We start from the raw sequence: 46456 nt of genomic DNA, 5'->3' as shown, positions 1-46456 counted from the left end.
CCGGTTCAATACCGAGCTCACGCCCTCGCGGCCTAATCTGACTTCACGGTCCAACAAACCGGGACCAGTTCACAGCTGGCACCGGGCCTCCCGTCAGGTGGTGGGTCGCGTCTCGGACGCGCCCCGACTACTGCTCGAACGTCGCGTCGAGCGTGATCTCGACGCCGGTGAGCGCCTTGCTGACCGGGCAGGTCGCCTTGGCGTCCTCGGCGGCCTTCAGGAAGGTCCCCTCGTCGATGCCGGTGACCTCACCGTGCACGGTCAGGGCGATGCCGGTGAGCTTGAAGCCGCCAGCCGAGTCCGGGCCGAGCGAGACGTCGGCCTTGACGTCGAGGGCCTCGACCGTGCCACCGGCCTCGCCGAGGACTGCGGAGAACTGCATGGCGTAGCAGGCCGAGTGTGCGGCGGCGATGAGCTCCTCGGGGCTGGTGCTGCCACCGGCCTCGTCAGCGGCGCGCTTCGGGAACGAGACGTCGTAGGTGCCGACCTTCGAGCTGGAGAGTTCGACCTGGCCGGAACCGTCGTTGAGGCCGCCGTTCCAGGCGGTGCGTGCGGTGCGCGTGGGCATGGCCGCTCCTTTCGTGTGGGGGATCGGACCCGAGCGGGACCGTCGCAGCCGAGTCAAGCGGAGAACGCGCGTTCTCGCAACCGGCTCACGGCGAAGACGCAGGCTTCGCGGTTCTGAGCGACAGGTGTTGCCCACAACAACAGGTGTAGCGTGATGGTGTTCAAAGGAGACCCATCATGCGCGCCGTCGTGTTCGAGCAGTACCAGACCTTCCCGTCCCTGACGGAGGTCCCGAAGCCCACCCCGGGTCCGGGGGAGGTGCTCCTCAAGGTCGCAGGTGCCGGCGCGTGCCACTCGGACGTCGCGGTGTACCGCGAGTTCGCCGCCGGTGCTCCGGGATCGCAGCAACCCCCGTTCGTCCTCGGGCACGAGAACTCCGGCTGGGTCGAGTCCGTCGGCGACGGCGTGACCGGGTTCACCGAGGGCGACGCCTACCTGGTCTACGGGCCGGTCGGCTGCGGGCACTGCTCGTACTGCTCGAAGGGGCAGGACACCTACTGCGAGAACGCCGCGACGAACCCCTACATGGGCATCGGTCTCGGGCGGGATGGCGGCATGGCGGAGTACGTCAGTGTCCCCGCCCGCAACCTCGTGCCGCTCGGCGACGCCGACCCGATCGCTGCCGCACCGCTCAGCGACGCCGCACTCACGCCGTACCACGCGATCAAGAACGCGCTGCCGAACCTGGCAGGCGGGGGCAAGTACGCGCTGGTCGTCGGGCTGGGCGGCCTCGGGCAGATCGCCGTGCAGATCCTCACCGCGCTCACCGGCGCCACGGTGATCGCGACCGACATGAAGCAGGACGCCATGGACCGCGCTGCCGCCCGTGGCGCGATCACGGTGCCCGGCGGGCCGGACCAGGCCGCCGCGATCCGCGAGATCACCGGCGGCCGCGGGGTCGACGCTGCGTTCGACTTCGTCGGTGCCACCCCCACGATCAAGGTCGCACAGGCCTCGATGGCGGTCGGTGGCCGGTTCACCGTCGTCGGGATCGCCGGCGGTACCACCGAGTGGAACTTCTTCGCGACGCCGTACGAGTCGACGATCACGAACACCTACTGGGGCACGATCGAGGACCTGCACGAGGTCGTCGCGATGTACCGCGCCGGGCAGATCGTCCCCGACGTCGAGCGCTACGCGCTGGCCGACGCGCTCGAGGCGTACCGGAAGCTCGAAGCCGGCGAGCTCTCGGGCCGTGCGGTCGTCGTCCCGACGCTCTGACCACGGGTCGTCTCGCGGCGTACCTGGTCGAATCGGGCGTACCTGGTCGGAAGTTCTGACCAGGTACGCCCGATTCCGGTTTCCATCGCGAGTGTTCAGGGAAGGAACCAGCGCGGGTCAGCGACCTGCGGCGTAGCCCTGGGCGCCGCGTGGGTTCGCGGCGGCGCCGAGTACGCCCGTCGCCGGGTCCCGCGTCACGCACGTCAGCCGTCCGAGCGACCAGTCGCCGGCGCGGGTGACGACGTGACCGCGTGCCTCGAGTTCCGCGATGACGTCGTCGCCGAGCCGGTCCTCGACCACGAGCCCCGCCGGCTCCCACGTGCGCGGCCAGAACGACCCCGGGAACGACGTCGTATGCAGCGCCGGGGCGTCGATCGCCTGCTGCGGGGTGTACCCGCCGACGATCCACCGGAGCAGGAACAGCAGCTGCCACTGATCCTGCTGGTCACCGCCGGGTGAACCGACCGCGGCCACAGGGACGCCCTCACGCAGCACCAGGGTCGGTGTCAGGGTCGTGCGGGGGCGCTCGCCGGGGCGGAGCGTCGACGCCGTGCCCGGTTCGAGCCAGGTCATCTGCAGCCGGGTGCCCAGGCAGAACCCGAGCTCCGGGATCGTCGGCGACGACTGCAGCCAGCCGCCGGACGGTGTCGCGCTGACGATGTTGCCCCAGCGGTCCACAACGTCGATGTGGCAGGTGTCGCCCCGGGTCTCGCCGTCCGGTGCCACGAACGGCTCGCCGCGGTCCTCGACCGGCGCGACCGGCGCGACCGGAGCGACCTGAGCGACCTGCACGGTCGGTTCGCCGAGACCAGCGCCGTCGCCGGCGGAGTACGACGTCCGGGCCGGCGGCATCGCCCGCTCGACGCCCGCGATCGTGCCCGGACGCAGCTCGGCCGAGGCCCGCTCGCCGATCAGCGCACGCCGCTCGTCGGTGTACGCGTCGGACAGCAGCTCGTCGAGCGGGACGTCGCCGTCGCCGTAGAACGCCTCGCGGTCGGCCATGGCGAGCTTCTGCGCCTCGACGATGGTGTGCGCCCCGACCGACGTCGACGGGTCGAGCATTGCGTCGTCGAGCGGTTCGAGCAGCCGCAGGGTCTGCAGGAGCGCCGGACCCTGGCCCCACGGCCCGGTCTTCGCGATCGTGCAGCCGCGGAACTCCACCGTCGCCGCGGGCTCGTACGACGCCCGGAACGCCGCCAGGTCCGACGCCCGGATGACCCCGGCGTGGTCGCTGCCCGACGCGTGTCGGTGCGGCTCCCGCACGAAGCGGTCAATGGCCTCGGCGACGAAGCCCCCGGCCCACTCGCTCCGCGCGGCGTCGATGCGGGCGGTCCGGCTGCCGGAGCCGTCACCGGCGTCGAGGAGCCGCTCGAGCACTGCGGCCAGCGCCTCGTTGCGCACCAGGTCCCCGGGGACCGGCACCGTGCCTCCTGGCAGCCACTGCGTGGCGGACGTGGGCCAGTGGTCACGGAACAGGCCCTGCACGGCGGTGATCGTCCGGACCACCCCGGCTGCGACCGGGTGGCCGTCACGGGCGTATCCGATCGCCGGCGCGAGGACGTCCGCGAGCTCCCACGTGCCGTGGTCGCGGAGCAGCAGCAGCCACGCGTCGACGGCACCCGGGACGGTGGCGGCGAGTGCGCCGGAGCCGGGGACGAGGTCGAGTCCCTCGGCGCGGTAGTGCTCGGGTGTCGCACCGGCCGGCGCCGGACCCTGGCCGACGAGCACGACCGGGGTCGGGTTCGATGCCGTCGCGAACACCGCCGTCAGGTCGCCGCCCGGGCCGTTCAGGTGCGGTTCGACCACGTGCAGGACGAACGCGCCCGCGACGGCTGCGTCGAAGGCGTTGCCGCCGCGTTCGAGCACCGACTGCGCGGTGGCGGTCGCGATCCAGTGCGTCGCGGCCGCCATGCCGAACGTGCCCTGCAGGTCCGGGCGCGAGGTCTGCGTGGCGGGTGGGACGAAGGCGGGGTTCGGCGTCGGCATGCACCCATCCTGTCCCCGGGGCTCGCCGCTCAGCCCAGGGCCACGACGATCCCCGCTGCGACGAGCAGCGCGACGTACCCCCAGGCGTGCACGACCTCGGGCAGGTGCGGCGGGCGACGTCGGAGCAGCACGATGACCGGCATCGCGCCGACCAGCAGGGCCACGGCAGCCCGGACGTCGACGGCGCCGACGAGTCCGGCGGCGTGCGGGACGACCGCCGGCAGCAGCATGGTCACCGCGGCTGCGGGCAGCGTGATCGCCAGCGTGAGGGGGTTCGCCAGCGTTGTCGCCGCGGTCATGGTGGCACCGGACCGGCGCAGCATCGGGACCGTCACCACGCTGCCGCCGACGCCGAGGAACGCCGCGACCGCACCGATCGGGAGGCCCGTGGCAGTCGGCACGCCGGTGCGGGTCGGTCCCTGGTCGCGTCCACCGCCGCGGGTCGCGACTGCGCGATCCGTCGCCGAGCTGCGCAGGAAGCCCGGGCGCAGGAGCAGGTCGGCGACCGTGACCCCGAGGTAGACGACGAAGCCCCAGCGCAGGAGCGCGTCCGGTGCCTCTCGTGCGGCGAGCACCCCGACCGTGCCGCCGACCCCGAGCAGGACGAACAGCGACGAACGGCCCCGGAGTGGTGCGAGGGCGCCGCGCCGGGCCGAGACGGTGGCCACGGCGGCGTTCACGAGCATCACGAGGGCCGAGGTCGCCGTGGCCACCCGGACGGCGTCGCCACCGAGGGCTGCGTCGGCGACGGTGATGATCGGCACGGTGACGAACCCACCGCCGAACCCGAACAGGACGGTGGTGACCCCGACCAGGGCCCCGATGACCACGAGCACGATGAACGACATGCCTCCATCCCAGCGGGGATCACCACGGCGGACGATCGGGTGTGCGGCACGTTCCTTCGAGACCTAGCCTCGACGTGTGCGCAACGTCCCGGTCTCCGAGTTCGACCACCAGCCGTTCGACGTCCTGCCGATCGGCACCGACTACCCGCCGGACCACCTTCTCGCCCGGCACGAGCACCGACGGGCGCAGCTGCTCTACGGTGCGAGCGGCGTGATGCTCGTCGAGACCGACGACGGCTCCTGGACCGTGCCGACCGACCGGGCCGTGCTCATCCCGCCCGGCGTGCCCCACGAGGTCCGGATGCTCGACGTCAGCACCTGGAGCCTGTACGTCGAGCCGGACGCCGTGCCCTGGTGGCCGACACGGTGCACCGTCGTCGAGGTCGGGCCCCTGCTGCGCGAGGTGCTGCGCGCCGCCAACGCGCTCGACGTGCCGTACGACGGCGGCGGCCGGGACGGCACCCTCGTCCGGCTCGCCCTGCACGAGCTGCAGCGCGTCGCACCGATCCCGTTGAGTGTCTCGCTGCCGCCACGGGGTGTCCTGCGCGACCTGTGTCGGGCGTACCTGGCCGAGCCTGACGTCCACGTGACGAACGCCGACTGGGCGCGCGCGGCGGCCGTCTCGGAACGCACCCTCGACCGCCACTTCCGTGCGGCCACGGGGGTGGGTCCCGCGAGCTGGCGGGTGCGTGCGCGACTGTTGGCGAGCCTCCCGGCCCTGCGACGCGGCACCGTGACGGAGGTGGCGGGCCGACTCGGCTACGCGACCCCCGCGGCGTTCACCGCCGCCTTCTCGAAGGCGTTCGGGGCCCCGCCGTCCCGGTTCCGGTGAGGCCTTGCGCTCCCACGGGTGCGAGCGCATACTGAACGAAACAGTTAATTAACCGACCGGTTCACCGAGGAGGCGACGATGGAACCCGACCACACCGACGTCGTCCTGTCGGCGCTCGCCGACCCGATCCGACGGCGCATCGTCGAACGGCTCGGCAAGGGTGAGGCGACCGTCTCCGAGTTGTCGGAGCCGTTCGACGTCAGCGCCCCGGCGATCTCGCGGCACCTCGGCGTGCTCGAACGCGCCGGCCTCATCACGCGCGAGCGGCACGGTACGTGGCGCACGTGCCGTCTCCGGCCGGAGGCCGTCGACGAGCTCGGCGCCTGGCTGGGCCGGTTGCGTCCCGACTGGGACCGCCGGTTCGACCGACTGGAGGCCCTGCTCGCCGCCCAGCGCACGCCTGCCCCGGTGGGCAGCCCGTCCACCGCCCCACCCGCCAGTTCCACCAGTTCCGCCTTCACCGTCGATCCGCAGGAGCAGTCATGACCGAACAGTTCGCCGCCCACGCCACCCACCGCTTCGCGCACCCCGTCGCCGACGTCTACCGGGCGTTCGTCGACCCGGCGCTGCTCGCGCTCTGGTTCGGCCCCCTCGGCTTCCACGTCCCCGTCGCCACCGTCGAGGTCGACGCACGGGTCGGTGGCGCCTGGAACCTCACGATGGTCAGCAACGACAACGCCGAGTGGTCGTCGCCCGTCACCTCGACCCTCGAGCAGATCGAGGAGAACCGGATCATCGTCGGCACCTCGACGGCGCACGGCATCCCGGGGGTCGAGGACGGCACCGCGCTGTCCCTGACGCTGGAGTTCGCCGAGGACGGCGACGGCACGATCGTCACCCTGACGCAGGGACCCTTCCCCGAGTTCATGCGCGACATGAACATCGCCGGCTGGACGCAGTCGTTCCACAAGCTCGAAGCACTGCTGGCGACACCGAAGGAGTTCTTCCAGCAGCCGTAGCCGCACCCCCCTGTCAAGGGGTTGTGCGCCCCGCGCAGAAAAGCGAACATCGTTCGGTGACTCGTACAGGGCGAGCGCCGAACGACCGCGCAGGGGCGTGGTCGGTTCCGAGTCAGGGGATCCATGACCACCACTCCGTCGACCGTCGCACGTGCGCGCCGACTCCCACGCTTCGCCGGCGCGCTCACGGTGCTGGCCCTGGCCGCCGGTGCCCTCGTCGCGACCGCTGAACCCGCCGCAGCGTCGGCGGTGTGGGTCGGATCGGCACCCGCCGGCACCAAGATCAACCCCGGCGACCAGGTGACGTCGCCGAACGGCCAGTTCAAGCTCATCATGCAGGGCGACGGCAACCTGGTCGAGTACGGCATCGGGAACCGCGTGCTGTGGGCCTCGAACACCGCCGGTTCCCCCGGTGCGATCGCGGTCGTCGGCAAGAACCGTGCCCTCGACATCACCAAGAACGGCAAGCGACTGGCCCGCTGGGCCTCGGCCGGCACCGTGAACTCGACGGCGCTGAAGATCCGCGCCGACGGCACCATGGCGCTGCTCGCCGGCAGGTCCGTCGTCGTGAACTGGACCACCTACCAGGACCGGGTCGCCTCGGGGAACACGCTCCTCGGCGGCACGGTGCTGCGCTCCGACACCACGAACACGCGCATCCTCAACATGCGCACCGACGGCAACCTGGTGCAGAAGGTCAGCGGCCGAGTCGTCTGGCAGTCGCGGACCGGCGGGCACCCCGGCGCCTGGGCCGAACTGCAGTCCAAGGGCAACTTCGTCATCTGGACCCGTGACGCATCGCGCAAGAAGGTCGCGCTCTGGACCTCGCGCACCGGCACGGCCGGCTCCGGCAACCTGCTCGTGCAGGTCGACGGCAACGTCGTGCTCTACGGGGCCAAGGACACCCGCGTCTGGTCGAGCCGACCCGTCACCGGACTGGCCTGGCCCGTCAACGGGACGAAGATCACCGGCAAGTACGGCGACGACCGTGGCGCCGGACACGTCCCGCGCTACCACCAGGGCACCGACGCGCCCGTGCCCGTCGGCACCCCGGTGTACGGCTCCGGCACCGGCGAGGTGACCAAGACCGTGGCGAACGACGCCTCGTACGGCAACTACATCGTCGTGACCTACGGCATGACCGCGGTGCTCACCGCCCACCTCAGCAAGATCGAGGTGAAGAAGGGCCAGATCGTGAAGCTCGGTACCGAGATCGCGAAGTCCGGCAACACCGGGCAGTCGACCGGCCCGCACGTGCACGTCGAGACGCGGCGCAACGGCACGCTCGTCGACCCGTTGAAGAACATGCACTTCCGCTGATCCGGGAGCGCTGGCGTCGCTCCACTTCGTGAGCAGGAATGGTCGGGTCGCCTTCGGGCACCCGACCATTGCTGCTCACGAAGTGCGGGCGGGGCGGCGCGGATACCCTTGACCGGATGACATCGCGCGGCGGGACCGGGGCTGGGAACGGGGCCGACGCGGAGGCCGTGCTCGTCGCCTTCGCGCGCACCAGCGGCGACGTCGCGGCAGCGCGCCGGGTCGCACGTCGGTTCGAAGGCCTCGACGACGGCGAGCGCTCGGCGCTGCTGTGGAGCGAGGACGACGGCGCGAAGCTCGTCGCCGTGCTGCTGCTGGTTCAGGCGATGCGCGAGCGCCCCGATCCGGAGCTGACCGACGAGTACCTGTCGGCAGCGAAGGCCGAGCGCTTCGACGACCCGGCGCTGGTCGACCTGGCAGCCGGGGAGCTCGTCGGTGCGCCGCTCGTGGGCGGCTCGACGGGCCCGCTGTTCGCGCTCGTGAAGTCCGACGTGGCGATGGTGCGCCGGATCGCGGTCGTGGCGACCCTGGCGTTCGCCAAGCAGGGCGACGCCGAGGTGCCACTCGGGATCGCGGGACGCCTGGTGCGGGAGCGGAGCGACACCGTGCAGTCGGCGCTGGGGTGGGTCCTGCGCGAGACGGGCAAGCGCGCGTCGGAGGCGGCGCTCGTGGCGTTCCTCGAGAAGAGCGGACGGTTCTTGACGCCTGCGGCGCGCCACACGGCGACCGAGCACCTGCCGCCGGCGGATCGCGACCGCCTGCGGGGTTGAGGACGAACGACGCTGACAACCAACTGTGCAGTCGGCTCTACCGACCATGTGGTCGGTTAGGGTCTCCGGGTGACCGAAACCACCCCGAGCACCAGCACCGCCCCGATCCACCGCGCCTCCGTCCGTGAATGGGCGTCCCTCGGCGTCCTCACCCTGGCCGTGGTGCTGCTCGCGATCGACGGCACCGTGCTGGCCCTCGCCGTCCCGTCGCTGACCGCGGACCTCGACCCGACCGCGACGCAGGTGCTCTGGATCGGCGACGTCTACTCGTTCGCGCTCGCTGGGCTGCTCGTGACGATGGGCAACGTCGCCGACCGGATCGGCCGGAAGCGCCTGCTGCTCATCGGCGCGGTCGCGTTCGGCCTGGCCTCGGCCGCCGCAGCGTTCGCGCAGACGCCCGAGCTCCTCATCGCCGCGCGGGCACTGCTCGGCATCGCCGGAGCGACCCTGATGCCGTCGACCCTGTCGCTGGTGCGCACGATCTTCCGCGACGCCCGGCAGCGCACCACCGCGATCGCCGTGTGGTCGGCGGGTGCGACGGGTGGTGCCGCCGCCGGACCGCTCGTCGGCGGTGCGCTGCTCGAGCACTTCTGGTGGGGCTCGGTCTTCCTCATCAACATCCCCGTCATCGTCGTGATCGTCATCGCCGGAGCCATCCTGCTGCCCGAGTCGAAGGGCGGCTCGCGCACCCCGATCGACCTGCTCTCCGCCGTCCTCTCGGTGCTGGCGATCGTGCCGCTCGTGTACGCCGTGAAGCACGTCGCCGGGCACGGGTTCGACTGGACGGTGCCCCTGACGGCACTCCTCGGCATCGGCGCCGGCTGGTGGTTCGTCCGCCGCCAGAAGCGCCTCACGACGCCGCTCATCGACCTGCAGCTGTTCCGGATCCCGGCGTTCTCGGGCGCCGTCGTCGCGAACTCGCTGTCGGTCTTCGCGCTGAGCGGCCTGCTGTTCTTCTTCTCGCAGTACCTGCAGCTGGTCCGCGGGTTCACGCCGCTGCTCGCCGGAGCGGCCGAGCTGCCGGCGACCCTGGCCTCGATCGCGGTGATCGCGATCATCGGGCTGCTGTCCCGGCGGGTCGGACCCGGCCGGTCGATCGGTCTCGGCCTGGCGGTCGCCGCTGTGGGCATGGCCGGTCTCGCGTTCGCCGAGGGGCTGCCGACGTACTGGGGGATCGCGATCGCCCTCGCCGTGGTCGGCCTGGGCGTCGGGGTCTCGATGACCCTGGCCACCGACGCAGTCGTCGCCGCGGCACCGCGGGAGCGTGCTGGTGCGGCCTCGGCCATCTCGGAGACCGGGTACGAACTGGGCGTCGCACTCGGCATCGCGGTGCTCGGTTCGTTGCAGACCGCGTTCTACCGGTCGAACCTCGACGTGACGAGCGGCGCGGTCAGCGGCGGTGTCGGCGACCGGATCCGTGAGTCCCTGGCGTCGGCGTCCCAGGTCCTGCAGGACGGCGACCCGATCCTCGAACACGCGCGGCACGCCTTCACCGGCGGCATGCAGCTCGCCTCGATCTGCGCGGCCGTGGCGCTCGCCGTCGCCGCCGCGGTCGCACTCCGGGTGATCCCGAACCGGCAGGATGGACCGCATGAGCACTGAAGGTCGTCATGAGCACTGAAGGTCGTCGTGGGCACTGACGGCACCCGCGATCGTGAGCGCACCCGCCAGGCGGTCCTCGAGGCCGCCGAGCGGCTGCTCGCCGAGCGCGGCACCCGGGTGAGCGTCGCCGAGATCGCGGCGGACGCCGGCGTCTCCAAGAGCGGCCTGCTCCACCACTTCCCGTCGAAGGACGAGCTGCTCCTCGCCGTCGCCGCGCACGGTCTCGCGACGTTCAAGGACGAGGTGCTGCGACACGTCGACCTGGCCGAGAACCGCCCCGGCAAGGTCCTCCGCGCCTACGTGCGGACCCTGTGCGGCGGCAGCGAGCGCGCCATGGAGGTCTTCTCGCCGACGGCACACTGGACCGGTCTGATGGCAGTGCCGGGGGTCGAGGCGGTCGTCGCCGCGGACGCCGAGGACTGGCGCGCGGTGTTCGCGCGCGACGGCCTGCCCGAGGACCGCACGTTGGTCGTCCGGCACGCGGCCGAGGGGCTCGCAGCAGCGACCGCCATGCCGCCGTACCTGGACGCACGCGAGCTGGCGGTCACCCGTGACGCGCTGCTCGCCCTGGCAGAACCCGCCTGACGACGCGGCCAGGAGGCCCGGTGCGCGGCCGCCCCGCCGGTCACCCGTGCAGGCGGCCGGCCCGACCCCCGTGGGCCGGTCCGCGGTGTCGGCCTACCCTGGGGCCATGCACACCGAAGTGCCCCGGATCGACGCCGCACTCGTGGAACGACTCGTCGCGACGCAGTTCCCCGAGTGGAACGGCCTGCCCGTGCGCGAGGTCGACCACCAGGGGTGGGACAACCGCACGTACCGACTCGGCGACGCGCTGTCCGTCCGGCTGCCGAGTGCCGCCGGCTACGTGCCCGGGGTCGAGAAGGAGCAGGACGTCCTGCCGTACCTGGCACGGCGGTTGGACGTCGCGGTCCCCGAGCCGGTCGGTCTGGGCGAACCGGGCGAGGGGTACCCGTTCCCGTGGTCGGTCAGGCGGTGGCTCGACGGGACGGTGGCCGCGCGTGCGGTCGACCTCGACCACGAGCGCTTCGCCGCCGACGTCGGCGCGGTGCTCCGGCAGCTCCGGAGCCTCCCCGCCACCGGGGGCCCGACCGCCGGCGTGCACTCGTTCCACCGTGGCGAGCACCCCTCGGTGTACGGAGCCGAGGTCGTCGCGGCGCTCGACACCCTGGGCGCGCAGGTCGACCGTGCCGCGTGCGAACGCATCTGGGACGACGCGGTCGCCTCGACCTGGGACCGTCCGGGGGTCTGGTTCCACGGGGACGTGGCGCCGGGCAACCTGCTCGTGGACGACGCGGGACGCCTCGCCGCCCTGATCGACTTCGGCACGTGCGGGGTCGGCGACCCGGCCTGCGACCTCGTGCTCGCGTGGACGTTCCTCGAGCCGGCGGCGCGCCCGGTGTTCCACGAGGCCGTGGGGCTCGACGCCGACGCGTGGGCGCGGGCGCGCGGCTGGGCGCTGTGGAAGGCGCTCATCATGCTCGCGGGTAGTGCCGGTCCGGGCGACCGCGCGGAGCACGAGCGCGTGCTCGCCACGATGCTCGCGGATCCGGTCGTCTGACCGGGCGGCGGAGCCCCGAACCCAGGCGGGGCTGTGAACGCACCACGGGGCGGGCGCGTACCGAGGAGGGAGAAGCGAGCCGCGCCTCCCGGCCGGCCCGAAGCGACCACGAGAGGAACGCGACGTGCGCGCACTGACCTGGCAGGGCACCGAGAAGGTGTCCGTCGAGACCGTCCCCGACCCGACCATCCAGGAACCGACCGACGCGATCGTGCGGATCACGTCCACGGCGATCTGCGGCTCCGACCTGCACCTGTACCGGGTCCTCGGCCCGTACATCGACAAGGGCGACGTCCTCGGCCACGAACCCATGGGCATCGTCGAGGCGGTCGGCAGCGCCGTCACGAACCTGAAGGTCGGCGACCGGGTCGTCGTCCCCTTCAACATCTCGTGCGGTCACTGCTGGATGTGCAAGAACGGCCTGCAGTCGCAGTGCGAGACCACCCAGGTCACCGAGTACGGCTCGGGAGCGGCGCTCTTCGGCTACACGAAGATGTACGGCCAGGTCCCCGGCGGCCAGGCCGAGTACCTCCGGGTCCCGCACGCGGACTACGGCCCCATCGTGATCCCGGACGACGGCACGCCCGACGACCGCTGGCTGTTCCTCAGCGACATCCTGCCCACCGCGTGGCAGGCCGTGCAGTACGCGAACGTGCCGGAGGGTGGCACGCTCGCGGTGCTCGGACTCGGCCCCGTCGGCCAGTTCGCCGCCCGCATCGGCAAGCACCTGGGCTACCGCGTGCTCGCCGTCGACCCCGAACAGGTCCGCCGCGACCTCGGCGCGAAGCACGGCGCCGAGGTGTTCGACCTGACCAAGGACACCGTGCCGGAGCTCGTCGACCTGACCGACGGCCGCGGCCCGGACGGTGTCGTCGACGCCGTCGGCATGGAGGCGCACGGCAACCCCGTCGCCGGCTTCGCGCAGCGTGCGGCCGGGCTGCTGCCCGATGCGCTGGCGCAGAAGGCGATCGAGGTGGCCGGCATCGACCGGCTCGCAGCCGTGCACGCCGCGATCGACCTGGTCCGTCGCGGCGGCACCGTGTCCCTGAGCGGCGTCTACGGCGGCATGGCCGACCCGATGCCGATGATGACGCTCTTCGACAAGCAGATCACCATCCGCGAGGGGCAGTGCAACGTGAAGCACTGGATCGACGACATCATGCCGCTCGTGCAGGACCCGTCGGACCCGCTCGGCACGCTCGACCTGACCACGCACCGGGTGTCGCTCGAGGACGCCCCGCACATGTACGAGGTGTTCCAGAAGAAGCAGGACGGCTGCGTGAAGGTCGTGCTCGACCCCGCCCTGGCCGCCGCCTGATGCGGATCGTCGTCGTCGGCGGGACCGGCAACGTCGGGACGGCGGTGCTCCGTCGGCTCGCGGAGGCGCGGGTCGCCGCGCGGGCGGACGAGGCTTCGCCCGGTGCCTCCGACAGCGACGGGCGCGGCGGCAGCGTCGAGATCGTCGGGGTCGCGCGGCGGCTGCCGGACGTGCACGCGGAGCCGTACGGTTCCGCGGTCTGGCACGCCGTGGACATCGGCGCGTCCGACGCTGTCGGCCAGCTCACCGCGGTCTTCACCGGTGCCGACGCCGTGATCCACCTGGCCTGGGCGCTGCAGCCGACGCACGACATCCCGATGCAGCACCGGACGAACGTCACAGGCACCGCGAACGTTCTGTCGGCCGTGGCGCGAGCAGGGGTGCCACAGGTCGTCGTCGCGTCGTCGGTCGGGACCTACCGAGGCGTCGACGCCGCGGGCAAGCGGACCCCGGTCGACGAGAGCTGGCCGACCGACGGCATCCCCACCGCGACGTACTCGATCCACAAGGCCGCGAACGAAGCGGCGATGGACGCGTTCGAGGCAGACCATCCGTCCGTGGTCGTCACGCGGCTGCGCCCGGGGCTGATCTTCCAGCGGGACGCCGCCGCCGAGATCCGCGGGCTGTTCCTCGGACGCCTCGTGCCGATGTCGATCGTGCGGTGGATCCGGTGGCTCGTGCTGCCCCTGCCGTACCCGTTCGTGTTCCAGGCGGTGCACGCCGACGACGTCGCCGACGCCTACTGGCGGACCGTCGATCAGCGGGCCGGCGGAGCGTTCAACATCGCTGCGTCGCCCGTGCTCAACCCGCCGCGGTTGGCCCGGGCCTTCGGCATGCTCGGTGCCGTGCGGATCCCGCTCGGACTGCTGCGCGGGATCGTGACGCTGACGTGGCGGCTGCGGTTGCAGCCGACGGACGCCGGCTGGATCGACATCGCGGCCGGCGTGCCGATCATGCGGACCGACCGTGCCCGGTCGGTGCTCGGATGGGAGGCCCGGCACACCTCCGAAGACGCGTTGCGTGCGCTCGTGGCCGGGTTCGCGGACGGTGCGCACGTGGCCGCGTCGGATCCGCTGCGGGGGTAGCTGGGCTGGGCTGGGCTGGGCTGGGCGGGGGCTGCCGGGGCGTACCGGGTGCTTTCGGGCGTACCTGGTCGGAAGTTTCGACCAGGTACGCCCGATACCGATTCCCATCGCGGGTGTCCTGGGAAGGAACGGGCGCTCGGGTCGCGCTACGATTCGCTCGTCGTTGTGAGAAGGGGGAGCGCGATGGTGCTCAGTTGGTCGGCGTTCGGTGAACTCGAGGGACCGGGCGGCTCGGGGATGCCCGACCTGTTCGGCGGTTGGTTCGGCATCGCGTTCGGGGTCGTCGCAGCCCTGACGATCCTCACCACCCTGACGATCGTCGTCCTGACGCTCTACCGGGGCAAGCGGATGGCCGACCGCGGTCAGAACCCGCTCACCATGCAGGAGGACATCGCGTACCAGGCGATGCAGAGCCGGACGCTCGCGCCCGAGAAGCCGCTCGAACAGCGGCTCGCCGAACTCGACGACCTGCACGCTCGCGGTGTGATCTCCGACGAGGAGCACCGGGCGGCCCGAGCCGAGGCCCTGCGCGGATGATCGCCTCCGAGGAGCTGCACAACCCGCTCATCCCGCCGCTGTACGACATCGTGTGGAGCGTGGCGATGGGGCTCATCGTGGTCGCCGTCGTCGTCACCGTGTGGATCGCGGTCGTCCGGAGCCGTCGCTCGAACGGTGCGCCCCGGACGCTCCGCGAGCAGCGGTTGGCGGAACTCGACGACCTGCACGCTCGCGGTGTGATCTCCGACGAGGAGCACCGGGCAGCGCGAGCCGAGGCCCTGCGCGGTTAGCCTGGGGCGGTGCTGTTGCCGACGGACCTGCTGGGGGAGTGGGTGCTCCGCCGGACCCTGGACGACCGGCGTGCCGGCGTGCAGGGCATCGTCACCGGCACCACGACGCTGACCGCGGTCGGCACGGACGAGGTGCGCTGGGACGAAGCGGGCGTGATGACCTTCGGCGGCCGGACCACCCCGGTGTCCCGGACGCTGACCGTCCGGCGGGACGATGACCACGCGTGGACCGTGCACTTCGCTGACGGCCGGGTGTTCCACGACTGGGTGTGGGGCACGAGCGTCGCCCACGCCTGTGCTCCGGACGACTACACCGGGGCACTGGACGGCGACGAGCAGCGGTGGACCGTGCGCTGGGAAGCCCGGGGCCCGGCGAAGGACTACCGGCTCGACAGCGTGCTGACCCGGTTGCCGGCGTGACCACGACGTCACCGGCACGCGCCAGACTGAGTCCATGGCACGTTCCTCCGGCACCGAAGCCCCGCGCATCACCCTGACCGAGCCCGTCGACCTGCAGGACTGGGTCCCCGGACCCGGCGACGTCCTGACCGGCGACCGCATCGAGGGGAAGCGCATCGGCGTGCTCGACCTGGCCGGTGAGCGCCTGCCCGACCTCGAGATCGAGGAGTGCGTCATCGACACGCTCCGGGGCGACGGCGCCGACTTCCGTGGCCTGCGGGTGCACGACTCGATCATCGACACGCTCGACGCTCCGGTGCTGCGGGCGTCGAGCAGTTCGTGGCGTGAGGTCCGGGTGTCCGGCGGTCGCATCGGTTCGGGCGAGCTGTACGACTCAGGGTTGAACGGCGTCGAGTTCGTCGGGATGAAGTTCGGGTTCGTGAACCTGCGCGGATCGACGCTCACCGATGTGGTGTTCCGCGACTGCGTCATCGACGAACTCGACATCGCGGACGCCAAGCTGCTCCGGGTGTCGTTCGAGGGCAGCAGCATCCGCGACGCCGAGGGGTCCAACACCCGGATCGACCACGTGGACCTGCGGGGTGCGGACCTCGACCGGGTCGAGCGCCTCGAGGGGTTCCGCGGTGCGACGATCGGCGCCGACCAGCTGTACACGCTCGCCCCGCTGCTGGCGGCGCAGGCGGGCTACCGCGTCGACTGACGTCTGCCCCGAGTCTCGGGGTGGACGACACTCCTCGCGGCTCCGAGCGCGAGGACTGTCGCTCAGGCCGAGACTCGCCCGGAGCCCGCCGCGGCGGCCAGCGCTGCCGCGAGGTCGGCCTGCACCAGGTCGCCGTGGGCCGCAGCCCCGGCCTGGACCCCGGCGGCAGCGGACGCGATGACCGTCGCCATCGGGGCAGCCACGTTGCCGGCCGCGTACACACCGCGCACCGAGGTCTGCCCGGCCGGGTCGACCGTCAGCGCGCTCGCGTACCGGAAGTCACCCATGAACTGGTCGGTGGCGACCAGGCCGAGCCCGGACAGGAAGTCCACGCTCGCCTCAGCGGTGCTCGCCGCGGCCAGGGCGTCGAGTTCGACGACCTCGCCGGAGCCGAGCGTGACCCCGGTCAGCGTGCCCTCTGACGACAGGACCTGCGTGACCGTGTCGTCCACGACCTCGATCCCGCGGGCCCGCAAACCGGCCAGGGCGGTGTCGTCGACGAGTGCCGGATCGGTGACGAACGCCGTCACGTGCTCGCTCAACGCCCGGAACATCAGCGCGTGGTGCACGCCGTTCGGTGTCGTCACGAGCACGCCGATGCGCTGGTCGCGGATCTCCCACCCGTGGCAGAACGGGCAGTGCACGACCCCGCGCCCCCACTGCTCGGCCAGGCCGGGTACCTGCGGCAGGACGTCCACGGCGCCGGAGGCGACGACGAGCCTGCGGGCGGTGACGACCGTGCCGGGGTCCAACGTGACCGAGAAGCCGACCGGGTCGGTGCCGTCACCCGTCGTGGCGGACGCGGCCACGATCCTCCCGGCCGTCACCTCGACTCCGTAGGCGGCGACCTCGCCGCGACCGATCGCGGACAGCTCGGCGGGGGCGACGCCCTCGCGCCCGAGGTAGTTGTGGGCGCCGGCCGACGGCGCGTTGCGGGGCTCGCCCGCGTCGACGACGAGGACGGAGCGGCGGGAGCGCCCGAGGGCGAGGGCGGCGGAGAGGCCGGCGGCTGCTCCGCCGATGACGATGACGTCGTAGTGATCACGCATGCAAGGAGCATGCGGCCGATGGGTCGCGGACAGCAAAAAACCTTGCTGATGTGGCAAACTGGACAGCATGTCCCACGGCCCGCAGGAACCAGTCGCCCCCCGCACGACCGCCCAGGTCGTCGACGGGGTGGGGCCGCGGTTGCGCGCGCTCCGTGCCCACCGGGACGTCACGCTCGCCGCCCTGTCGGAAGAGACCGGGGTGTCGGTGAGCACGCTCTCGCGGCTCGAGTCAGGGCAGCGCAAGCCGACGCTCGAGCTGCTGCTCCCACTGGCGCGGGCGTACCAGGTGCCGCTCGACGACCTGGTCGGAGCGCCCCAGACCGGCGACCCCCGGGTGCACATGAAACCCGAGGTGCACGGCGGCCGGGTCGTCGTGCCGCTGACTAAGCGAACCGGCGGCGTGCGGTCGTTCAAGCAGCTGTTCCCGCCGAACACACCGGGCGGTGAACCGTCGCTCAAGACGCACGAGGGGTACGAGTGGCTCTACGTGCTGTCCGGCCGCCTGCGCCTGGTGCTCGGCGAACACGACCTCGACCTCGGGCCGGGGGAGGTCGCCGAGTTCGACACCCACACCCCGCACTGGATGGGCAACGTCACCGATTCGGTGACCGAGGTGCTGTGCCTGTACGGGCCGCAGGGGGAGCGGGCGCACGTGCGGTCGCGACCGACGCGCTGACCCGCTGGCCCGCGGGCCCGCTCGATCTACGCCGTGAAGACGTGGTCCATGACGTCGTCGAGGAGACCCGAGGTCTCGATGTTCGACTGCTGGATGTGGATGCCGATGTCACCACGCGTGAAGTAGGTGTCCCCGTCGGTGACGGGGTACTGCTCGTTCTTCGACACCTTCTGGCACTGGTAGCCACCGGCCTCGTTGCCGCAGTCGTAGCCGTCGTCCGGCAGCTTCTGCAGCGCTGCGCTCGCGGTTGCCGAGTCCACGACGTCGACCGCGATCGACAGGTAGGAGATGTCGGCCTGCGGTTCCCGCCACACGCAGTACAGACGCTTGCCGTCGGCCTGCAGGACGGGGGTGAAGGCGCTCTTCGGGATCGCGACCGGGTCGCCGACGACCGAGGGGTCGTTCAGCGGAGCGGAGGCGAACGCGTCGTCCCACTTGCCGGCGGTGATGAGATCGGTGCAGCTCGTCGGCACCGTGCCGCCGTCGTAGTCGACCCCGGGGACCTGCGTGATCGTCGATGTCGGCTCCGGAGTGCTGCTCGGGCTGGCGCTCGGTGTGCCGGTGCTCTCCGCCGTCGTCGCGGACGGCGTACCCGGCCCCGCTGGTGCGCTCTGGGCGCAGCCCGTCAGGGCGAGTCCGACCGCCAGTGCCGCCGTCAGCGTCGCCGTGATCCCGGATGTCGTCGTGCGCGCTGATCGCCGCATCGTTCCCCCTCGTTCGTCGTGCGGACGTGCCCGCACAATAGAACGTAGGCGGACGCGCTGACGGCGTCCGCAAGCGTCACCGTTCCGTGACCCCGTCAGCGGGTGCGCCACCCGCGCCGCACCCGCAACCCGGCGCGCACCCGCCGCGCCCACCGACGCACCGGGTTCGCCCGCCGGCCGTTCACGCGGAACGTGTGGAAGGCGCGTCGCGTCCGCAACAGTGCGGACGGGAGGCCCGACAACGGTCGCGCGGACACCTGCACCGTGAGCACGGGGTCGGCCACCACCCGCCAGGCCGGGTCGAGCTGCATGCTCAGGTCGACGTCGTCGTGCACCTCGGGGTCCTCGCGGTGCGCTCGGCTGCGGACCGCGTCCCAGGTCCACCGCCGCATCGCCATCGCGGAACCGAACAGCGGTGGGCGGCCGAGCGCGGCCCACATGAGCGCGAAGTACGGCCGCATGTAGACGGCGTCCCACAGTCGGCCGATCAGCGGTCCGCCGTCGTGCGGGCATCCGGGCCCGGTCACCGCGACGACCGACGGATCGGCCAACAGCCGCACCGCGTCGGCGATCCACCCCGGCGGCGGGACGGAGTCGGCGTCGAGCCGGACGAGGACGTCTCCGGAGGCCCGGTCGTAGCCGCGCGCCGAGGCTCGGGCGATGCCACGGATGCGTTCGGTGAGCACGATCGCCCCCGCTGCCTGGGCGACCTCGGCACTGGCGTCCCGGCTGCCGTTGTCGACCACGACGACCTCGTCGGCGAGCAGCGTCTGGCCTGCGAGGGCGTCGAGGCAGCGTCGCAGGTGCGCAGCGTCGTCGCGCACGGGGATGACGACGGAGACGCGGACCATCCTCCGATCCAACCGGAGGTCCGCTGTGCGGCCACGCGGTAGCGTTCCGGGCATGGACCGGACCGACGAACTCGCCGTGGAGCTCCGGCACGCGATCGGTCGCGTCGTGCGCGCTGCGAGACGGGAGGCGGACTCGCTGCCGACCGCCCACGCGACGACCCTCGGGTTCCTCGAGCGCGAGGGGCCGATGCCGATCGCCGAGCTGGCACGTCGCCGGGCGGTGAAGCACCAGGGGCAGTCGCGCACGGTCGGGGAGCTCGCCGACCTCGGGTACGTCGAGCGGACGACGTCGGACACCGACCGCCGCGTGTCGGTCATCCGCATCTCCGACACCGGCAGCGAGGTCCTCCGCCGGGACATGACGGCGCGGGCCGACTGGTTGGCGACGGCGATCCGCGAGGAACTCGACGACGAGGAACGCGCGGCCCTCGAACGCCTGCCCGGCATCTTCGAACGGTTGGCCCGGCGCGTCGACTGAGTGCTCCCTCACCCGGATCGGCCACCAGAAGTACAACACAGTTGTAGTGTTGTCGCATGGAGCTGACGAAGTACAACCACGCCACCGTCGTCCTCGAGCAGGACGGCACCACCCTCGTCATCGACCCGGGTACCTTCACGCCCGAGGCTGCTGATCTTGCCGGCGCTGCCGCCGCGGTCCTCATCACCCACGAGCACGCCGACCACTTCGACGTCGACGCCGTCCGTGCCGGGCTCGACGCGAACCCGTCGCTCGTGGTCCGCGGGCCGGCGGCGATCGTCGAGCAGCTGGGTGACCACGACGGCCGCGTCGCTGCGGTCCGTGCCGGTGACGCGTTCGAGGTCGGGCCGTTCTCCGTGCAGGTCTTCGGCGAGCAGCACGCCGTCATCCACCGCGACATCCCGACGATCGCGAACGTCGGGTACCTCGTGAACGGCACCGTCTTCCACCCGGGCGACGCCTATCTCGTGCCGGGGGTCCCGGTCGGCACGCTGCTCATCCCCACGAGCGGCCCGTGGGCGAACACCGCCGCCGCCGTCGACTACGTCCGCGAGGTCGCGCCGCAGCGCGCGATCCAGATCCACGAGCTCCTGCTGAGCGACGCGGGACAGCAGATGAACGTCCGCATGCTCGGGACCGACGGTCTCGGCGGCGTGCCGACCACGATCCTCCAGGCGGGTGAGCACGTCACCGTCTGACGGACGCGACCGTGCTCCTGGGAGGCGATCCGCGCCTCCCGGGCAGCATGGAGGGATGTCCGACGCTCCCTCGACCGCAGTCCTCTTCGACATCGACGGCACGCTCGTCGACTCGAACTACGCCCACATCGATGCCTGGTGGCGCGCTGCCCGCGCAGCGGGTGAGTCCGTGGACGCCTGGCGGATCCACCGCGCGATCGGCATGGACTCCGCGAAGCTGCTCGAGACGCTGCTGCCGGACGCGTCCGACGAGACGCGCGACACCGTCAAGCAGTTCCACACCGCCTACTTCGCCGAGCACATGCCCCAGCTGCGGCTGCTGCCGGGCGCCCGTGACCTGCTCCGTGCGGTCGCTGAGGCCGGGCACGCCGTCGTCCTGGCGACGAGTGCTCCGGAGCACGAACTGACGCGGCTGCGCGAACTGCTCGACGCCGAGGAGTGGCTCACCGCGGTGACGAGCTCCGAGGACGTCGAACAGGCGAAGCCGGACCCCGGGATCATCCAGGTGGCGCTCGACCGGGCCGGTGTGCGTGCGGACGCTGCCGTGATGGTCGGCGACGCGATGTGGGACGTCGAATCGGCCGGACGCGTCGGCGTGACCTGCGTCGCGGTGATGACCGGCGGCATCGGCGGCGACGAACTCCGCGGCGCCGGCGCTGCCGAGGTCCACGACGACGCCGCTGCCGTGCTCGCCGCGCTGCGGTCCGGGGACGGCGCGATCGCCGCGCTGGGTGGGCGCGCGTGAGCGTGCACCGCTGCCGGCATCCGTGACAGGATCGTCGACCGTGATCACGATCGAACGCGTGTCCTGGGACGACCCCCGATCCGTGGTGCTCCGCGCCCGCATGGACGACGAGATGCACGAACGCTACGGTTCGTCGAACGGCGACGAGGACCCGGCGATCACGGCCGAGCGGAGCCGCGCGCTGTCCGTCGACCCGTCGACCGTGGTCGCCTCGGTCCTCGCCCTCGACGAGTCCGGCGAGGCCGTCGGGCACATCGCGATCCGGCGTCTCGGTGACGAGGTCGAGCTGAAGCGGCTGATCGTGCTGACGTCCGCCCGCGGCAAGGGAGCCGCCACCGCACTGCTCGACGAGTGCGAGCGCATCGGCCGCGAGCTCGGCACGCCACGGCTGATCCTGCAGACCGGTGACAAGCAGCCCGACGCGGTCGCCCTGTACGAGAAGACCGGGTGGAGCCCGATCCCGGTCTACGCGCCGTACGCGGCGACGATGCCGTGGTCGTTCTGCTTCGAGAAGGCGCTCTGAGGCTTCCCGCCCGTATTGCACTCTCAGGGAGATAGTGCAATTCTTGCTCGGTGAGCACCACCGAACGCACCCGCGCACTGCGCCGACGCATGATCGTCGAAGCGCGTCGGGCGACCGTCGAGCACGGGTTGAGCGGTTTCACGATCGAGCAGCTCTGCGAGACCGTCGGGGTGTCACGGCGCACGTTCTTCAACCACTTCGCGTCGAAGGACGACGCCGTGCTCGGCATCGAGCTGCACGCCGACGTCGAGGCGATCGACCGGTACGCCGAGGGCGGGATCGTCCCCGGCGGACTCGACCCGCTCGACTCGATCGTCGCGCTGGCGATCGACCAGTTCCACCGTGTCGGCATCGACCGGTCGGACGAGGTCCTGGTGCGCCGGGTCTTCGAGCGGGAGCCGGCGCTCGTCGCGCGGTTCCTGTCGGCCACCGATGTGCAGCTCGCTCGGATCACGGACGCCGTGCGGCTGCGGTTCGGATGGGACGACCCCGCCGACCGCCGTGCGCGCCTCGTCACCGAGGCCGCCGCCGGGCTGCTCAAGGTGACGGCGGAGACCTACTTCGACGACGCCTTCGACGAGACCACCGGCCCGCCGTTCGACGAGCTGCTCACCCAGAACCTCCGCCTGATGAGGGCGGCCATCACCACCGGACAGGACTCCACACCATGAGCGCAACCGCGCCGGGCACCACCAAGCGTGCCCGCCCCGGCACCGACGGGCCGCTGCTGCTGACGCAGCGCCGGATCTGGATCATCTTCTCCGCGCTCATCGCGGGGATGCTGCTCTCCAGCCTCGACCAGACCATCGTCTCGACGGCGATGCCCACCATCGTCGGCGAACTCGGCGGCGTCGCGCACCAGGCGTGGCTGACGACCGGGTACCTGCTCGCCTCGACCATCGTGATGCCCGTCTACGGCAAGTTCGGTGACGTCCTCGGCCGCCGCAACCTGTTCCTCATCGCGATCGCCTTGTTCACCATCGCGTCGGCCGGGTGCGCCTTCGCCGGCGACTTCACGCAGCTCGTCGTGTTCCGCGCCATGCAGGGGCTCGGCGGCGGCGGCCTGATGATCCTGTCGCAGGCGATCATCGCCGACATCGTGCCCGCCTCGCAGCGTGGCAAGTACCTCGGCCCGCTCGGTGCGATCTTCGGCCTGTCCGCGATCGGCGGCCCGCTCCTCGGTGGCTTCTTCGTCGACCACCTCACCTGGAACTGGGCGTTCTACATCAACATCCCGGTCGGCATTGCGGCGTTCTTCGTGGCGTGGTTCGCGCTGACCCTGCCGAACAAGAAGGCGACGAAGCGCATCGACGTGCTCGGCGTGCTCTTCATGTCCGCCGCGACCACGTGCCTGGTGTTCTTCTCGGAGTTCGGCGGCAGCAAGGACCACGGCTGGGACGCCCCCGAGACCTGGGCGTGGTTCGCCGGGCTCGTCGTCTCCGCCGCGCTCCTCGTGCTCGTCGAGTCCCGTGCGCAGGACCCGGTCCTGCCGCTGTCGTTCTTCAAGAACCGCACCTTCCTGCTCGCGACCGGCATCGGCCTGGTGCTCGGCATCGGCATGTTCGCCGCGATCGGCTTCGTCCCGACGTTCCTGCAGATGGCATCAGGCACCTCGGCCGCGGTGTCGGGTCTGCTGATGCTGCCGATGATGGTCGGCCTGATCGGCACCTCGATCGCGTCCGGCAACCTGATCACCAAGACCGGCCGCTACCGGATGTTCCCGATCATCGGCACGGTCCTGGTCGCCATCGCGATGCTCGCGATGACCCAGCTCGCCGCGGCCACCCCGATCTGGCTGATCTGCGCGTACCTGTTCGTCTTCGGCGCCGGGCTCGGACTGATCATGCAGGTGGTCGTCCTGGTCGCGCAGAACGCCGTGCCGGCCGAGCAGGTGGGCACCGCGACCTCGACGAACAACTACTTCCGCGAGGTCGGCGCCTCCCTCGGGACCGCCGTGTTCGGTGCCCTGTTCACGGCCCGGCTCACGACGTCGCTCACCGACGTGTTCACCGGGGCCGGCGGTTCGGCGACCGATGCGGCGTCGTCGGCGGGCAGCATCGACCCCGCGACCGTGGCGAAGCTGCCCGAGGCAGTGCAGGACGGCATCGTGAACGCGTACGCCGACTCGCTGGCGCCCGTGTTCTGGTACCTGCTGCCCTTCATCGCGGTGGCGTTCCTGCTCGCACTGTTCCTGCCGCAGATCACGCTCTCCGACACGGCCGGCATGGTCGCCCGTGGCGAGGCCGTCGGTGGCGACGAGGCCGACGAGCTCGAGCGCGCGCAGCGCGCGAGCCGGGCGGAGTCCGTTTCGGCGGAGTCCGGGTCGTCGAGTAGTGAGACGCCGGCGTCCCGCCGGGACGCCTCCGACTGAGCGAGACGCCGCCGAATCCGGCGGCGTCCTGCGGATCGCGGGGCGCGTTGTGGAGACGACGGCGTGCTGACGGGAGGCGCGGTGCCAGCTGGTACCGCGCCTCCCGTCCGTCGTCCGGTCGCGTCCACTGCCGCGGCCAGCGTTTTGCGGTGAGCGACACCTCGCGCGTTCCAGCACGCGTGAGGTGTCGCTGAGCGCGTGAGGTCGCGCGACCGGGCGCTACGCGCCGGTGCTCGCGCGCCGGACCAGGCGGGTGGGGAGCGCTACCGGCTCGGCCGCGGTGCCGTCGAGCGTCGCGAGCAGTCGTTCCGCGGCAGCGCGCCCGAGGTCGGCGCCGGGCAGGGCGACGCTCGTCAGGGCGGGGGCCGTGACCGAGGACGACGGCAGGTCGTCGAAGCCGGCGACCGCGAGCTCCCCGGGAACCGCGATGCCGAGCGAACCGGCGACGCGCAGGACACCGTAGGCGAGCGTGTCCGCTGCCGCGACGACCGCGGTGACGTCGTCGTCCTGCCAGGCCTCGATGACGTGCTCGGTGGCCGAGGCTGCGGCGTCCACGGTGAGGTCGGCGCGGGCGGTGACCTCGGACACGGTGATGCCCGCGGCGGCGCACTCCTGCTCGAAGAGTTCGCGGCGGACGCCGAACGTCGTCGCGCGCGAGGTCCCGTCGAGGTACCCGACGCGGCGGTGCCCCTGTTCGTGCAGGTGCGCGACGAGGTCGTGGACGCCGAGGGAGAGGTCGTAGTTGACCGCTTCGGAACCACCGGGGGCGTCGAGGAGCACCACGGGCACGCTCGCCGACATCGACTCGCCCGCGGCCGGGGCGTCGACGAGGATGCCCGCCGGACGGAGGCGTTCGAAGCGGCGGACGTCGGCTGCCAGGGGCTGCGCGCCGCGCTCGGTGACCGACAGCACGAGCTGGAACCGGTCGCCGATGGTGTCGCGCACGCCGCGGATGACCTCGGCGAAGAAGGGGTTCGACAGGTCGGGGGCGATGAGGACGACCAGGTCGCCGCTGCCGCGCGCCAGGGAGCTCGCGGCGTGGTCGACGACGTAGCCGAGCTCGTCGACGGCGTCGCGCACCCGCGTGGCGATGGGGACGGAGACCCGGCCGCGGTCCTTGCCGTTGACGACCAGGGAGACCGTGGCGATGCTCGTTCCGGCGCGCTCGGCCACCATGGCAGCGGTCACACGGCGGCCCGGAGCGACGGATGAAGGCACGGGTCGATGCTACCGAGGACGCCTCGACGACTTGACGTCAAACGCTTGACGTGTTTCGATGTCAAACGCTTGACGCGCTGCGTGACGACGCTCTGTCGAATCGCGGATCCCCACCGTGTCGAGCACAGACCCCTCGATTCCCCGAAGAAGTGGAGCGCCCAGCGTGCCCAGTGCGACCCAGACCGCCGCGACCCAGCCCGCGAAGATCATCCTCGACTGCGACCCCGGCCACGACGACGCCGTCGCCATCCTGCTGGCCCACGGCAACCCGGACATCGAGCTCCTGGCCGTCACCACCGTCGTCGGCAACCAGACGCTGCCGAAGGTCACCCGCAACGCCCTCGCCGTCGCGCGCATCGCCGGCATCACCGGGGTGCCGTTCGCCGCGGGCGCCGATCGTCCGCTCCTGCGCCAGATCGAGGTCGCGCCGGACATCCACGGCGAGAGCGGACTCGACGGGCCGATGCTGCCCGAGCCCTCGTTCGAGCTCGACCAGCGGCACGCCGTCGACCTGATCATCGAGACGGTCATGGCGCACGAGCCCGGCACCGTCACGCTGGTGCCGACCGGCGGCCTGACGAACATCGCCCTCGCGGCCCGCAAGGAACCCCGCATCGTCGAGCGCGTCAAGCAGGTCGTGCTCATGGGCGGCGGCGTGCACGTCGGCAACTGGAGCCCCGTCGCCGAGTTCAACATCGTCATCGACCCCGAGGCCGCGTCGATCGTCTTCGACGCCGGCTGGGACGTCGTCATGGTCGGACTCGACCTGACGCACCAGGCCCTCGCCACCCCCGAGGTCGCCGCACGCATCGCCGCCGTCGGCACCGCCCCCGCCGCGTTCGTCGGCGAGCTGCTCGACTTCTTCGGCCAGACCTACAAGGACGCCCAGGGCTTCGACGCCCCGCCGGTGCACGACCCCTGCGCCGTCGCCTACGTCATCGACCCGACCATCGTCCGCGCCGTGAAGGTCCCGATCCACATCGAGACCCAGGGCACCCTGACGCTGGGCATGACCGTCGCCGACTTCCGTGCGCCCGCGCCGGAGGACTGCCGGACGAGCGCCGCCATGGAGCTCGACCACGAACGGTTCTGGGACCTGGTCGTCGACGCCCTCGAGCGCATCGGCGAGACCCCTGACACCGGCTGGACCCCGCGCGCCGCCACGACCACCACCACGACCTCGGAGATCTGAGCACCATGACCACCACATCGACGAAGAAGTCGATCGGCGCCCTCACCGCGGCGCTCCTCGCAGCGTGCATCGCGTTCCAGCTCAACGCGAGCATGCTCAGCCCCGCGCTGGTCACGATGGCGCGCGAGCTCAAGACCGACGACGCCACCATCGGGCTATCGCAGACCCTGTACTTCACGCTCGCGGCACTGTTCTCGCTGTTCCTGCCGCGCCTGTCCGACATCGTCGGCCGCAAGCGCGTCCTGATCGGCATGCTCGCCGTGATGCTCGTCGGCAGCATCGTCGCCGCACTCGCCGTGAACGTGCCGATGCTGTTCGCCGGCCGGATCATCCAGGGTGTCACCGGTCCGGTCGTCCCGATCTGCCTGCTCGTCCTGCGCAACGAGATCGCCGACCCGAAGCGCTACGGCGCCGCGCTCGGTCTGCTCACCGCCGTGAACGGCGGCATCGCCGGGGTCGATGCCCTGGCCGGTGGCTGGATCGCCACGAACTTCGGGTTCCGCGGGATCTTCTGGGTCATCGCCGTCGTCACCGTCATCGCGCTGGCGCTCGTCGCCGTGTGGGGTGTGGAGTCGAAGCCGTCCGCCGGTACCCGGATGGACTGGATCGGTGTCGTGCCCCTCGTCGTCTCGGTCGGGGCCCTGCTCACCGCGTTCAACGAGGCCGGCAAGCTCGGTGCCGCCAACCCGGCACTGGTGATCGGCGGTGTCGTCGTCGCGCTCGCCGCCTTCGCGGTGTTCTGGGCGGTCGAGTCCCGCGTGAAGGAGCCGCTCGTCGAGACCCGGTTCCTGAAGCGCCGTGCCACGTGGGCGCTCCTCGCGACGACGTTCCTGACCATGACGGGCGTCTTCGCGGTCGTCAACGGTCTCGTCACGTCGCTCGCGCAGAACGGCGACGCCGGCTTCGGCATGGAACCCGACCTCGCCTCGCTGGTGTTCCTCACCCCGTACGCGCTGGTCGGCTGGATCGTCGGTCCGTTCGCCGGACGCCTCGCGCCGACCATCGGCTACCGCGCCGTGCTCCGCTTCGGCCTGATCGGCAGCATCGTCTCGACGGTCCTGATGGCACTGGTGGGCGTGCACTCGCTGCCGGTCCTGGTCACCGCGACCGTCCTGATCGGCATCACGTACGCCGGCATCGCGAACATCATCCTGAACGGCCTGGGCATCGTGCTCTCGCCGGAGTCGAACCCCGGCTTCCTGCCCGGTCTGAACGCCGGTGCGTTCAACCTCGGTGCCGGGGTCAGCTTCGCCGTCCTGCCGGCGCTGCAGATCGCGCTCGGGGTCGGCGGGTCCGCGGGCACCGCCGGGTACTCGGGTGGCATGCTGCTCGGTGCCGTGATCACGACCGCCGCGCTCGCGATCTCGTTCCTCATCCCCCGCCCGGAGAGCGCCGAGACCACGTCCGTCGCGCCGCAGAAGGAGACCGTCCGTTGACCCAGACCATCGTGATCGTCGGATCGCTCAACGCGGACCTGGTGGTCCGGACCGAGCGGTTCCCGAAGCCCGGTGAGACCCTGCACGGGTCCGACCTGGCGATCCTGCCGGGTGGCAAGTCCGCCAACCAGGCGGTGGCTGCCGGGAGGCTCGGGGGCACGGTCCGCATGATCGGTGCGGTCGGCGACGACGGGAACGGTGCACTGCTCCGCGACTCCGTCGCGGCTGCGGGTGCGGACACGACGCACGTCGCCGTCCGGGAGGGCGTGGCCACCGGCACCGCCGTCATCACGGTCGACGCCGCGGGGGAGAACACCATCGTGATCTCCGCCGGCGCCAACGGCACGCTGACGCCGGACGACGTGCCCGCCGACGCATTCGACGACGCCGGCGTGCTCGGCCTGTGCCTCGAGGTCTCGATCGACGTCGTCCTCGCCGCAGCCCGGGCAGCGCACGCCGCCGGGGTCGCGGTGCTGACGAACCTGTCGCCGTTCGGGGACGTCCCCGCCGAGCTGCTCGAGCTCACCGACGTCCTGCTCGTCAACGAGCACGAGGCCGAGTCGCTCGGCGAGCACGGTGTCGCGCGCTCGATCGTCACCCGCGGCGGCTCGGGCTGCGTCGTGCACGACGGTGAGGCGGACCCGGTGTCGATCGACGCCGTCCGGGTCGAGCCGGTGGACACGACGGGCTGCGGCGACGCCTTCATGGGTTCGGTGGCCCTGCGGCTGGCGGCGGGGGACTCCCTCGTCGACGCCGCACGGTTCGCGGTGGGGGTCGGGGCGTACGCCGCGACCAAGGCGGGCGCACAGGCCTCGTACCCGACCACGGCGGAACTCGAGGCGTTCCTGCGGGCGGAGGACGGGCCTCCAGGCAGCTAGCGTTGTGGCATGCGCGTGGGAGTCCTCGACATCGGGTCCAACACCGGCCACCTGCTCGTGGTGGACGCCCACGGCGGCGCCGCGCCGCTGCCGGCGTCCTCGTTCAAGCAGCCGCTGCGACTGGCCGAGCACCTCGACGACGCCGGCGCGGTGACGCCCGAGGGCGTCGACGCGCTGACGCGGTTCGTCGCGGACGCCGTCCGCGTCGCCGAGGAACGCGGCTGCGAGGACATGCTCGCCTTCGCGACCTCGGCCGTGCGCGACGCGGTGAACTCCGACGAGGTGCTCGCCCACGTCGAGGCCTCGACCGGCGTGGAGCTGGCCGTCCTGTCCGGTGGTGACGAGGCGCGACTGACGTTCCTGGCGGTCCGGCGGTGGTTCGGGTGGTCGGCCGGACGTCTCGCGGTGTTCGACATCGGCGGTGGGTCACTCGAGATCGCCGGGGGCGCCGACGAGGCGCCGGACGTCGCGTGGTCGATGCCGATCGGTGCTGCACGGCTCGCCCGCTCGTACTTCGCCGCGGGCACCCCGACGGAGGACGACGTCCGCCGCATCCGGCACGAGATCCGCGTGGAGATCGCCCGCGACGCCGGCAAGTTGCTCCGCGCCGGTCGGCCGGACCGTGCCGTGGCGACCTCGAAGACCTTCCGGTCGATCGCGCGGATCTGCGGGGCGGCGCCATCGGGTGCCGGTCCGCTCGTGCCGCGGGTGCTCGACGGTGACGTGCTCCGGTCGAAGCTGCCGGCGCTGCTGACGATGTCGGTCGACGAACTCGCGACGCTGCCCGGGGTGTCGGCGAGCCGTGCGCACCAGGTGGTGCCGGGAGCGCTCGTGGCCGAGGCCTGCCTCGACATCTTCGACCTGCCGGCGCTGGAGATCTGCCCGTGGGCGCTCCGCGAGGGCGTGATCCTCGAGCGGCTCGACCAGCTGTCGGTGCTGGGCAACTCCCAGTAGTGACCATTATGGTCAGTACATGACCAAAAGGGACACACCCCGTGCGCTCGTCCCCGGCGCACTCTGGACGGTCGCGGGAGTCGGATGGCTCGTCGGCGAAGCCGTCTCGGCGTCGGCGTTCCCCGGCTACAGCTACGCGACGAACTACATCTCCGACCTCGGGGTCCCCGACGTCGGCGCGTTCCAGGGGCGGGGGATCGACTCACCGCTGCACGCGCTCATGAACACGACGTTCATCGGGCAGGGCGTCCTGTTCGGGATCGCAGCGGTGCTCGCCGTCGCGGTGTTCCGTGCCGCGTCCCGCCGTGCGCGGGTGGCGACCGCGGTCCTCGCCGTGGTCCACCTGGTCGGGATGGTCCTGGTCGGCTCGTTCCACGGCAGCCAGACGAGCACCGACGGCGGCACCATCGTGTTCCACGTGCTCGGCGCGGCGGCAGCGATCACGACCGGCAACCTCGTGGCGATCACCGCCGGCATCGGGTCCCGGGCGCTGCGGGCACCGGCGGCCTACCGGATCGCGAGCGTCGTGCTCGGGATCCTCGGCCTCGTCTCCCTCGTGATGCTCGTCGTGGACTCGTCGTCGACGGTGATCGACGTGCTCCCCGACGGCGTGTGGGAGCGTGCGTCCGTGTACACGATCGTCGCGTGGGAGCTCCTGACCGGGATCACCCTGCTGGTCGCGGGGACCCGGCGGCGGGCGGCACGAGCCGCGGCGGTCCGCGCATGACCCGCCCCGCGCGCCGTGCTCGGCCCTCTGCCGAGAAGATCAACGGGGACGTCCTGGACATCACCGCCGGACTCATCGCCCGCCGCGGCATCAAGGACACCGCCGTGCAGGCCGTCGCCGACCAGGCCGGCTACTCGAAGGCGGGCATCCTCGCCCGGTTCACGAGCAAGGAGCTGCTCGTCGAGGCCGCGCTCGCGCAGTGCGCCGTGCAGACCGAGGCGATCCGGGCAGCTGCCTCCGACGCCCCCGCGGGGGAGTCCCGCGACGCCGCGGCGCTCGCGGGGATCGCCGACCTCGCACTCGCCCGGCCGGGGTGGGCGGAACTCGCCCTCGCGGCGTTCACCCTGCGGCGCGGGGACGACGTCGGCGTCCGGCTCGAACCGGTCGCCGCGACGCTCCTCGACGTGTTCGGCATCGACATGGCCGACGCCACGGCCACCCCGCTCGATCGGCGGGCGCGGGTCTCCGGCGCGTTCGGTGCGATCGTGATGCTCGCGCTGACGTACGAGACCGAGGCCTCCGCCGCCGAGGCCCGGCCGCACATGCTGCAGATCGGATGGGACGCCCTCGGCCACGGTGGGCCCGTGCCGCTCGGGTTCGTCGGTTAAGCCCGCTCGGACCTCGGCGGAGCGAGCAGCCACGGACGGATCAGCTTCGTCACGAAGGGCAGCACCCAGAACGTCATGATCGGTGTGAGCACGAGCGTCGTGATGAGCACCCGCGGCAGCGCTGCGAGTCCCGCGAACGACGGCACGAGCAGCCCGACGACGATCGTGAACGCCAGGTTCACCGGGAAGAAGCCGAGCCAGATGCTCACCGCCTGCTTCCACCGCGGGGGAGCGCTCGAGGCCGGGGCGTCCTGCGGGACGTCGAACCAGCCCTCGATGCCGGTGCGTTTCTCGACGCGGGACTCCACGACCAGGTCGCGACCGAGGTCGAGCCAGCGCAGCCGGTCGTCGGAGTTCTCCCACGTGGCCAGCGAGTCGTGGTCGGCGAAGCGGTAGAGCATGTGCCACTCGCGGGACTGCGCCCGGGACCGCACCCACCCGGAGCCGAGGAACCCCGGGTAGCGGTTGGCGAGGTTCACGCCGGACTGCACCCAGTGGGTGACCTCGGGGATGCGGTCGGGTTCGACCAGGCGGGTGATGGACACGGTGACGGGCGGGCCGGCGGTCTCGGGTGACGACTGCAGGCTCCCTGGCTCTTGTGGAGTCATGGGTCCAGTCTCGCGGACGCGTGTTACCGGCTCGTGTCGTGTCTCCGTCCGTGCTTGACTGGTCCGATGACGCCGCAGCGAATCATCGGGATCGGCTACGAGGGATCTGACCTCGACGGACTCATTGCAAAGCTGCGCCTCCGCGGTGTAGACCACGTCGTGGACGTCAGACTGAACCCGATCTCACGAAAGCGCGGCCTCTCGAAGACGGCGTTGCGGGCAGGGCTGGGCGCGGCGGGCCTCGGCTACAGCCACCTCCGCGCACTCGGAAACCCCAAGACGAACCGCGATGGTTTCGCAAGCACGACCGGCCCCGCGGCGGATGCAAGCCGGACTGCGTACCAGCAACTCCTGCGATCGGAAGCAGCGCAGGATGCACTCTCACAGATCCGGGAGCTCGCCACCGGCCATCGCGTCGCGCTGATGTGCTTTGAGGCCGACGGATCACACTGTCATCGGGAACTTGTCCTGGAGGCGCTCGGCGTCGGGGCGCTTGCCCTCGTGGTCTGACTCAGAAGAGCGTCGAACCCCAGTCCGAGTCCCTCGGTACGTGGTGGATTCCGAGCGCCGAGAAGCTCCTTCGTTTCGGAGGGTCGGCGATGTTGCCGACGAACAGCGATGTGCGCCGGTCGGAGCTGAACTGCTCATCGCCGAACTTGCGCTCGATCTGGGCTTTCAGCGCATCGTCCGAAAGGTGCCGCTGATGGTACTGCAGCGCCGACAGCTCGAAATCGAGCAGAGACGGTTCGTGACCGGGGCAACTCGCGGTGTCGCACCGGTACCGGATCTTCACCACGAACCGCGGCGGCTGCAGCGGCGCTCGTGCAGAGCCCGGATCGTCGAAGAGCGTCGGCTGTGAAACTGCGGCTTCGACCGCCCGCTGTTGCGATTGCGACCAGCCCTTGTGCCGGCTGATGACAAGGCGATCGAAGCGAGCCACATGCACAAGGCCGAGGGACTGAGAGTCCTGATGGCGGTGCACTCCCGCAATCAGATCGCACATGCTCGGGCCGATCAAGGTCGAGAGGACGCGTTCGCGTGCGGCTTTCTGTTTGAGGTTGGTCGTGACGCGAAGTGAGTCCCAGATCGGTCGACGACTCTCGTGGCGACTGTCTGACTTCGCGGGGATCGTGTCGACCTCGATCACGTCGTACTTCTTGAACTGCTGATCTGTCGAGAGATGCCGGAAGGGCACCGGGTACAGGCGGACCCAGTCGCGCCGGTCGCCATCGACGCGCACGCCGGCAACGCAGACCGTGTCGATGTAGGTGTTCGAGGGCTCGGGTGCCGCCTCGACCGTGACCAGCACCTGCATCCGTTCCGGCATTCGCCACCCCTCTCGCCCTGAAATCTCAGCATACTGGGCTGCGAGGCCGTCCGCATCGGGCGGCTCGGGCTAGCTCGCCTGCTTCTTCTCGGCGGGTGCCTTCTTCGCCGGGGGCTTCTTGGCGGGCGCCTTCTTCTTCGCAGGGGCCTTCTCCGCCGTTGACTTCTTCGCCGCGGCCTTCGCAGCCGGCGCCTTCGCAGCCGGCGCCTTCTTCGTGGACCCAGACGCGCTCTTGTCCGAACCCGACGACGAACGTGAGCTCGACGCCGAACGCGACCCCGAGCCTCCTGTCCGCTTCTTGTCCACGGACGCACGCAGGGCGGCCATCAGGTCGAGGACGTCACCGCCCTCGCCCTCGTCGTCCTCGTCCTCCTTCGCGCCGAACGTCTTCTCGGTGTCGATGTCGTCACCGGCGTCGAGCTTGGCGTCGATGAGCTGCTGCAGTTCCTCTTGGTAGGAGTCGGTGTAGCGGTCGGGATCGAAGTCCGTCGACATGCTCTCGACGAGCGACGAGGACATCTTCAGTTCGTTCGCGCTGACCTTCACCGACGAGTCCAGCGCCGTGAAGTCGGCGGCTCGGACCTCGTCGCCCCACAGCAGCCCCTGCAGCAGGATCACGTCGTCGTGAACACGCAGCACGCCGAGCCGGGTCTTCTGGCGCAGCGTGAACTGCACGATCGCGAGCCGGTCGGTCTTCGCCAGGGTCTCGCGCAGCAGCACGTAGGCCTTCGGCGAGCGCGAGTCGGGCTCCAGGTAGTACGTCTTCTCGAACATCATCGGGTCGACCTGGTCGACGGGCACGAACTCGAGCACCTCGACCTCGTGCGACTGCTCCTCGGGGAGCTGCTTGAAGTCGTCCGCAGTGAGCACCACGGTCTTGTCGCCGTCGTCGTAGGCGCGCTGAATGTCGGCGTACTCGACCTCGTGCCCGAACTCGCAGACGCGCTTGTAGCGGATGCGGCCCTTGTCCTCGTCGTGGACCTGGTGCAGGGACACGTCGTGCGTCTCAGTGGCCGCGTAGACCTTGATGGGCACGTTGACGAGCCCGAACGCGATGGAGCCCTTCCAGATCGACCTCATGCGCACATGATGCCCGTGTCCGCACGGGAGCGCCCGCAGTGTCGCTGGATGCGACGGGATGTCCGCGGTCGCTGGTACCCATGACACATGTTCGAGGGGATCATGCGGACGGTGCAGTCGCTGACCGGAGCCGGGGTCGTGGTGGCGGTCGGGACGCTGCTCGTGTTCGTGCGCGGAGCGCTGCGACCGGCCGACCTGCAGCAGCGGATCGACGACCGGACAGCACGGTGGCTGATGCCCTTCCTGCGCTCGGGCGGTGCGGTGTCGCAGGCGCAACGACAGCAGATCGCCGCGCTGCTGCCGGCTCGCGACGACCCGACACCACCCGGGACGGAGGCGCTCGTCGCGCTCGAGCCATGGCTCCGGGACCCCGGTCGGACGCGTGCGGAACTCGTCGTGCGGTCCAGGGCGCACGCCGTCCGGCGGCTCGACGCTCACGACCGTGCCCTGAAGGGGGCGCCGACCTTGCGCGCGGCGCTCTGGAGGACACGGCTGGCCGGGTGCACGGACGAGCTCCGATCGCTCGTCGACGCCGCTGTGTGGCTCGTCCGCGCCGCCACCGACCGACGACGTCTCCGTCTGTCCGGGCATCTCGCCGCCTGGGTCGGTGGCGGCGGTGCGTTGCTGAGTGCGGTCGTGGTCGCCGGCGGCACGTCGCGGGGTGTGGCGGACGCCGCCGGCGAGATCAGTACCTCCGCGGCAGTCCTCGCACTCCTCGCCGCGCTGGTCGGCCCCGCGCGGCATCGGTTGTGCGCCGCCGCGGCGGACCTCCGAGCCCTCCCACCGCGCTTCCGCGTCGTGATGACGCTCGGAACCTTGGTGGTCCTCGCGCTCGTGGCCCTCTGGCAGACCGGCACCATCCGTGCCCTGTGGGCCTGGACGGCGCAGCTCGCCGACGACCTCCCGACCTCCTGGTCCGTGCTGCTCGGCGGAGCGGTGTCCGGGCTGATGCTCCTGGCGGTGGTCATCGGTGGGGTACGGTCCGCACTCACGCGTGGCGTCCCGCTGCACGACCGGTTGATGACCATCGGTGCGGTCGTCCTCCTCGGCGGCGCTGCCGTCGTCGGTGTCGTCGCTCTCGTACCGGTCGCGGCTCCGTTCCTCAGCGTCGCGACGATCGCATGGATCACCACGCTCGTCGGCGTCACCGTGGCGGCCGGTGTCGTGCGGATCACCGATGACCACCGCCTGGCGACTGGGCTCGCGGCGGCCGGCCGTCCGGTCCGTCGCGGCAGCTGGCCGTACGCGACCGCGTCGGTCGTGATTGCGTTCACGGCGGCCTGGATCCTGACGAGCGTGGTCGGCACGACGACCACCTCGGTGGTCGCGCAGCTCGTCGGGGTGGCCGCGGGACTCGCGCTGGGGCCGCTGTCCGTGTGGGCCGCTGTGTGCCTCTGGCTTGCCGATCGCCGCATCCGGCGGGCGGACGAAGCGTGGCGACTCGCTGGCGCGCCCGGCCGCACCGTCGCCGGCGGAGGCGAGAGTGCAGCCGCGTCGAGTGAGTCGTCCACAGATCCGGGTTCGCTGGACCGTCGACCGGTCGACGCGAGCACGATGGGCGCATGAGCCAGCTCGACAAGCAGGACCCGCGCTCGCAGTTCGCCAGGCCGCCGTTCCCCGCGCAGACGCAGCAGGGGTCCGGGCTGGCCAGTGCGATGGACCCGCCGCCCGACCACGGTGAGGTCTCCTACCTCGGCACGGGGCGCATGCGGGGGTACCGCGTGCTCGTCACGGGTGCCGACTCCGGCATCGGCCGAGCCGCGGCGATCGCGATGGCGAAGGAAGGGGCCGACGTCGCACTGAACTCCCTGCCAGAGGAGATCGACGACCTGACCGAGGTCCGTGACGTCATCGCCGACCTCGGTCGCAACGCCGTGATGCTGCCCGGTGACCTGACGGACGAGGGCTTCTGCGACGAACTCGTCCGGACGGCGGTGCGCGACCTCGGCGGGCTGGACGCCCTCGTCCTGGTCGCCGGACACCAGCTGGTGCACGAGGACGTCACCGAGCAGTCGACCGAGGACTTCGACCGCACGATGAAGGTCAACCTGTACTCGCTGTTCTGGCTGGTCCGGGCTGCCGTGCCGCACATGGCGCCGGGCAGCGCGATCGTGACGACGAGTTCGGTGTCCGCGTACCAGCCGCAGGACCGCATGATCGACTACGCGGCGACGAAGGCCGCGATCACCACCTACACCAACGGCCTCGCGCGGCAGCTCGCGGCGAAGGGCATCAGAGCGAACACCGTGGTGCCCGGGCCCGTGTGGACGCCACTGCAGCCGATCAGCTACCCGGGCGACGAGATCGCACGGTACGGCCAGGACACCCCCTTCGGCCGGCCGGCGCAGCCCGTCGAGCTCGGCAGCGCCTACGTGTACCTGGCGGGGCCGGAGTCGTCGTACACCTCGGGCACGACCCTGACGGTGGCGGGAGCGACCGGGGTGGCGCTGTGAGTCCGGCGGCCCGCAAGACCGTCGTCCTGGTCGGCGATCGGCGACTGGCGCTGACGAACACGGACAAGGTGCTCTACCCCGAGACCGGCACGACCAAGGGGCGGGTGATCGAGTACTACGAGCGTGTGGCGCCGTGGATGATCCCGCACGTCAAGGACCGTCCAGTGACCCGGAAGCGGTGGGCGAACGGCGTCGACGGCAAGGTCTTCTTCGAGAAGAACCTGCCGGACTCCGCGCCCGACTGGGTCCGCCACCACACCATCCACCACTCCGAGCACGACAACGAGTACCCGATCGTCGACGACCTGCCGACCCTCGTGTGGATGGCGCAGCAGGCCGCGCTGGAGCTGCACGTGCCGCAGTGGCGGTTCGGCCCGCGCGGTGGGCAGCAGAACCCGGACCGGCTCGTGCTCGACCTGGACCCCGGCGAGGGCGTCGGCCTGCCCGAGTGCGTCGAGGTGGCGGTCGCGGCACGCGAGATCCTGCACGGCATGGGGCTCGACCCGTACCCGGTGACCTCCGGTTCGAAGGGGATCCACCTCTACGCCGCCCTCGACGGCCGGTCGACCACGGCGAACGTCTCCGACGTCGCGCACGAACTCGCGAAGGCGCTCGAGCACGACCTGCCCGACCTGGTGCTGTCGTCGATGAGCCGGGCCGAGCGGACGGGCAAGGTGTTCGTCGACTGGTCGCAGAACAACGGCAACAAGACGACGATCGCGCCGTACTCGCTGCGCGGCCGCGAGCGGCCGACGGTCGCAGCACCCCGCACCTGGAAGGAACTCGAGGAACGCGGGCTCGCGCAGCTCACGTTGGACGAGGTCCTCGAACGCCTGCAGGCGCACGGGGACCACCTGCACCCGGTCGCCTCCGCCTCGCTTGCCGTCGGGCGCGACGACCACGGTCACTGGGACAGCGACCGGACCGAGCGTGCGAACGAGGCCGAGCAGCCGGCTCGCGACCGGCTCACCGCCTACCGCGCGAAGCGCGACGCCTCGAAGACGCCGGAGCCGGTGCCCGAAGGAGCCCCCACGGTCCGGAAGGACGGCACCCCGACGTTCGTGATCCAGGAGCACCACGCCACCCGCGACCACTACGACTTCCGGCTGGAGCACGACGGTGTGCTGGTGAGCTGGGCATTGCCCAAGGGCGAACCGACCGACCCGGGCAAGAACCACCTGGCCGTGCAGACCGAGGATCACCCGCTCGAGTACGGCGCGTTCGAGGGCACGATCCCGAAGGACGAGTACGGCGGCGGCACGGTCACGCTCTGGGACGACGGCACCTACGAGCTCGAGAAGTGGCGCGAGGGCGAAGAGGTCATCGTCACCCTGCACGGTCGGACCGGCGGCGCTCGCCGACTGGCGCTCCTGCACACCCGCGGCCGGGGCGGGGCGGGCGACGAGAAGAACTGGCTCATCCACCGCACGAAGGAGCAACCCGACCGGCTGGCGGACGCCGGCGGCGCGACGGACGCGGGGCGGGCCTCCCGTCCCTCTGCCGCGCACCGAGACGGACAGCGGCGCATCAGCGGAGCCAGCCCCGCGGACACCGCTCCAGGGGACCGACGGACCATGCAGGCCACCCTGGCGAAGGACGCACCCCGGCTGGACCCGGCCGACTGGGCGTTCGAGATGAAGTGGGACGGCGTCCGTGCGCTCGCCACCGTCCGGGACGGCTCGGTCACGCTGCGGAGCCGGAACGACAACGACCTGACGGAGCAGTACCCGGAACTCCAGGAACTCGGCGACCGTGCCGGGGTCGACGGCGTCTTCGACGGCGAGATCGTCGCGTTCGACGACCGGGGGCGCCCGAGCTTCCAGCTCCTGCAGAACCGGATGGGCCTGACGAAGGCGCGCGAGGTGCGGGCGGCGCAGCAGACGACCCCCGTGCGGTTCCTGGTCTTCGACGTGCTCGAGGCCGACGGGCACGAAGTCACCCGCCTGGCGTACGACGCCCGGCGGCAAGCGCTCGAGACGGTCGTCGAGCCCGGCGGGGCGATCGACGTGCCGCCGGCCTCGCAGGGTGACCTCGACGGCGTGATGGCGTCGTCGCAGGAGCAGGGCCTCGAAGGGGTCGTCGCGAAGAAGCGCAGCTCGAAGTACGCCGAGGGCAGGCGGTCCGAGGCCTGGCTGAAGCTGAAGCACCACGCCACGCAGGAAGTCGTGGTCGGTGGGTGGAAGCCTGGCAGTGGTCGTCGAGCGGGTGGGATCGGCTCGTTGCTGCTCGGCGTGCCCGGTCCGGACGGTCTCGAGTACGTCGGCAAGGTCGGCACCGGGTTCCGTGACCGCGACCTCGACGAGATCGCCGCAGCGCTGCGACCGCTCGACCGGAAGGCCTCGCCGTTCGTCGACGTGCCCCGGATCGACGCACGGGACGCGCACTGGGTGACGCCGAAGCGGGTGGGCGAGGTCGAGTTCGCCGAGTGGACCGGTGACGGACGCCTCCGGCAGCCGTCCTGGCGGGGCTGGCGGCCGGACAAGGACCCCGAGGACGTGGTGCGCGAGCACTGACCTGCTCGCCGGACCGGCCGCCCTGTGCCAGCTCGCGAACGCGCTGATGCGTGCGCATGGGGTCCGCCCGTGGCGAAATTCCGTCCCCCGTCCGGCGCCCGGGCGGGGGACGTTTCCACCCGTCCGGCCGCCGGTCCGCCGCCGACTGTTACGTTCGCCGGGACGAAAGGGCCTGGGGATGAGCTCGAGCAAGTACCTGCCGCCGTACACGGCCGAGGAACGCGTCGCGATCAACGGGGATCGTGCCGCACGGATCCCGGTCGATCCGGGGGCCGTGGTGACCGACACCGAAGCGACCTACGCGGACTTCCTCGCCGACGAGACCGACGAGTAGCCGCCGGGGCGGGGGAGAAGACGGCCCGTGCACCGGATCAGGGAGCGCACGGGCCGCCGTCGAAGCACCGTGACCGACCCTTCAGGGATGGCCGGCCACGGCGCGCTCGCACCAGGCGCGCGGAGGCGTACCTGGTAGGCACGTACTAAGGACGTGACGAACACCCGATTCGTCACACGAGAATCCGAGATCCGCGAAGAGGAGCTGCTCCTGTCCAGCGACGAAGCCCTCGCGGCGTTGTCCGACGCCTCGCTCGTCGAGCGCAGCGCCGACGGCGACACGGCCGCGTTCGGGGTGCTGATCCGTCGGTACGGACCGCACATGCGGGCCTACGCGGCTCGGATCCTCGGGTACGGCGACGGCGAGGCCGACGACGCCGTCCAGGAAGCCGCACTGCAGGCCTGGCAGCGCATCGACCGGGTCGAGGACCCGGAGCGGGTGCGCAACTGGCTCTTCCGGATCGCGGCCAACAAGGCCCTCGACCGGCTCCGCGGGCGGCACCCGCACGCCGACCTCGAAGCGATGGTCGACGCCCCGGACGAACGACCCGTCGACGAGGTGGTCGCCACCCGGATGCAGGTGCGGGAACTCGCGCGTATCGTGCAGGCACTCCCGGATGCACAGCGCGCCGTCTGGGTGATGCGCGAGGTGGGTGGGGCGCCCTACGCCGAGATCGCCGAGGCGACCGGGTTGCCCGCGCCGACCGTCCGCGGGCTGCTCGCACGTGCGCGGCGACACGTGCTCGAACAGATGGAGGGGTGGCGATGACCGACGACGTCGACGACCGTCACGGTGCCTTCACGCTGGACGAACTCTCCGACTACCTCGACGCCGACCGAACGCCTGTACGAGCGGACATCGAGGGTGATCCCGAAGCCGTCGCCGCACTCGAGCGGCTGCAGGCCCTGCGGGTGGCATCACGGGACCTGCTCGACACCGAGGCATCGGCGGACGGCGACGAGCGCTGGATCAGCTCGGTGCTCGCGTCCATCCGGACGACCGCCCACGCCGGACGGGACATCCCGGTCCCCGACGACGACCCGGCCGCGCACCTGGTCGTGACCGAGGGGGCTCTGCGCGGACTCGTCCGCACCCTCGGTGACGACGTGCCCGGTGTCGTCGTCCGGCGGACCCGGTTCAGCGGGGACGTCGGAGTCCCCGGCGGCGCCGTGGACGTCGACGTCACCATCGTGGCCACGCTCGAGGCATCGGTGTCGGACCGTGCCGAGGCGCTCCGGGCGCACATCACGTCGGTGCTCGGCGCGCACGCACCGTTCCGGATCCGCAGTGTCGTCGTCCGCGTCGCCGACGTCGTGGTCGGGGGCACATCGTGACCGCGGACGTCCGGGTGCTCTCCCGCGAACTCACCTCCGTCGTCCTCGCGGTGCCGGGCGTCCGGTCGGTCCTGCCGCCCGGACCCGGGCTCGCCACGCTCGTCCGCGACGTCCGCTCCGTGCTCGAGATCCCGCGGGACGGTGGGGCCGTGCTCGTGCAGGACCGCCCGGACGGGGCGCGGATCCGCGTGGTCGTCACGACCGACCGGGCCGTGCCGACGATCACGGTCATCCGGGCCGTGCGTGACGCCGTCGTGACCGCAGCGCGCCACTCCCTCGGGGCATCGCCCTCCGACGTCACGGTCCGCGTCGTCGAGATCGACTGAGCGTCAGGCGGCCGGTGCCGGTCCGTCCGACGGCTCGGCGTCGTCCGCGACGGGGAGGTCCTCGTCGACGAGCTCGTCCTCGCCGGGCTCGGACACCTCGGCCGCAGCGGCCTTGGCCTCGTCGATGGACTCCTGCGAGCGGCGGAGGAGGTCGTCGTCGTGTGCAGTCTGGTCGCTCATGCTCCAGGAGGCTACGCGGGCGTGCCTGTGTCGGCGTCCCGGCGTCCGGCCGGGCGGTGCGATCCCCAGTGTGTCCTGCCCCGCGGATCAGTCCTCGGGTGGGGCGGTTCGAAGTCGACCGCTGAGGTCGGAGCTGGAGACGAGGGCATCGCCGGTGCGGCCGGTGCGCCGTACGCGTCCGCCGCATCGAGCACGGCGCGCGTCGCCGCAGCGGCCGTCCGCAGGGCGTCGCCGATCGGCATCGCCCGGTGGCCGGGGGTCCGGACCTCGACGCCCCACGGCTCGTCGAAGCCGAGCTCCCGGACGGTGCGCACGAGCCCCGGCAGGTCCCACGCGCCCGCTCCGGGCAGGTACCGTGCCTCGCGGGCCTCTTCGGACAGGGTCATGCCTGCCGGGGTGTGCAGGAGCCCGTCGCTCAGTTCGACCGCCGCGAGCGTCGCGGGCGCGACCGCCTGGCGGATCGACGCCAACGTGGACCCGCCCCGCAGGGTGTGCATCGCGTCGAGCAGCAGCCCGCCGTTCGGGTGACCCGCCGCCACGACGAACCGCGAGGCCCGTTCGATCGTCGGCAGGTTCGACCACGGCTCGGGTTCGAGGACGAGCTGCGCGCCGACGGCCGCGGCCTGGTCGGCCAGCACGGTCCAGTCGTCGGCCATCGTGATCGGTGAAGCGCCGGGCAACGTCGTGTCGGCACGAGCGATCACCTGCCAGGCCCGGAGCGCCGCGGCGGCCTCGAGGACCACCCCGCGGTCGGCGGCGTCGTCGTCGGTCCGGCTCGTGCACGTCCACCAGCGGTCGAGCGGCCCCAACTGGACCCAGACGATCCCCGCGCCGTCGAGCATGCGGCGGAGTTCGGCGAAGCCCGTCGTCGCACGCACCTCGTGCAGGTCGTCGAGCGACAACGAGAGCCCGGCGAACCCAGCGGCACCGACCACGTGGACCCGTTCGCTGATGGGCTCGTCGCCCGCCCACGTCCACGACGTCGCCAGCAGATCGTGTTCCATCACGGCCGTACCTCCGTCATCCCGGAGCAGCTGCAGACGCCCGTCGCGATGGTCCTGCCCCGTGTGTGCGACGCCGCGATCCCCACCTGGCGTCGCACCAGGGATACCCGGCGTGTCTGCGAGCCCTCCCAGCGGCGCGTCACACTGCGGAAACGCCGGTCAGACGATGCGGGTGCGGACCGTGCCGATGCCGGCGATCGTGCCGACGACGAGTTGTCCGCGTTGCAGGACCCCGACCCCCTCGGGCGTCCCCGTCATGAGCAGGTCCCCTGGGGCGAGCGTCACCGATCGCGACAGCGCCGCGATCGTCTCCGCCACGGACCAGATCTGCTCGGCCAGGTCACCGACCTGCCGTCGTTCGCCGTCGACGACGAGCTCGATCGCACCAGCCGTCGGGTCGATGCCCTGCGCCGGGACGATCGCGCCGATCGGTGCCGAGGCGTCGAACCCCTTCGCCGTGTCCCAGGGCCGACCGAGACGCTTGGCCTCGGCCTGGAGATCGCGTCGGGTGAGGTCGATGCCCACCGCGTAGCCCCAGACGTGGGTGAGCGCGTCGTCGACGCTGATGTCCGCGCCGCCGGTGCCGATCGCGACGACCAGTTCGACCTCGTGCTCGAGCTGCGCCGTCTGCGGCGGGTACGGGGTGTCCGCGTCGTCGACGACGACGGCGTCCGCCGGCTTGGTGAAGAAGAACGGCGGCTCGCGATCTGGGTCGTGACCCATCTCGCGTGCGTGCGCCGCGTAGTTCCGACCGACGCAGAAGACGCGTCGGACGGGGAAGCGTGCGCCCGTGGTCGTGGGGACGGTCGGGAGGCTCGGGGCCGGGATGACGAGGTCGGTCACGGTCTCAGCGTGGCAGGCTCGCAGGGCGTCGGTTCAGCTCTCACCGAAGGACGCCTCGTACTTGAGCTTCCGCGCGCGGGCGCGCTCCTGCCGTTCGCGCCACTCGATCCGCATCTGCGCGAGCTCTTCTTCGGCGCCCTTGGCGCGCATCAGCGGACCGTAGTGGGGGCTCGCGAGGAGCCGTGGTGTCGTCATCTCGCGGTTGTCGAGCCATCGTTTGAACTCTTCATCAGTCAGCGTCGAGATCATCTGCGTGCACTCCTTCCTGTTGTCTCCGGGCTTCCGCTCGTGCTGCCTCGAAGTCAGCGAGCGCCGTGGACGTCCATGTGTCGTCATCAGTCGTCCAGCTCCGGGTCACCAGTGCCGCGGACATCACGGCAGCTGCCGCGCGCCTGTCCTCGTCATCCGAGGTTGCTCGGTCAGCGACCCACGACCAACGCTGCCACCAGAGGTCGCGATGCCCCAAGAACTCCGTATTTCGCCGACCGGCGCGCCCGTCGAGCACCGAGGCGACGAGTGCGCCCACTGCGACGGACGCGCTCGTGACCGACACGAGTGCACTGATCCAGCCGATGTCCATGCCCGCCACCCTGACGCCACAGGGCCGGCCACGCGGCGGGCGTGACCGGTTCTGTGGACGGTGATCCGGGCCTCCCGGCCTGTGCAGGAGGGATCAGGCAGACGGGCCCTGCGGCCACCCCGAGAACTCCCACCCGTCGACGGTCGGGTGGTCCTCGCCCCGTGAGTAGGCGTACTCGCGGGCCGCGTCCCGTGCGGCGGACAGCCGGTCGAGCAACTCGGCGTGTGCACCCGCATCGACCCGCGTCAGGGCGTCGTGCGCCAGCGCGAAGCGGTCCATCTCGTTCCGCATGAGCATGTCGAACGGCGACGTCGTCGTGCCCTGCTCCAGGAACCCGTGCACGTGCAGGTCGTCGTGGCCGTTGCGCCGGTAGGTCAGCTGGTGCACCAGCGACGGGTACCCGTGGAACGCGAACACCGTCGGGGTCCCGGGCAGGAAGAGCTCGTCGTACCGCTCGTCGGGGATCGGGTGCTCGTGCTTCCGGGGATCGCCGAGGGCGAGCAGGTCGACGACGTTGACGACCCGGACGCCGACCCCGGGAGCGTGCTGCCGGATGATGTCCGCGGCGGCGACCGCCTCGACCGTGGGGACGTCCCCGGCGCAGGCGAGGACGACGTCGACGCGACCGACGGACTGCTCGGTACCGGCCCAGTCCCAGACCCCGAGACCTGCGTCCGCGTGGGCGACGGCGTCCTCGAGGGACAGGAAGACGGGCTCGGGGTGCTTCCCGGCGACGATCACCTCGATGCGGTCGGTGGTCTCGAAGGCGTGTGCCGCGACGGCGAGCAGCGTGTTGGCGTCGGCGGGCAGCTTGATCCGGACCAGGTCCTGCTGCTTGGACGCGACGACGTCGAGGAACCCGGGGTCCTGGTGGGAGAACCCGTTGTGGTCCTGCCGCCAGACGTGCGACGACAGCAGGATCGACAGGTTCGACACGGGCGCACGCCAGTCGATGTCGGTCGAGGACTCGAGCCACTTGGCGTACTGCCCGACCATCGAGTCGATGATGTGGGCGAACGCCTCGTAGGTGTTCAGGAGCCCGTGCCGGCCGGAGAGGACGTAGCCCTCGAGCATGCCCTCCAGCAGGTGCTCGGACAGCACCTCGGTCACGCGTCCACGGGCAGCGAGGTGCTCGTCGCCGACCGCGCGTTGTGCCCGCCACACGCGCGAGGTGACGTCGAAGACGGCGTCGAGCTTGTTCGAGATCGTCTCGTCCGGGCCGAAGAGCCGGAACGACGACGGGTTCTTCGTGATCAGCGCTGCGAGCCACGGGCCGAGCGTGCCGGTGGCCGAGGCCGTCGAGCCGGCGGGGACCCCGTACGCGTTGAGCGCGGGCCGGTCGAGGGCCGTCCGGATGCGCCCGCCGTTGGCGTGGGGAGTGGCGCTCATCCGGTCGTCGCCGGTGGGACGGATCGTCGTCATGATCCCGACGGGGTTCCCGTCCGCGTCGAAGAGCTCCTCGGGTCGGTAGGACCGCATCCACTCCTCGAGCTGGGCGCGGTGTGCGGAGTTCTCGCGGACCTCGGACAGCGGCACCTGGTGGGCGCGGAACGTCCCCTCGACCTGCTGGCCGTCGACCTCCTTCGGCCCGGTCCACCCCTTCGGGCTGCGGAGGATGATCATCGGCCAGCGCGGGCGCAGGTCGGCGGCGCCGGCGGGTTGCCCGGCAGCCGCACGTTCGGCCTGCGCCCGAGCTGCCGCCTGGATGTCGTCGATCGATGCGAGCGCTCGACGCAGAGCACCGTCGAACAGGGCGTGCACGGCGTACGGGTCGTCGTCGACCCGCTTCGAGTCCACCACGATCGGGTCGTACCCCAGGCCGCGGAAGTACGCGGTCAGGTCCTCACCGGGGATGCGGGCGAGGACGGTGGGGTTCGCGATCTTCCACCCGTTGAGGTTGAGGATCGGGAGCACGGCACCGTCGGACACCGGGTCGAGGAAGGTGTGTGCCTGCCACGACCCCGCGAGCGGGCCGGTCTCCGCCTCGCCGTCGCCGACGACGCACGCGACCACCAGGTCGGGGTTGTCCAGGGCCGCTCCGTACGCGTGGGCGAGGGAGTAGCCGAGTTCGCCGCCCTCGTTGATGGACCCGGGTGTCTCCGGTGCCGCGTGCGACGGGATCCCGCCGGGGAACGAGAACTGCCGGAAGAAGCGCTGCAGGTCGTCGTCCGCGTACAGCTCGCCCCACGTGCCGTCGAGCCAGGCGTTCGCGTTCATCGCGGGGCCGCCGTGGCCCGGGCCGCAGACGTAGAGGAACTCATGTCCGGTCTCGGCGATCAGCGCGTTGCAGTGCGCGTACACGAGGTTGAGGGCGGGTGAGGTGCCCCAGTGTCCGAGCAGCCGGGGCTTGATGTCGTCGGGCTCGATCGGCCGCCCCAACAGCGGGTTGTCCAGCAGGTAGATCTGCCCGACCGTCAGGTAGTTGGCGGCACGCCACCAGGCGTCGACCGCCCGGAGTCGGTCGGTGGTGGAGAGCTGTACAGGAGCCATGCCCCCACGCTACGAAATGCCGGCCCCGTGAACCTCAGGAAACCCGTTCCAAACCGATCGCGGGGGTGCACCGAATGAGTTGCACAGGGCAAAAGCCCAGGGCGCTCTCCGGTCAGACATGGCCGTTGTTCAGCGTACGCACAGGAGCATACGTCGGCCGTCGGCCGGGTGCCCACACAGCAAAGGACAGATCACCATGCGCAAGAGCCTGAAGACCTCCATCACCCTCGCCACGACCGGCGCCCTCGTGCTCGGCGGTGCCGCGTTCGGCATCTCCTCCGCCC

At 71.5% G+C, this 46456-nt stretch carries 52 protein-coding genes; 36 read left to right on the top strand and 16 right to left on the bottom strand.

The window, feature by feature from the left end; all coding sequences use genetic code 11:
* Positions 1-127: 127 nt before the first annotated feature.
* Positions 128-568 carry an OsmC family protein gene (locus EDF48_RS18500; RefSeq protein ID WP_131881896.1) on the bottom strand — a complete coding sequence of 147 codons (441 nt, stop codon included), beginning with the start codon at positions 566-568 and terminating at the stop codon, positions 128-130.
* Between the two features lie 176 nt (positions 569-744).
* Here EDF48_RS18500 and EDF48_RS18495 point away from each other — a divergent pair, with 176 nt between their 5' ends.
* Positions 745-1788 (top strand): NAD(P)-dependent alcohol dehydrogenase, encoded by a 1044-nt coding sequence (locus EDF48_RS18495; protein ID WP_131881894.1) that lies wholly within the window; start codon positions 745-747, stop codon positions 1786-1788.
* Positions 1789-1905: 117 nt separating this feature from the next.
* On the opposite strand, the gene EDF48_RS18490 is transcribed toward EDF48_RS18495, so the two are convergent.
* Together EDF48_RS18490 and EDF48_RS18485 are read right to left on the bottom strand one after the other, a co-directional pair.
* Positions 1906-3699 (bottom strand): gamma-glutamyltransferase, encoded by a 1794-nt coding sequence (locus tag EDF48_RS18490; RefSeq protein WP_207913301.1) that lies wholly within the window; start codon positions 3697-3699, stop codon positions 1906-1908.
* A gap of 104 nt (positions 3700-3803) precedes the next feature.
* On the bottom strand, positions 3804-4622 hold the full coding sequence (locus EDF48_RS18485; RefSeq protein ID WP_131881890.1) for a sulfite exporter TauE/SafE family protein: 819 nt from the start codon (positions 4620-4622) through the stop codon (positions 3804-3806).
* 76 nt (positions 4623-4698) lie between these two features.
* On the opposite strand from EDF48_RS18485, the gene EDF48_RS18480 reads away from it, so the two are divergent.
* From EDF48_RS18480 to EDF48_RS18415, 14 genes are all read left to right on the top strand, one after another.
* On the top strand, positions 4699-5454 hold the full coding sequence (locus EDF48_RS18480) for a helix-turn-helix transcriptional regulator (RefSeq protein WP_131881888.1): 756 nt from the start codon (positions 4699-4701) through the stop codon (positions 5452-5454).
* 78 nt (positions 5455-5532) lie between these two features.
* A complete protein-coding gene (locus EDF48_RS18475) occupies positions 5533-5940 on the top strand; it encodes a metalloregulator ArsR/SmtB family transcription factor (protein WP_123937300.1) in 408 nt (135 codons plus the stop codon).
* Entirely contained in the window at positions 5937-6413 is a 477-nt protein-coding gene (locus EDF48_RS18470; protein ID WP_131881886.1) for an SRPBCC domain-containing protein, read from the top strand. Before EDF48_RS18475 ends, EDF48_RS18470 begins: the two co-directional genes overlap by 4 nt.
* Positions 6414-6536: 123 nt before the next feature.
* Positions 6537-7733: a peptidoglycan DD-metalloendopeptidase family protein gene (locus EDF48_RS19580; protein ID WP_131881884.1), complete on the top strand. Its 1197-nt coding sequence runs from the start codon at positions 6537-6539 to the stop codon at positions 7731-7733.
* 116 nt (positions 7734-7849) lie between these two features.
* Positions 7850-8500 carry a DNA alkylation repair protein gene (locus EDF48_RS18460; RefSeq protein ID WP_165932468.1) on the top strand — a complete coding sequence of 217 codons (651 nt, stop codon included), beginning with the start codon at positions 7850-7852 and terminating at the stop codon, positions 8498-8500.
* A 69-nt stretch (positions 8501-8569) separates the two neighbouring features.
* Positions 8570-10102, top strand: a complete 1533-nt coding sequence (locus tag EDF48_RS18455; RefSeq protein ID WP_243648991.1) for an MFS transporter — start codon at positions 8570-8572, stop codon at positions 10100-10102.
* A gap of 27 nt (positions 10103-10129) precedes the next feature.
* Complete coding sequence (locus EDF48_RS18450) at positions 10130-10687, top strand: TetR/AcrR family transcriptional regulator (protein WP_207913300.1); 558 nt, start codon at positions 10130-10132, stop codon at positions 10685-10687.
* Between the two features lie 106 nt (positions 10688-10793).
* Positions 10794-11681: an aminoglycoside phosphotransferase family protein gene (locus EDF48_RS18445; protein ID WP_131881878.1), complete on the top strand. Its 888-nt coding sequence runs from the start codon at positions 10794-10796 to the stop codon at positions 11679-11681.
* Positions 11682-11805: 124 nt separating this feature from the next.
* Positions 11806-12999 carry a zinc-dependent alcohol dehydrogenase gene (locus EDF48_RS18440; RefSeq protein WP_131881876.1) on the top strand — a complete coding sequence of 398 codons (1194 nt, stop codon included), beginning with the start codon at positions 11806-11808 and terminating at the stop codon, positions 12997-12999.
* Positions 12999-14084: an NAD-dependent epimerase/dehydratase family protein gene (locus EDF48_RS18435; RefSeq protein WP_131881874.1), complete on the top strand. Its 1086-nt coding sequence runs from the start codon at positions 12999-13001 to the stop codon at positions 14082-14084. The genes EDF48_RS18440 and EDF48_RS18435 overlap by 1 nt, the downstream gene beginning before the upstream one ends.
* A 183-nt stretch (positions 14085-14267) precedes the next feature.
* Positions 14268-14621, top strand: a complete 354-nt coding sequence (locus EDF48_RS18430; RefSeq protein WP_123294873.1) for an SHOCT domain-containing protein — start codon at positions 14268-14270, stop codon at positions 14619-14621.
* Positions 14618-14872: a c-type cytochrome biogenesis protein CcmI gene (ccmI, locus tag EDF48_RS18425; protein ID WP_123294874.1), complete on the top strand. Its 255-nt coding sequence runs from the start codon at positions 14618-14620 to the stop codon at positions 14870-14872. Before EDF48_RS18430 ends, ccmI begins: the two co-directional genes overlap by 4 nt.
* Positions 14873-14881: 9 nt before the next feature.
* Positions 14882-15292, top strand: a complete 411-nt coding sequence (locus tag EDF48_RS18420) for a DUF6314 family protein (protein WP_123937310.1) — start codon at positions 14882-14884, stop codon at positions 15290-15292.
* 34 nt (positions 15293-15326) lie between these two features.
* Positions 15327-15992, top strand: a complete 666-nt coding sequence (locus tag EDF48_RS18415; RefSeq protein WP_123937311.1) for a pentapeptide repeat-containing protein — start codon at positions 15327-15329, stop codon at positions 15990-15992.
* Positions 15993-16054: 62 nt separating this feature from the next.
* Here EDF48_RS18415 and EDF48_RS18410 read toward each other — a convergent pair whose 3' ends face one another.
* Complete coding sequence (locus tag EDF48_RS18410; protein WP_131881872.1) at positions 16055-17041, bottom strand: NAD(P)/FAD-dependent oxidoreductase; 987 nt, start codon at positions 17039-17041, stop codon at positions 16055-16057.
* 67 nt (positions 17042-17108) lie between these two features.
* Between EDF48_RS18410 and EDF48_RS18405 the strand changes: the two genes are divergently transcribed.
* Positions 17109-17717 carry an XRE family transcriptional regulator gene (locus EDF48_RS18405; RefSeq protein ID WP_123339097.1) on the top strand — a complete coding sequence of 203 codons (609 nt, stop codon included), beginning with the start codon at positions 17109-17111 and terminating at the stop codon, positions 17715-17717.
* A gap of 26 nt (positions 17718-17743) precedes the next feature.
* Here EDF48_RS18405 and EDF48_RS18400 read toward each other — a convergent pair whose 3' ends face one another.
* Positions 17744-18421 carry a hypothetical protein gene (locus EDF48_RS18400; protein WP_131881870.1) on the bottom strand — a complete coding sequence of 226 codons (678 nt, stop codon included), beginning with the start codon at positions 18419-18421 and terminating at the stop codon, positions 17744-17746.
* A gap of 95 nt (positions 18422-18516) precedes the next feature.
* Complete coding sequence (locus tag EDF48_RS18395; protein ID WP_131881868.1) at positions 18517-19272, bottom strand: glycosyltransferase family 2 protein; 756 nt, start codon at positions 19270-19272, stop codon at positions 18517-18519.
* 52 nt (positions 19273-19324) lie between these two features.
* Between EDF48_RS18395 and EDF48_RS18390 the strand changes: the two genes are divergently transcribed.
* The 6 genes from EDF48_RS18390 to EDF48_RS18365 are packed head-to-tail and all read left to right on the top strand — an operon-like array spanning position 19325 to position 24087.
* On the top strand, positions 19325-19750 hold the full coding sequence (locus tag EDF48_RS18390) for a MarR family winged helix-turn-helix transcriptional regulator (RefSeq protein WP_131881866.1): 426 nt from the start codon (positions 19325-19327) through the stop codon (positions 19748-19750).
* Between the two features lie 56 nt (positions 19751-19806).
* Positions 19807-20448 carry an MBL fold metallo-hydrolase gene (locus tag EDF48_RS18385; RefSeq protein ID WP_131881864.1) on the top strand — a complete coding sequence of 214 codons (642 nt, stop codon included), beginning with the start codon at positions 19807-19809 and terminating at the stop codon, positions 20446-20448.
* Between the two features lie 55 nt (positions 20449-20503).
* Entirely contained in the window at positions 20504-21193 is a 690-nt protein-coding gene (locus tag EDF48_RS18380; RefSeq protein ID WP_131881863.1) for an HAD family hydrolase, read from the top strand.
* Between the two features lie 40 nt (positions 21194-21233).
* The gene (locus EDF48_RS18375) at positions 21234-21716 is read left to right on the top strand and encodes a GNAT family N-acetyltransferase (protein WP_243698153.1); all 483 of its coding nucleotides are present in this window, start codon (positions 21234-21236) and stop codon (positions 21714-21716) included.
* A 50-nt stretch (positions 21717-21766) separates the two neighbouring features.
* Positions 21767-22387 (top strand): TetR/AcrR family transcriptional regulator, encoded by a 621-nt coding sequence (locus EDF48_RS18370; RefSeq protein ID WP_243698152.1) that lies wholly within the window; start codon positions 21767-21769, stop codon positions 22385-22387.
* Positions 22384-24087, top strand: a complete 1704-nt coding sequence (locus tag EDF48_RS18365; RefSeq protein WP_131881860.1) for an MDR family MFS transporter — start codon at positions 22384-22386, stop codon at positions 24085-24087. Before EDF48_RS18370 ends, EDF48_RS18365 begins: the two co-directional genes overlap by 4 nt.
* A 219-nt stretch (positions 24088-24306) precedes the next feature.
* On the opposite strand, the gene EDF48_RS18360 is transcribed toward EDF48_RS18365, so the two are convergent.
* A complete protein-coding gene (locus tag EDF48_RS18360; RefSeq protein ID WP_243698151.1) occupies positions 24307-25305 on the bottom strand; it encodes a LacI family DNA-binding transcriptional regulator in 999 nt (332 codons plus the stop codon).
* Between the two features lie 163 nt (positions 25306-25468).
* Here EDF48_RS18360 and EDF48_RS18355 point away from each other — a divergent pair, with 163 nt between their 5' ends.
* From EDF48_RS18355 to EDF48_RS18330, 6 genes are read left to right on the top strand one after another with little or no spacing between them, the layout of a single operon-like run.
* The gene (locus EDF48_RS18355; protein WP_131881858.1) at positions 25469-26497 is read left to right on the top strand and encodes a nucleoside hydrolase; all 1029 of its coding nucleotides are present in this window, start codon (positions 25469-25471) and stop codon (positions 26495-26497) included.
* A gap of 5 nt (positions 26498-26502) precedes the next feature.
* Positions 26503-27933 carry an MFS transporter gene (locus tag EDF48_RS18350; RefSeq protein ID WP_123294886.1) on the top strand — a complete coding sequence of 477 codons (1431 nt, stop codon included), beginning with the start codon at positions 26503-26505 and terminating at the stop codon, positions 27931-27933.
* Complete coding sequence (locus EDF48_RS18345; protein ID WP_131881856.1) at positions 27930-28811, top strand: ribokinase; 882 nt, start codon at positions 27930-27932, stop codon at positions 28809-28811. Before EDF48_RS18350 ends, EDF48_RS18345 begins: the two co-directional genes overlap by 4 nt.
* Before the next feature lie 9 nt (positions 28812-28820).
* Positions 28821-29765, top strand: a complete 945-nt coding sequence (locus tag EDF48_RS18340; RefSeq protein WP_123294888.1) for a Ppx/GppA phosphatase family protein — start codon at positions 28821-28823, stop codon at positions 29763-29765.
* A 19-nt stretch (positions 29766-29784) separates the two neighbouring features.
* Positions 29785-30492 carry a DUF998 domain-containing protein gene (locus EDF48_RS18335; RefSeq protein ID WP_131881854.1) on the top strand — a complete coding sequence of 236 codons (708 nt, stop codon included), beginning with the start codon at positions 29785-29787 and terminating at the stop codon, positions 30490-30492.
* Positions 30489-31100 carry a helix-turn-helix domain-containing protein gene (locus EDF48_RS18330; RefSeq protein ID WP_131881852.1) on the top strand — a complete coding sequence of 204 codons (612 nt, stop codon included), beginning with the start codon at positions 30489-30491 and terminating at the stop codon, positions 31098-31100. The genes EDF48_RS18335 and EDF48_RS18330 overlap by 4 nt, the downstream gene beginning before the upstream one ends.
* On the opposite strand, the gene EDF48_RS18325 is transcribed toward EDF48_RS18330, so the two are convergent.
* Positions 31097-31708, bottom strand: a complete 612-nt coding sequence (locus tag EDF48_RS18325) for an antibiotic biosynthesis monooxygenase (RefSeq protein ID WP_123294891.1) — start codon at positions 31706-31708, stop codon at positions 31097-31099. The two genes, EDF48_RS18330 and EDF48_RS18325, sit on opposite strands and share 4 nt — an antisense overlap.
* A 66-nt stretch (positions 31709-31774) precedes the next feature.
* On the opposite strand from EDF48_RS18325, the gene EDF48_RS18320 reads away from it, so the two are divergent.
* Positions 31775-32218, top strand: a complete 444-nt coding sequence (locus EDF48_RS18320; protein ID WP_123294892.1) for a DUF488 domain-containing protein — start codon at positions 31775-31777, stop codon at positions 32216-32218.
* A 1-nt stretch (position 32219) separates the two neighbouring features.
* Here the strand turns inward: EDF48_RS18320 and EDF48_RS18315 are convergent, their stop codons facing one another.
* A complete protein-coding gene (locus EDF48_RS18315; RefSeq protein WP_131881850.1) occupies positions 32220-33035 on the bottom strand; it encodes a hypothetical protein in 816 nt (271 codons plus the stop codon).
* Positions 33036-33104: 69 nt separating this feature from the next.
* The gene (locus EDF48_RS18310; protein ID WP_123294894.1) at positions 33105-34115 is read right to left on the bottom strand and encodes a Ku protein; all 1011 of its coding nucleotides are present in this window, start codon (positions 34113-34115) and stop codon (positions 33105-33107) included.
* 87 nt (positions 34116-34202) lie between these two features.
* Here EDF48_RS18310 and EDF48_RS18305 point away from each other — a divergent pair, with 87 nt between their 5' ends.
* The 7 genes from EDF48_RS18305 (at position 34203) to EDF48_RS18280 (ending at position 41075) form a co-directional block, all read left to right on the top strand.
* Entirely contained in the window at positions 34203-35681 is a 1479-nt protein-coding gene (locus EDF48_RS18305) for a hypothetical protein (protein ID WP_131881848.1), read from the top strand.
* The gene (locus EDF48_RS18300; protein WP_123294896.1) at positions 35678-36568 is read left to right on the top strand and encodes an SDR family oxidoreductase; all 891 of its coding nucleotides are present in this window, start codon (positions 35678-35680) and stop codon (positions 36566-36568) included. Before EDF48_RS18305 ends, EDF48_RS18300 begins: the two co-directional genes overlap by 4 nt.
* Positions 36565-39081 carry an ATP-dependent DNA ligase gene (locus EDF48_RS18295; protein WP_131881845.1) on the top strand — a complete coding sequence of 839 codons (2517 nt, stop codon included), beginning with the start codon at positions 36565-36567 and terminating at the stop codon, positions 39079-39081. Before EDF48_RS18300 ends, EDF48_RS18295 begins: the two co-directional genes overlap by 4 nt.
* 178 nt (positions 39082-39259) lie before the next feature.
* Positions 39260-39415: a hypothetical protein gene (locus EDF48_RS19260; protein WP_159570798.1), complete on the top strand. Its 156-nt coding sequence runs from the start codon at positions 39260-39262 to the stop codon at positions 39413-39415.
* Positions 39416-39568: 153 nt separating this feature from the next.
* Positions 39569-40183, top strand: a complete 615-nt coding sequence (locus EDF48_RS18290) for an RNA polymerase sigma factor (RefSeq protein ID WP_235035797.1) — start codon at positions 39569-39571, stop codon at positions 40181-40183.
* Positions 40180-40749 (top strand): hypothetical protein, encoded by a 570-nt coding sequence (locus tag EDF48_RS18285; protein ID WP_131881843.1) that lies wholly within the window; start codon positions 40180-40182, stop codon positions 40747-40749. Before EDF48_RS18290 ends, EDF48_RS18285 begins: the two co-directional genes overlap by 4 nt.
* Positions 40746-41075, top strand: a complete 330-nt coding sequence (locus EDF48_RS18280; protein ID WP_123937330.1) for a hypothetical protein — start codon at positions 40746-40748, stop codon at positions 41073-41075. The genes EDF48_RS18285 and EDF48_RS18280 overlap by 4 nt, the downstream gene beginning before the upstream one ends.
* Before the next feature lie 3 nt (positions 41076-41078).
* Here EDF48_RS18280 and EDF48_RS19255 read toward each other — a convergent pair whose 3' ends face one another.
* From EDF48_RS19255 to EDF48_RS18255, 6 genes are all read right to left on the bottom strand, one after another.
* The gene (locus EDF48_RS19255; protein ID WP_165901280.1) at positions 41079-41255 is read right to left on the bottom strand and encodes a hypothetical protein; all 177 of its coding nucleotides are present in this window, start codon (positions 41253-41255) and stop codon (positions 41079-41081) included.
* 11 nt (positions 41256-41266) lie between these two features.
* Positions 41267-42259 (bottom strand): TIM barrel protein, encoded by a 993-nt coding sequence (locus tag EDF48_RS18275; protein WP_131881841.1) that lies wholly within the window; start codon positions 42257-42259, stop codon positions 41267-41269.
* Between the two features lie 159 nt (positions 42260-42418).
* Positions 42419-43102: a fumarylacetoacetate hydrolase family protein gene (locus tag EDF48_RS18270; RefSeq protein ID WP_131881839.1), complete on the bottom strand. Its 684-nt coding sequence runs from the start codon at positions 43100-43102 to the stop codon at positions 42419-42421.
* Between the two features lie 33 nt (positions 43103-43135).
* Positions 43136-43351 carry a hypothetical protein gene (locus EDF48_RS18265; protein WP_123339076.1) on the bottom strand — a complete coding sequence of 72 codons (216 nt, stop codon included), beginning with the start codon at positions 43349-43351 and terminating at the stop codon, positions 43136-43138.
* A complete protein-coding gene (locus EDF48_RS18260) occupies positions 43332-43682 on the bottom strand; it encodes a hypothetical protein (RefSeq protein WP_123937334.1) in 351 nt (116 codons plus the stop codon). Before EDF48_RS18260 ends, EDF48_RS18265 begins: the two co-directional genes overlap by 20 nt.
* A gap of 93 nt (positions 43683-43775) precedes the next feature.
* Positions 43776-46172 (bottom strand): phosphoketolase family protein, encoded by a 2397-nt coding sequence (locus EDF48_RS18255; RefSeq protein WP_131881837.1) that lies wholly within the window; start codon positions 46170-46172, stop codon positions 43776-43778.
* Positions 46173-46456: the final 284 nt, after the last annotated feature.

The sequence above is a fragment of the Curtobacterium sp. PhB191 genome (assembly GCF_004346515.1).
Taxonomy (GTDB): domain Bacteria; phylum Actinomycetota; class Actinomycetes; order Actinomycetales; family Microbacteriaceae; genus Curtobacterium.
The sequence above is the reverse complement of the archived record's forward strand: the minus strand, read 5'-3'. Positions and strand labels throughout refer to the sequence as shown.

Coding starts and splice junctions, on each gene's coding strand:
- EDF48_RS18500 (WP_131881896.1), bottom strand. CDS start 568: ATGCCCACGCGCACCGCACGCACCGCCTGGAACGGCGGCCTCAACGAC.
- EDF48_RS18495 (WP_131881894.1), top strand. CDS start 745: ATGCGCGCCGTCGTGTTCGAGCAGTACCAGACCTTCCCGTCCCTGACG.
- EDF48_RS18490 (WP_207913301.1), bottom strand. CDS start 3,699: ATGGCGGCCGCGACGCACTGGATCGCGACCGCCACCGCGCAGTCGGTG.
- EDF48_RS18485 (WP_131881890.1), bottom strand. CDS start 4,622: ATGTCGTTCATCGTGCTCGTGGTCATCGGGGCCCTGGTCGGGGTCACC.
- EDF48_RS18475 (WP_123937300.1), top strand. CDS start 5,533: ATGGAACCCGACCACACCGACGTCGTCCTGTCGGCGCTCGCCGACCCG.
- EDF48_RS18470 (WP_131881886.1), top strand. CDS start 5,937: ATGACCGAACAGTTCGCCGCCCACGCCACCCACCGCTTCGCGCACCCC.
- EDF48_RS19580 (WP_131881884.1), top strand. CDS start 6,537: ATGACCACCACTCCGTCGACCGTCGCACGTGCGCGCCGACTCCCACGC.
- EDF48_RS18460 (WP_165932468.1), top strand. CDS start 7,850: ATGACATCGCGCGGCGGGACCGGGGCTGGGAACGGGGCCGACGCGGAG.
- EDF48_RS18445 (WP_131881878.1), top strand. CDS start 10,794: ATGCACACCGAAGTGCCCCGGATCGACGCCGCACTCGTGGAACGACTC.
- EDF48_RS18435 (WP_131881874.1), top strand. CDS start 12,999: ATGCGGATCGTCGTCGTCGGCGGGACCGGCAACGTCGGGACGGCGGTG.
- EDF48_RS18430 (WP_123294873.1), top strand. CDS start 14,268: ATGGTGCTCAGTTGGTCGGCGTTCGGTGAACTCGAGGGACCGGGCGGC.
- ccmI (WP_123294874.1), top strand. CDS start 14,618: ATGATCGCCTCCGAGGAGCTGCACAACCCGCTCATCCCGCCGCTGTAC.
- EDF48_RS18415 (WP_123937311.1), top strand. CDS start 15,327: ATGGCACGTTCCTCCGGCACCGAAGCCCCGCGCATCACCCTGACCGAG.
- EDF48_RS18410 (WP_131881872.1), bottom strand. CDS start 17,041: ATGCGTGATCACTACGACGTCATCGTCATCGGCGGAGCAGCCGCCGGC.
- EDF48_RS18405 (WP_123339097.1), top strand. CDS start 17,109: ATGTCCCACGGCCCGCAGGAACCAGTCGCCCCCCGCACGACCGCCCAG.
- EDF48_RS18400 (WP_131881870.1), bottom strand. CDS start 18,421: ATGCGGCGATCAGCGCGCACGACGACATCCGGGATCACGGCGACGCTG.
- EDF48_RS18395 (WP_131881868.1), bottom strand. CDS start 19,272: ATGGTCCGCGTCTCCGTCGTCATCCCCGTGCGCGACGACGCTGCGCAC.
- EDF48_RS18390 (WP_131881866.1), top strand. CDS start 19,325: ATGGACCGGACCGACGAACTCGCCGTGGAGCTCCGGCACGCGATCGGT.
- EDF48_RS18385 (WP_131881864.1), top strand. CDS start 19,807: ATGGAGCTGACGAAGTACAACCACGCCACCGTCGTCCTCGAGCAGGAC.
- EDF48_RS18380 (WP_131881863.1), top strand. CDS start 20,504: ATGTCCGACGCTCCCTCGACCGCAGTCCTCTTCGACATCGACGGCACG.
- EDF48_RS18365 (WP_131881860.1), top strand. CDS start 22,384: ATGAGCGCAACCGCGCCGGGCACCACCAAGCGTGCCCGCCCCGGCACC.
- EDF48_RS18350 (WP_123294886.1), top strand. CDS start 26,503: ATGACCACCACATCGACGAAGAAGTCGATCGGCGCCCTCACCGCGGCG.
- EDF48_RS18340 (WP_123294888.1), top strand. CDS start 28,821: ATGCGCGTGGGAGTCCTCGACATCGGGTCCAACACCGGCCACCTGCTC.
- EDF48_RS18335 (WP_131881854.1), top strand. CDS start 29,785: ATGACCAAAAGGGACACACCCCGTGCGCTCGTCCCCGGCGCACTCTGG.
- EDF48_RS18330 (WP_131881852.1), top strand. CDS start 30,489: ATGACCCGCCCCGCGCGCCGTGCTCGGCCCTCTGCCGAGAAGATCAAC.
- EDF48_RS18325 (WP_123294891.1), bottom strand. CDS start 31,708: ATGACTCCACAAGAGCCAGGGAGCCTGCAGTCGTCACCCGAGACCGCC.
- EDF48_RS18320 (WP_123294892.1), top strand. CDS start 31,775: ATGACGCCGCAGCGAATCATCGGGATCGGCTACGAGGGATCTGACCTC.
- EDF48_RS18315 (WP_131881850.1), bottom strand. CDS start 33,035: ATGCCGGAACGGATGCAGGTGCTGGTCACGGTCGAGGCGGCACCCGAG.
- EDF48_RS18310 (WP_123294894.1), bottom strand. CDS start 34,115: ATGAGGTCGATCTGGAAGGGCTCCATCGCGTTCGGGCTCGTCAACGTG.
- EDF48_RS18305 (WP_131881848.1), top strand. CDS start 34,203: ATGTTCGAGGGGATCATGCGGACGGTGCAGTCGCTGACCGGAGCCGGG.
- EDF48_RS18300 (WP_123294896.1), top strand. CDS start 35,678: ATGAGCCAGCTCGACAAGCAGGACCCGCGCTCGCAGTTCGCCAGGCCG.
- EDF48_RS19260 (WP_159570798.1), top strand. CDS start 39,260: ATGAGCTCGAGCAAGTACCTGCCGCCGTACACGGCCGAGGAACGCGTC.
- EDF48_RS18285 (WP_131881843.1), top strand. CDS start 40,180: ATGACCGACGACGTCGACGACCGTCACGGTGCCTTCACGCTGGACGAA.
- EDF48_RS19255 (WP_165901280.1), bottom strand. CDS start 41,255: ATGAGCGACCAGACTGCACACGACGACGACCTCCTCCGCCGCTCGCAG.
- EDF48_RS18275 (WP_131881841.1), bottom strand. CDS start 42,259: ATGGAACACGATCTGCTGGCGACGTCGTGGACGTGGGCGGGCGACGAG.
- EDF48_RS18265 (WP_123339076.1), bottom strand. CDS start 43,351: ATGATCTCGACGCTGACTGATGAAGAGTTCAAACGATGGCTCGACAAC.
- EDF48_RS18260 (WP_123937334.1), bottom strand. CDS start 43,682: ATGGACATCGGCTGGATCAGTGCACTCGTGTCGGTCACGAGCGCGTCC.
- EDF48_RS18255 (WP_131881837.1), bottom strand. CDS start 46,172: ATGGCTCCTGTACAGCTCTCCACCACCGACCGACTCCGGGCGGTCGAC.